49 protein-coding genes and 1 tRNA gene (1 of these 50 running past the window's edge) are annotated in these 57,671 nt (G+C 65.1%); 17 read left to right on the forward strand and 33 right to left on the reverse strand.

The window, feature by feature from the left end; genetic code table 11:
- Positions 1-183 (reverse strand): transposase (locus tag VFA60_11345; protein HZQ92380.1); only part of this gene is annotated, 183 nt, incomplete at its 3' end.
- A 143-nt stretch (positions 184-326) separates the two neighbouring features.
- Between VFA60_11345 and VFA60_11350 the strand changes: the two genes are divergently transcribed.
- From VFA60_11350 to VFA60_11360, 3 genes are all read left to right on the forward strand, one after another.
- Positions 327-458: a hypothetical protein gene (locus tag VFA60_11350; GenBank protein HZQ92381.1), complete on the forward strand. Its 132-nt coding sequence runs from the start codon at positions 327-329 to the stop codon at positions 456-458.
- 47 nt (positions 459-505) lie between these two features.
- Positions 506-1,729 carry a phospholipase D-like domain-containing protein gene (locus VFA60_11355; GenBank protein ID HZQ92382.1) on the forward strand — a complete coding sequence of 408 codons (1,224 nt, stop codon included), beginning with the start codon at positions 506-508 and terminating at the stop codon, positions 1,727-1,729.
- 253 nt (positions 1,730-1,982) lie between these two features.
- Positions 1,983-2,492, forward strand: a complete 510-nt coding sequence (locus tag VFA60_11360) for a hypothetical protein (protein HZQ92383.1) — start codon at positions 1,983-1,985, stop codon at positions 2,490-2,492.
- Positions 2,493-2,613: 121 nt separating this feature from the next.
- On the opposite strand, the gene VFA60_11365 is transcribed toward VFA60_11360, so the two are convergent.
- From VFA60_11365 to gvpJ, 6 genes are all read right to left on the reverse strand, one after another.
- Positions 2,614-2,922, reverse strand: coding sequence for a hypothetical protein (locus VFA60_11365; protein ID HZQ92384.1), 309 nt, complete (start codon positions 2,920-2,922; stop codon positions 2,614-2,616).
- Between the two features lie 297 nt (positions 2,923-3,219).
- The gene (locus VFA60_11370; GenBank protein HZQ92385.1) at positions 3,220-3,444 is read right to left on the reverse strand and encodes a hypothetical protein; all 225 of its coding nucleotides are present in this window, start codon (positions 3,442-3,444) and stop codon (positions 3,220-3,222) included.
- A gap of 105 nt (positions 3,445-3,549) precedes the next feature.
- Positions 3,550-3,837, reverse strand: coding sequence for a hypothetical protein (locus tag VFA60_11375; GenBank protein ID HZQ92386.1), 288 nt, complete (start codon positions 3,835-3,837; stop codon positions 3,550-3,552).
- A gap of 304 nt (positions 3,838-4,141) precedes the next feature.
- Positions 4,142-4,216: transfer RNA gene (locus VFA60_11380), tRNA-Glu, on the reverse strand.
- Positions 4,217-4,275: 59 nt separating this feature from the next.
- Positions 4,276-4,878, reverse strand: coding sequence for a hypothetical protein (locus VFA60_11385; protein HZQ92387.1), 603 nt, complete (start codon positions 4,876-4,878; stop codon positions 4,276-4,278).
- Between the two features lie 59 nt (positions 4,879-4,937).
- Positions 4,938-5,279 carry a gas vesicle protein GvpJ gene (gene gvpJ / locus VFA60_11390; protein HZQ92388.1) on the reverse strand — a complete coding sequence of 114 codons (342 nt, stop codon included), beginning with the start codon at positions 5,277-5,279 and terminating at the stop codon, positions 4,938-4,940.
- Positions 5,280-5,494: 215 nt separating this feature from the next.
- Here gvpJ and VFA60_11395 point away from each other — a divergent pair, with 215 nt between their 5' ends.
- Entirely contained in the window at positions 5,495-6,139 is a 645-nt protein-coding gene (locus VFA60_11395; protein ID HZQ92389.1) for a DUF4126 domain-containing protein, read from the forward strand.
- Here VFA60_11395 and VFA60_11400 read toward each other — a convergent pair.
- From VFA60_11400 to VFA60_11465, 14 genes are all read right to left on the reverse strand, one after another.
- Positions 6,105-7,289: a PilZ domain-containing protein gene (locus tag VFA60_11400; protein ID HZQ92390.1), complete on the reverse strand. Its 1,185-nt coding sequence runs from the start codon at positions 7,287-7,289 to the stop codon at positions 6,105-6,107. The two genes, VFA60_11395 and VFA60_11400, sit on opposite strands and share 35 nt — an antisense overlap.
- 203 nt (positions 7,290-7,492) lie before the next feature.
- Positions 7,493-9,673 (reverse strand): SpoIIE family protein phosphatase, encoded by a 2,181-nt coding sequence (locus tag VFA60_11405; GenBank protein HZQ92391.1) that lies wholly within the window; start codon positions 9,671-9,673, stop codon positions 7,493-7,495.
- 177 nt (positions 9,674-9,850) lie between these two features.
- On the reverse strand, positions 9,851-11,170 hold the full coding sequence (locus VFA60_11410; protein HZQ92392.1) for an NAD(P)/FAD-dependent oxidoreductase: 1,320 nt from the start codon (positions 11,168-11,170) through the stop codon (positions 9,851-9,853).
- Positions 11,171-11,235: 65 nt separating this feature from the next.
- Complete coding sequence (locus VFA60_11415; protein HZQ92393.1) at positions 11,236-11,592, reverse strand: cupin domain-containing protein; 357 nt, start codon at positions 11,590-11,592, stop codon at positions 11,236-11,238.
- A 25-nt stretch (positions 11,593-11,617) separates the two neighbouring features.
- Positions 11,618-12,298 (reverse strand): bifunctional 4-hydroxy-2-oxoglutarate aldolase/2-dehydro-3-deoxy-phosphogluconate aldolase, encoded by a 681-nt coding sequence (locus VFA60_11420; GenBank protein HZQ92394.1) that lies wholly within the window; start codon positions 12,296-12,298, stop codon positions 11,618-11,620.
- 27 nt (positions 12,299-12,325) lie between these two features.
- Positions 12,326-13,423, reverse strand: a complete 1,098-nt coding sequence (locus VFA60_11425) for a sugar kinase (protein HZQ92395.1) — start codon at positions 13,421-13,423, stop codon at positions 12,326-12,328.
- Positions 13,424-13,540: 117 nt separating this feature from the next.
- The gene (locus VFA60_11430) at positions 13,541-14,305 is read right to left on the reverse strand and encodes an SDR family oxidoreductase (protein HZQ92396.1); all 765 of its coding nucleotides are present in this window, start codon (positions 14,303-14,305) and stop codon (positions 13,541-13,543) included.
- 159 nt (positions 14,306-14,464) lie between these two features.
- Positions 14,465-15,283: a 5-deoxy-glucuronate isomerase gene (locus VFA60_11435; GenBank protein ID HZQ92397.1), complete on the reverse strand. Its 819-nt coding sequence runs from the start codon at positions 15,281-15,283 to the stop codon at positions 14,465-14,467.
- A 17-nt stretch (positions 15,284-15,300) separates the two neighbouring features.
- Positions 15,301-17,331, reverse strand: a complete 2,031-nt coding sequence (locus VFA60_11440) for a DUF4962 domain-containing protein (protein HZQ92398.1) — start codon at positions 17,329-17,331, stop codon at positions 15,301-15,303.
- 150 nt (positions 17,332-17,481) lie between these two features.
- The gene (locus VFA60_11445) at positions 17,482-18,240 is read right to left on the reverse strand and encodes an SDR family oxidoreductase (GenBank protein ID HZQ92399.1); all 759 of its coding nucleotides are present in this window, start codon (positions 18,238-18,240) and stop codon (positions 17,482-17,484) included.
- Positions 18,237-19,589 carry an MFS transporter gene (locus VFA60_11450; GenBank protein HZQ92400.1) on the reverse strand — a complete coding sequence of 451 codons (1,353 nt, stop codon included), beginning with the start codon at positions 19,587-19,589 and terminating at the stop codon, positions 18,237-18,239. Before VFA60_11450 ends, VFA60_11445 begins: the two co-directional genes overlap by 4 nt.
- Before the next feature lie 89 nt (positions 19,590-19,678).
- Positions 19,679-20,440: an IclR family transcriptional regulator gene (locus tag VFA60_11455; GenBank protein ID HZQ92401.1), complete on the reverse strand. Its 762-nt coding sequence runs from the start codon at positions 20,438-20,440 to the stop codon at positions 19,679-19,681.
- Between the two features lie 227 nt (positions 20,441-20,667).
- Entirely contained in the window at positions 20,668-21,438 is a 771-nt protein-coding gene (locus VFA60_11460; GenBank protein ID HZQ92402.1) for an ABC transporter permease, read from the reverse strand.
- Positions 21,435-22,523 (reverse strand): ATP-binding cassette domain-containing protein, encoded by a 1,089-nt coding sequence (locus VFA60_11465; GenBank protein HZQ92403.1) that lies wholly within the window; start codon positions 22,521-22,523, stop codon positions 21,435-21,437. Before VFA60_11465 ends, VFA60_11460 begins: the two co-directional genes overlap by 4 nt.
- Before the next feature lie 28 nt (positions 22,524-22,551).
- On the opposite strand from VFA60_11465, the gene VFA60_11470 reads away from it, so the two are divergent.
- The 3 genes from VFA60_11470 to VFA60_11480 all read left to right on the forward strand — a co-directional run bounded on the left by VFA60_11470 (position 22,552) and on the right by VFA60_11480 (position 26,716).
- Positions 22,552-23,613 carry a GntR family transcriptional regulator gene (locus VFA60_11470; protein HZQ92404.1) on the forward strand — a complete coding sequence of 354 codons (1,062 nt, stop codon included), beginning with the start codon at positions 22,552-22,554 and terminating at the stop codon, positions 23,611-23,613.
- A gap of 80 nt (positions 23,614-23,693) precedes the next feature.
- Positions 23,694-25,919 carry an FdhF/YdeP family oxidoreductase gene (locus VFA60_11475; protein HZQ92405.1) on the forward strand — a complete coding sequence of 742 codons (2,226 nt, stop codon included), beginning with the start codon at positions 23,694-23,696 and terminating at the stop codon, positions 25,917-25,919.
- A gap of 476 nt (positions 25,920-26,395) precedes the next feature.
- Positions 26,396-26,716, forward strand: coding sequence for a hypothetical protein (locus VFA60_11480; GenBank protein HZQ92406.1), 321 nt, complete (start codon positions 26,396-26,398; stop codon positions 26,714-26,716).
- A gap of 106 nt (positions 26,717-26,822) precedes the next feature.
- Here VFA60_11480 and VFA60_11485 read toward each other — a convergent pair whose 3' ends face one another.
- From VFA60_11485 to VFA60_11505, 5 genes are all read right to left on the reverse strand, one after another.
- Complete coding sequence (locus VFA60_11485) at positions 26,823-27,740, reverse strand: TIGR00730 family Rossman fold protein (protein ID HZQ92407.1); 918 nt, start codon at positions 27,738-27,740, stop codon at positions 26,823-26,825.
- A gap of 151 nt (positions 27,741-27,891) precedes the next feature.
- Positions 27,892-28,221 (reverse strand): hypothetical protein, encoded by a 330-nt coding sequence (locus VFA60_11490; GenBank protein HZQ92408.1) that lies wholly within the window; start codon positions 28,219-28,221, stop codon positions 27,892-27,894.
- Between the two features lie 102 nt (positions 28,222-28,323).
- A complete protein-coding gene (locus tag VFA60_11495; GenBank protein ID HZQ92409.1) occupies positions 28,324-31,038 on the reverse strand; it encodes a tetratricopeptide repeat protein in 2,715 nt (904 codons plus the stop codon).
- Between the two features lie 528 nt (positions 31,039-31,566).
- On the reverse strand, positions 31,567-33,402 hold the full coding sequence (locus tag VFA60_11500) for a sodium:solute symporter family protein (protein HZQ92410.1): 1,836 nt from the start codon (positions 33,400-33,402) through the stop codon (positions 31,567-31,569).
- Positions 33,403-33,504: 102 nt separating this feature from the next.
- The gene (locus VFA60_11505) at positions 33,505-35,775 is read right to left on the reverse strand and encodes a M28 family metallopeptidase (GenBank protein HZQ92411.1); all 2,271 of its coding nucleotides are present in this window, start codon (positions 35,773-35,775) and stop codon (positions 33,505-33,507) included.
- A 267-nt stretch (positions 35,776-36,042) separates the two neighbouring features.
- Between VFA60_11505 and VFA60_11510 the strand changes: the two genes are divergently transcribed.
- On the forward strand, positions 36,043-37,812 hold the full coding sequence (locus VFA60_11510) for a M20/M25/M40 family metallo-hydrolase (GenBank protein ID HZQ92412.1): 1,770 nt from the start codon (positions 36,043-36,045) through the stop codon (positions 37,810-37,812).
- Positions 37,813-38,041: 229 nt separating this feature from the next.
- Here VFA60_11510 and VFA60_11515 read toward each other — a convergent pair whose 3' ends face one another.
- Positions 38,042-38,539: a hypothetical protein gene (locus VFA60_11515; protein ID HZQ92413.1), complete on the reverse strand. Its 498-nt coding sequence runs from the start codon at positions 38,537-38,539 to the stop codon at positions 38,042-38,044.
- A 349-nt stretch (positions 38,540-38,888) separates the two neighbouring features.
- Positions 38,889-40,523 carry a M20/M25/M40 family metallo-hydrolase gene (locus VFA60_11520; protein ID HZQ92414.1) on the reverse strand — a complete coding sequence of 545 codons (1,635 nt, stop codon included), beginning with the start codon at positions 40,521-40,523 and terminating at the stop codon, positions 38,889-38,891.
- A gap of 112 nt (positions 40,524-40,635) precedes the next feature.
- On the opposite strand from VFA60_11520, the gene VFA60_11525 reads away from it, so the two are divergent.
- Together VFA60_11525 and VFA60_11530 are read left to right on the forward strand one after the other, a co-directional pair.
- A complete protein-coding gene (locus tag VFA60_11525) occupies positions 40,636-41,946 on the forward strand; it encodes an ATP-grasp domain-containing protein (protein ID HZQ92415.1) in 1,311 nt (436 codons plus the stop codon).
- 126 nt (positions 41,947-42,072) lie between these two features.
- Entirely contained in the window at positions 42,073-42,945 is an 873-nt protein-coding gene (locus VFA60_11530; protein ID HZQ92416.1) for a GGDEF domain-containing protein, read from the forward strand.
- Positions 42,946-42,993: 48 nt separating this feature from the next.
- On the opposite strand, the gene VFA60_11535 is transcribed toward VFA60_11530, so the two are convergent.
- The 3 genes from VFA60_11535 to manD form a co-directional block, all read right to left on the reverse strand.
- Positions 42,994-44,847: a hypothetical protein gene (locus tag VFA60_11535; protein ID HZQ92417.1), complete on the reverse strand. Its 1,854-nt coding sequence runs from the start codon at positions 44,845-44,847 to the stop codon at positions 42,994-42,996.
- A 157-nt stretch (positions 44,848-45,004) separates the two neighbouring features.
- Positions 45,005-46,219 (reverse strand): alginate lyase family protein, encoded by a 1,215-nt coding sequence (locus tag VFA60_11540; protein ID HZQ92418.1) that lies wholly within the window; start codon positions 46,217-46,219, stop codon positions 45,005-45,007.
- Positions 46,220-46,368: 149 nt separating this feature from the next.
- Positions 46,369-47,577: a D-mannonate dehydratase ManD gene (gene manD / locus VFA60_11545; protein HZQ92419.1), complete on the reverse strand. Its 1,209-nt coding sequence runs from the start codon at positions 47,575-47,577 to the stop codon at positions 46,369-46,371.
- 54 nt (positions 47,578-47,631) lie between these two features.
- Here manD and VFA60_11550 point away from each other — a divergent pair, with 54 nt between their 5' ends.
- Positions 47,632-48,405, forward strand: coding sequence for a glucose 1-dehydrogenase (locus VFA60_11550; protein HZQ92420.1), 774 nt, complete (start codon positions 47,632-47,634; stop codon positions 48,403-48,405).
- 145 nt (positions 48,406-48,550) lie between these two features.
- Here the strand turns inward: VFA60_11550 and VFA60_11555 are convergent, their stop codons facing one another.
- On the reverse strand, positions 48,551-51,112 hold the full coding sequence (locus VFA60_11555; protein HZQ92421.1) for a DUF4861 family protein: 2,562 nt from the start codon (positions 51,110-51,112) through the stop codon (positions 48,551-48,553).
- Between the two features lie 24 nt (positions 51,113-51,136).
- A complete protein-coding gene (locus VFA60_11560; protein HZQ92422.1) occupies positions 51,137-52,444 on the reverse strand; it encodes an MFS transporter in 1,308 nt (435 codons plus the stop codon).
- Here VFA60_11560 and VFA60_11565 point away from each other — a divergent pair.
- The 6 genes from VFA60_11565 to VFA60_11590 all read left to right on the forward strand — a co-directional run.
- The gene (locus VFA60_11565) at positions 52,437-52,583 is read left to right on the forward strand and encodes a hypothetical protein (protein ID HZQ92423.1); all 147 of its coding nucleotides are present in this window, start codon (positions 52,437-52,439) and stop codon (positions 52,581-52,583) included. The two genes, VFA60_11560 and VFA60_11565, sit on opposite strands and share 8 nt — an antisense overlap.
- Before the next feature lie 168 nt (positions 52,584-52,751).
- On the forward strand, positions 52,752-53,882 hold the full coding sequence (locus VFA60_11570; GenBank protein ID HZQ92424.1) for a glycoside hydrolase family 27 protein: 1,131 nt from the start codon (positions 52,752-52,754) through the stop codon (positions 53,880-53,882).
- Between the two features lie 154 nt (positions 53,883-54,036).
- Positions 54,037-55,863, forward strand: coding sequence for a sodium:solute symporter family protein (locus tag VFA60_11575; protein HZQ92425.1), 1,827 nt, complete (start codon positions 54,037-54,039; stop codon positions 55,861-55,863).
- A 3-nt stretch (positions 55,864-55,866) separates the two neighbouring features.
- On the forward strand, positions 55,867-56,151 hold the full coding sequence (locus tag VFA60_11580; protein HZQ92426.1) for a hypothetical protein: 285 nt from the start codon (positions 55,867-55,869) through the stop codon (positions 56,149-56,151).
- Positions 56,132-57,310, forward strand: coding sequence for a galactokinase (locus VFA60_11585; GenBank protein ID HZQ92427.1), 1,179 nt, complete (start codon positions 56,132-56,134; stop codon positions 57,308-57,310). The genes VFA60_11580 and VFA60_11585 overlap by 20 nt, the downstream gene beginning before the upstream one ends.
- A gap of 102 nt (positions 57,311-57,412) precedes the next feature.
- On the forward strand, positions 57,413-57,671 hold the 5' portion of the coding sequence (locus VFA60_11590) for a UDP-glucose--hexose-1-phosphate uridylyltransferase (protein ID HZQ92428.1). The gene runs 803 nt beyond the window's last position; 259 of the gene's 1,062 nt are visible here — the first part of the coding sequence; its start codon is at positions 57,413-57,415; its stop codon lies off the right edge, out of view.

Raw genomic sequence — 57,671 nt, forward strand, 5'->3', positions numbered from 1 at the left:
GTCGCGCAACTGCTTGGCCTCCTGCGCCTGCGTCGCGTCCATCCCGCCGTACTTCGCCTTCCAGGAGTACAGCGTGTGCTTGCTCACGCCCACCTCTCGCGCCACATCCTCCGCCCGCCGCCCTGCGTCCATCTGCTTCAGTGCTGCGATCATCTCCGCTTCCGTGTGCTTGCTCCGAGACATGCTCCTCCCCTCGCTCTCCGCTGCCTGCGAAGTGTGAAATCATACTCAGGAGTGTGTGGATCTAGGGGAGCAGGTCACTCGCGCTCGGATCGGGAGCCGACAATTACGTCGATTATTTCGAGACCTGCCGACGGAAGCGCAATGTGATCGACTACGCGCATTCCCACGTCGCCACCGAGACCGAGGCGAAAGAGATTGTGAAGCAGGCGGCTGCGTTCTATGAGCTGGTGGAGACCTGGATTGCGATGCATCACACTGCTTTCAAGAAGGTGTAGAAGCTCGGATCATGGCCTTGCGGCCTCGGCTTCAAAGGGTGTGACGAATGCGCACGCGAATGCTCGATAGCACTACTGAACTGGCGCAAGTCTTCCGTAAATGGTGCCTGCTGGCTGAAAACATCCGCGTTGTCACGGCGTGGGCGACGACCGACTGCTCCATATGTAATTGCCTGAGCGATGCGCGGGGCAAGATCGCGACTATGGTTGTAGGACTGGACTTCTACACAACATCGCCTGATTTCCTTCGTCAATTTCGCTCCGTGATTCGCATCGGCGATGCTCTGAACGGCGGCACTTTTCATCCGAAACTTTATGTGTTCCAAAACGGCGACAGATTCTGTTGCGTGATCGGCAGTTCGAATTTCACAAGCGGCGGCTTTGGCAACAACAGCGAGCTGAATGTCTGTATCGAGGGCGCGACCTCGGAACCGTTTTTCAAACAGATTTCTGCTTACATTGATGAGCAGGAAAAGAACTCGGAGCCTCTGACAAAACCCGAGATCACCGATTATCGGAAGCAGTTCGAAAAGCTGCGGACTGCGCGCACACGCCTTGCCAAGTTTCATCCCACCCAAGCGGCCAAAACGAAAGCCAAAGAAAGAATCCAGCGGGAAAGCGCGGGCGAAGAGCCACCCGAACAATTGAACAAGACGTGGCCTGAATTCGTGGGGCTTATTCTTGCTCCCAAGCGCCGCAAACGTATCGACGGAGGTAAAGGAGGAGAACCCGACTACCTGCAGACTGCGGAGCGCTGCCAAAAGCTGTTCGCGCAACACGGCACATTAGCAAAGATGCCGGCCAGCGACCGGCAATTTGTGGGCGGCACATCCCACGAAGGCGGCTGGTTTGGCAGCATGCGAGGAGCCGGTTATTTCAAGCAGAAGCTAAACCAGAATCCAGCCAGCCTGGATGCCGCGCTCGATCACATTCCCCGGACTGGCAAGATCAGTAAAGCGGTTTACGACAGATTTGCTGACGCTTACCAGTGGGAGCGCGCAGGCGTAGCGACAGCATCGCGCCTGCTAGCAATGAAACGGCCGGATCTGTTCATCTGCATTGATTCGAAAAACCGTTCCAGCGTCGCCGAAGCATTCGGCGTCTCGGCACTCTCGCTTCAGAGCTTCGATGGGTACTGGAGTCTCATGCAGAGAATTTGGCATTGTCCTTGGTGGCGCGCACCACGACCGCAGCACGCCCTTGAGCGCCGCATTTGGGATGCTCGCGTCGCTCTGCTCGATTCGGTCTACTACGTGGAGAACGTCACGTAACTTAGTTTTCGATCAATTCGGCAGGAACTGACGATCGCCGAGTTTTCCGCATATCCTTTTGCCCTTCACGGCGTGCGTCGGTTATACAAGCCTCAGCTGCCTATTTGGGGGCAGCACCAGGTCGGATCACGAGCGTCGCAGCTGTCCACTGCGGTTGCCTCGCTTGCCGACAGGTAGCCCAGTGCGATTCGGGCTCTAAATAGACTTCGCCGCCGGGCAACCGGCCAGTGGCGTATGCGGGCTGCGGCTGTACATGCCCTTCACGCAGCGGGGTGACACTCGCCGTGTCTTTACACGGCAGCAAAAGAAAAATCGTGCCAATGACGACCGGCAGATCGCCGGCCGTTTTCATTTCCGGCTCCATCTCATGCCCACGCAGACTCGCTCGAAGCGAAAGCTCCCGCCGATTGGCGCTGTTCCGGTGCAACTAAGCAGCTCCAGGATGAGTGCCTCGAAATGTCGCCAGCTCCTCGGACCCAGTTGTCAGCTGACCGATGCTGAAATCGAACTACTGCGCGACCAGCTGTATGGTTTTGCCCACGTAGTCATCGAGGCCTGGCACGAGTGGGGCAAGGCTGACGCTAAGAAATCCGCTGCCGCTCGCCGCGCGGAGATTAACGAGGCCGTCACCGAGAGGGCAGCGATCATGGAGTTCGACGGCCGAGTGGGCCGCCGCGAAGCCGAACGGCGAGCGCGTTCGGACATCGGCAGATTCGGCAATTCGGGAAAGGACGCCTCGCTGCCCGGCGCCTTTGGCGATTGAGCGGCTGCTTTTCTAAGCCTCGCCCCACACTGTGGGACCTCCAAAGTCTGCTTACTCCCCTTAAGTCAAGTCCTGAACGTAACCCGCTGGATTCTTCGCTTTTGACGTCGCCAATACGACGCTAACGTGTGTTCCGAACGAGCCATTCCCCTGGGAGATTGAAATGGGGCAAGCCGTCGCCTATTGCCGGGTTTCGACTGAGGAACAGACGCAGAACCTCAGCTTGGCCTCGCAGCGGAAGATCTGCCTCGAATGGTGCCAGCGGAACGACTACGAGGTCGCTGCGGTCTTCGTCGAAGAAGGCGAGTCGGCCAAGACGGCTGATCGCACGCAACTCAAAGAGCTGCTGAAGCTCTGTCGCGAGCGTAAGGACGTTGAGGTCGTCGTTGTTGCGCGGCTGGATCGCTGGGCGCGCAACAGCCTCGATCACGCGAACCTCAGGAGCGTTCTTGGCGCCATCGGCGTGACCCTTCGCTCCGCGACTGAGGCGATTGACGACACCTATACCGGCAAGTTCATGGAGACGGTGCTGTCGGCAGTCGCGGAATTGGACAACAGCATCAGGGCCGACCGCAGCATTAAGGGCATGAAGGGGCGGCTGGAACAGGGGCAGTGGACGTTTCCGCCGCCAATCGGCTACCTCGCCGCAATAGACGGGAAGGGCGAGAAAACCATCATGCCCGATCCAGAGCGGGCGCCGCTCGTTGAGAAGGCGTTTGGCTGGTTCTCAGCGGGTATCTACACGAAGGAGCAGGTCAGACGGAAGCTCGATCAGCTCGGTCTCAAGACCAAGCGCGGCCATAAGCTCTCGGCGCAGTCCTTCAACGCCCTTCTGCGCAAGCCGGTCTACGCCGGCTGGATCGTCGTGCCGAAGTGGGATATCAACGTTCAGGGACGGTTTACGTCGATTGTTGATCGCGATACGTTTGATCGCGTCCAGGCACTGCTCCAAGGCCGCGCTCCTGCACTCTCGCCGCGCAAGCGCAATCATCCCGACTTCCCGCTGCGGCATTTCGTTCGATGCGGCGACTGCGGCAAGCCAATGACTGCCAGTTGGTCAACCAGCCATACCAAGCGCAAGTATGCGTTCTACCGATGTCAGCACCGCGGCTGCATTACGCCTCGCCGGAACGTCAGCAAGGCCGAGATGGAATCCGAGTTCTGCGAGTTTCTCCATCTGATCCTGCCAAAGCCGGAACATATGCGCCTTTTCCGAGCGGTCTTTTTGGACGTCTGCAAGGGCAGGCAGACTGACGCGGCGACCCTGCAAGACGCGGCCGAAAAGAAAGTCCTCGACCTGAGAGAGCGGAAGCGGAAGCTCGACGAAGCGTTCGTCTATCGCCATGCCATCGACGAGCGCACCTACCAGGAGATGAAAGCTGCCTTGCTGGAGCAGCTCAACCTAGCCGAGATGGAGCAGCGGGATGCCCGGAAGGAAGAATTGGATTTCGAGGCGATCCTCAATTTCGCCGAGTTCGTTCTGCGTGATGCTGGGAACTTCTGGAGCCACTGCTCGCTGGAGCAGAAGCAGCGGTTCCAGCAGGTCCTTTTCCCCGCAGGCGTGTATTTTGCAAATGGCGCTTATCGAACCCCGATAACTACTTGGAGCTTTAGCGAGATAGCGGCAGCCGAGGACGAAAAGGAAGGTTTGGTAGCGCTACCGGGAATCGAACCCGGGTTTGAAGATTGAGAATCTTCCGTCCTAACCCCTAGACGATAGCGCCACCGATTGCGGGCTCGTTGATTATAACAAAGCAGCAGTTTCGGTGTCGGCGGCTTCGGTTCACGCCGCCTGCGCCTGCAACTTTGGCGCCGACGGGTCCCGTTGGATCTCGAGCCACGACTCAATCTGATCCAAAAGATGCGTCGTCTGGTCGAAAGCCAGCTGCGCGGTGACCACTTCTTTACGCCGGCGCTGCTTGACGATTTCCTGCGCCAGCTCGGCCAGGTTGCCGTGCAGCACCTCCTGTGCGCGCGAGATGAACTGTTCCGATTTGAGCCGGCGGTCGGCAGCTAGCAGCAAGCTTTGGACCAGAAGCGCGGACCCGCTGGCGCTGTCCTCGTCTCCGGCGCGTGCGCTTGCGCCGTAGTGGATCTCGGAGACGCCGACTGTGTCGGTCACGTCGAACGAAGCGGCCTGCCGCGAGTCCGCGAGCTGATCCAAGGCGGCTGTTGACAGGGTGAGAAGCTCCCATGGCCAGGCGGTTCCGCCGCGCCACAGCGTGACGGCCATGCACATTCTTGGCTCGCCTTCCGCCGCCATCACCCACAGCGCCACAAAACCGGGCTGTCCAATTAATTCCTGCAAGATCACGTTCCTGATGTGCGACCGGAGTTCGTGTCCCACTTCTGGCTTGGCAACAAACTGAACGATGTGCGCTTTCACAAATCCCTTTCGAACACACAACGACTCGTCACTTGGCCCGGTGGGATCAGCTGGCGGACTCAGTGCTGCGGCGGTTTGCCAGGAGCTGCAAGGCCGTTGCGCGCAAGACCGATGACGGGAGAATTGCGGGACGGAGCGGAAGCCTGGCCAGTGGCGCGAAGCGGACCGGTATGCTTCAGGTACGTTTCCAACGATGCCACCACCACTCGGGCCTCAACGGTAAGCAGGTCTACACCTGCCACGTAGAGCCTGAGCCAGGCATCGATCACGATGCCCTTCTCCAGCACGCGGTCGAGTACGTCAACCAGAGTCGCTTCGCTCGCGGCGCGCCGCCGAGCGCCGGAGGAAATGTGCCCGGCATTCGCACGCGACAAGGCCCGACCGCCCGTGGGTTCTTTCATGGAGTGCCGAAGTGGCGGATCAACCCTGGGGCTTTCCGCGTGGCGCGACGAGAAAGCGACGTCGGGAGCGTGAGATGCCGGACGCCCCCGGCGGGTTTGCTGACTCATTCCCGCTCTGAAGACTCGGCTTTCCGTGACCTCACATCCCGCCGAGTCTTAGGAGGGCTGGTCCTGGCGGCGGACGCCGGGGCATCATAAAGGGCGCCGGGAGCAGGATGCTGGACCTTCTCAAGCACGACACGCTGCTGGCCATTGCCGTCGCGGCGGCATTCTCGGCCGGACTCAACGTGTACGCCACCGTGACGACGCTCGGGCTGCTGGCGCAGGCCGGCGTCGTGCAGCTTCCACCATCGCTCCACCTGGTGGAGAGCTGGCCAATCATCGCGGTGAGCCTGGCTCTGTTCGTGGCTGAATTCTTCGCCGACAAGGTTCCGGGCTTCGACCTGCTGTGGAATGCGCTGCAGACGTTCGTCCGCGTCCCGGTCGCGGCGCTGCTTGCCTATGGCGCGACCAGCAACTTCTCGCCGGGGGCGCAGATCGCGGTGGCGGTAATGGGCGCCGGCATCGCCCTGGTGGCGCACGGAGGCAAGACCGCCGTCCGCGCCACCGTGACGCCTTCCCCCGAGCCGCTTTCCAACACCGCGCTCAGCCTGGGCGAAGACGTGGTGGCGGTCGGGCTGACGTGGTTCGCCACGGCGCATCCGTGGATTGCAGCGTCGGCGACCATCGCGCTGATCGTGGCGACGATCATCGTCATTCGGAAGGTACTTCGCGCGATGCGGCGGGTGTTCGACGGCGCGCGGCGGCAGTGGCACGCGCTGGTCGCTACCAGATCTTCTCCGCCGTCTCCAACGCGCTGAAGTCGGTGCGGTGCCGCTCCAGGTCCCTGGCGGGACGGAAGCTCACCTGCGACGACGCCGGCGGCGGCGCGAAGCCGTCGGGCATTTCCATGCGCGCGCCCATGCGCGTCATGCCGCGCCAGAGCACACTCACCGGTGTGAGCAGCGCCGCGGCCAATGCGCTGTGGCGCGATGCCAGCGCCAGCGCGATGCGCCCGGCGAGGCGCGCTCCCGGCGTGACCCCGCGCAGGAACAAATACTGATACAGGCTCCAGAACAGGCACGGGATGGCCAGCGCCGTTGCCTGGGCCATGAAGGGACGCGGCAGGCCGGCGGTCAGCGTGAGGACGATGACTTCGAAGATGGCGGTCGCAGCCAGCACAATCAATCCATCGAACAGCGCGGCGGTGAGCCGTTGCGGCGGCGGCACGATCTTCAGCGTGCCCATGGAATCGGGATCGAAGGCCTGGCCTTGCGCGATGGCGGCGCCGGCCTCGACCGCGTCGCTCATCACCCACTGCCGCAGGCGCTCCCGCGAGACGTCGCTCATTTCGACGAAACGCACGCCCACGCGGCCGCTGGGGTCGGCCCAGGCGATGTCGCCGGTGGCTTCCACCAGCTCGTCGGTGCCGGGAATTTCGAACCGCAGTTGCAGCGTGCGCTGCACCTCGAGCGGCTCCAGCGCCTGCAGGCCCATGCCGCCTTCGCCGAGCTGCATCATCATGGCCTTCTCGGCGACGCCGTCAATCGTCACCATGGCCAGCGAACTCACGTTTTTTCGCGGAAACCTTCGCGCCATGCGGTGCAGTAGTCCGGAAACGGCGCGCAGCGTGCGCCGCGTCACTTCCGGCGCGAGCGGCTTGCTCAGCACGAAGCTGGCGCCCTCATGGAACGCCTTCTGCAGCAACGAGAGGTTGCCGACCACGCTGACCACCACGAGCTTGGAATTCAGCGTGACCTCGCGCATGTGGCGCAGCAGGTCGCTCAGGTAGTCGCCCGATTCGGCGTCGCAGTCGAGCACGGCGGCGTCGAACTTGTGGCGCGCCAATTCCAGCACGGCCGACGCGGGCTCGGGACAGATTTCCGCCGTGAAGCCGGCTTCGGCCAGCGCCGCAGCCAGCGCATCGCGGACTTCCGGATCACGCGAGAAAACCAGCGCACTCCAACCCATGCAGCCGATGGTAGGCGCGTCGGCGACACCGGTGGGAGTGACTGAGTGAGTACCAGTTGCCGGTTGCCAGTTGCCCCTTGTCAGAAATCGGCGCTTAGCACCTGGCAGTTAGCACTTGGCCCCTCAGATCGGACCTGGACGGCCAATGCCAAGTACCAATTGCTAACTTCCCTTTCTGGCAACTGCCAACCGGCAACTGGCAACTACCTCGCCCGCGCCAGCACCAGGGTGACATCGTCGGGCTGCTCCTGGCCGCCGATCCAGTCGCGCACAGCGGTGGTGACCTGTTCGGAGATGCGGTCCAGCGGCAGGTCGCGAATCTCCTGCACCAGCTCGATCAGCCGCTGCTCGCCGAACTCGCCGAATTCGTTCTCCGGCTCGGTGATGCCGTCGCTGAAGGCGAGGAAGATGTCGCCCGGCCGCAGCCGCACTAAGGCCTGCTCGAAACGCACGGTGCTGAACAGTCCGATGACGGTTCCGCCCACGTCGAGGCGGCGCACGGCGCCATCCGCGCTGAGGATGATGGGCGGCAGATGTCCGGCGTTGGAGTAGCGCAGGGTGCGCGCCGCGCCGTCGTACACGCCGAGAAAGAGCGTGGCGTACTTCTCCATCGGCGTGCTGTGGTAGAGCTGGCGGTTGAGCAGCGCCAGCCATTCCGCCGGCGAAATACTTTCGCGATCGCCGCCGCCGAGACTCCCTCCGCCGGGCGATGAGTACGAGTCGTCTTGGCCCACCGCCACAGTGGCATAGGCGGGAAGCTCCTGTCCGACAGCGAGCGGCGTGCGGTCCAGCGCGTAGGCGCGCACCGCCGAGTGCAGCGTGGCCATGAGCAGCGCCGCCGAGATTCCCTTGCCGCTGATGTCGCCCACGGCGATGGCCAGCTCATCGCGCGTAAGCGGCACAAAGTCGTAGTAGTCGCCGCTCACGGTGCGCGCCGGCAGGCACAAGCCGTGCACTGCCAGGGTTTCCAGGTCGCGCACCTGCTTGGGGAAGAGCTGCTCCTGCACTTCCTGCGCAATCGCCAGCTCGTTCTGGATGCGCTGCTTTTCCTTCTGCTCCAGCAGCAGCCGCTCGAGCGACTCGGCCATGGAGTTGAACGAGGTCTCCAGCGCGGCGAGCTGGTCGCGCGTCTTCACCTCGATGCGATGGCGCAATTCGCCGCGATTCACGTGCTGCGTGCCCTCATACAGCGCGGCAACCGATCGCGTGATGCTGCGGGTGAGCCGCACGCCCACGAACAGCGCCAGCAGTTCGATGATGAACAGAAACGCAGCCAGGATCACCAGCCCCTGCGCGATGATGCCCGCGAACGGACCGAGCGTCTGGAAAAGGCGCGCGTAGAGCATCGAGATGCGCGTCTGCACCGAAAGCAGCGGGACTTCGCCGACTTCTTTTTCGGACCGCTCGCCGCGGCGTTCGCCGGTCTCCCAGTTGATCACCGAAACCGGCGTGACGAACGAGACCACCGGGTCAAACTGCCAGCGCTCTTCCGGCAGCGTTCCGCCGCCGACGCGGTGAATGTCGCGCGGCGCCGGGTTCTGCACGCGCGCGTCGTAAGTGACCGCGGCGCCAGGCTTGGTGGCGGTGAACAGCCGCGGATCGCTGAAAATGGTGACCGCGCCGAGGTTCGCGGCCACGCGATCGAGCAGCGGCTTCTCCACCGGCAGCGACGAGATCACGACCAGCGGCGTTTTGCCGTTGGCGAGCTTGATGGCCGCGCGCAGCAGCAGGCCGTCCGGCGTCCAGACGACGCCGCGCATCCTGTCCTTGAGCCACGCCGGAAAGTCCACCGGTGGGCGCGCTGCCCCATCGGCAGTGACCACGTAAGGCTTGCCGTCAACCCAGAAGGTGACGTCGCGCTGCTCCTCCAGCTTGGCGTCGCGCAGCGCCTGCGCAATGCGTCCGGCGGGCTGTCCGCTGCGCAGTTCGCCGGCAATGTGCTCGGCCAGCACGGTGTTCGCTGCCTCCAGGCGGTTGGCTTCCGCCTGCATGTCGGCGGTCGCAAGAAACGTCGCGAACTGCGCCGACGCAAGATACCCGGCAATGCCCGCCATTGACGTGATGAGCAGCACCGGAATCACGCCGATGAAGACGTAGGTAACGATGAGCCGGTTGCGCAGCCGCCACAGCATGTGGTCGCGCGCCCAGCGCATGAGCAGAATGGCGCCGAGGACAACGAGAATAATCGTGAACAACACGACCCAGCTGCTCAGCGCCATCAGCGACGGCCAGTTCAGGTCCGCCAGCAGCGCCAGCCGGTGCACCACGAAGAAGGTGAGGTCCACCACCAGCAGGTACACGGTGAACCGCGCGAGGCGGCTCTGCGGCGCCAGGCCTGCTTCCGACAGCTTGCGGCGCACGTATCGGTAGGTGGAGAGGACCATCCGGGATTCCCAAGTGGAGACGTCCGATTATACGGGCAAGGTCATGGCGCGCCCGTTCGGCCCATAACAGTCAATACGCGCCCGGCAGCGGCAAGGTTCTGCACGCAATCTCGATGGCACGCGAGACGCTCCCACTCAAGCCAGAAGAAGCTTGCCGGGGCGCCCGCAGGCCCCGGCTCAACCCGCGCGATGCGCCAGCACCTCTCGTGCGGCGCGGTATCCGCTGGCCAGTGCGCCGTGAACGGTGGCGGTATGTCCGTTGACGTCGGTGGCCTCGCCGGCGAAGTGCAGGGTGTCGTCCACCGGTCGCGCGAGTTCGTCGGGCGCCTTCGCCCCGTCCGCGCAGGAGTAGCTGTAGGCGCCCAGCGAGAGCGGGTCGGCAGCCCAATCGTGCGTGTGCGTGCTGCGCACGTGCGCCTGCACCGCGCGTTCGTCCACGCCGAAAATCTTTCCCAGGGAGGCGACGGCTGCCGCGGCCACTTCCTCGGCCGGCCTGCCGGCGAACGCGTCTGCCGCGGGGCCGGCCGTCCAGCCGGTCAGCAGCGGCGCAGAAAGCGGCGCATAGCTCCACCACGTCCGGAACAGCTTCTGGCCGGAAAACAGGAAGCGCAGGCTTCGCAAAGTTTCGCCCGCCGGCGATCGCAACGACGCCCAGAACGGCTCGTCGAAGACGATGCTGACCCGCACGGCGTCTCCCATCGCCAGCAGGTCCAGCGAGCGCTGTTTGCGTGTCAGCGGCGGCGAAAATTCGATGGCGCGCGCCTGCAGCACGCCAAGCGGCACCGTGATGACGGCGTGCATGCCCTCGAACTCGCGCTCGGCGGGCGGGGCGTTGGTGACGATGCGCGCGCGTCCGCGCTGCCACTCCACGCCGGTCACGCGGCAATCGAAAACAAACCGGACGCCGGCGGCCTCGCACTGCCGGTGGAGGAAATCCATCAATGCGCTGTAGCCCCGGCGCAGGCGAAAGGTGCGGTGGCCATCAATCTTCTCGTCGGCGCGCGATTGTTCCACCAGCGACTGCACGCTGATGCGCGCCGGATCAGCCGCGTTGAAGCCGGAGACAAAGGCCAGCGCCCACTCCACCGCCTGCCCCCACCGGGGCCCGCTGAAACGCTCGCGCACGAAGTCGAGGAAGCTGCGGTCGGGAGACTGGTGCTTCTCCATCTCCCCGAAAATCTCCTCCACTTCCGCGAAGAAGTCCGCGCGATGCAGGCCTTCGGGGCCGGCAAACCAGTCATCGCCGGCGCTCTCGTACAGCTCGAGCCGCGCCGCCCGCGCCAGTTCGGTGATCTCGGCCGGACGTCCGTGAACGAACTCGGCGCCAAGTTCGATGGGAAAGTCAGAGTCGGGAGTGTGCAGCGTGAGGATCCGCCCGCCCACCCGGCTGCGGGCTTCGAGCACGATCACGCGGCGGCCCTCGCGCGCCAGCCGGTAGGCGGCGGCGAGTCCCGCCGCGCCGGCGCCGATCACGATCACGTCCGCTACTTCGCTCACCAGGTCCGGCGCACAGGCCGGCTACCACAGAGATGCAGGGCCGTTGAAGAGGGATTCTGCAGCGGCTAACGATACTCCTCGCGCGAGGGCGTGAACACGTCGAGGACCACGGAGCGCTCCACCGCGGCGGCCTCGTGCTCCATGCCGCCGGGGACCACGAAGCTGTCGCCGGCGCGGCACTCGAAGCTCTTGTCGCCGGCGCTGACTTTGATGTGGCCGGAAATCACATACACGAGCTGCTCGTGCGGATGCGAATGGCGCGCGCCCTTCCATCCTTTTTCCATCACGTGCTCGGCCAGCATGAGCTTGTCGTTGAATGCCAGGATGCGGCGGCGCAGGCCAGGCTCGGGCGTGGAAGCCGACGCCTTTTTCTCGGGGACGACTACCACGCCAGGTGAGGCTGAGGGCTTCGATGAGGTCATGACTTCTCCGTGATGAATCGAGCTTCTACGCGCGCGACGCCGCCAGCGGCGCCTTCTCGCCCGCGCGAAACTTCTGCGCGACCTCGGCGAGCCGGCGCGCACCTTCCACGATCTTGCCGCGATCGCCCGCGCGCAAGGCTTTCAGGTCCACCAGGTCGCCGCCCAGTCCGAGGGCGAACGCTCCCGCCGCGAAATATTCGGCGGCGTTGTTGATGTTCACTCCGCCGGTGGGGACGAAGTTAATTTCCGGAAACGGCGCCTTCAGCGCCTTCATGTATGCCGGCCCCCCGAGGTTGCTGATGGGAAACAGCTTCATCGTGCTGGCGCCGAGCGCGGCGGCGCGCATCACTTCGCTGGGCGTGAGCACGCCGGGGAGCGAGACCACGCCGGCTTCGGTGGCCAGCTTCACGACCGCGTCGTCGAGCCCGGGGCTGACGAGAAATTGCGCGCCGGCATCGAGGCAGGCACGCGCCGCGGCGGCATTCTTCACGCTGCCGGCCCCGACCAGCGCATCGTTGCGGTGCCGCCTGGCCAGTTCGCGAATCACGTCGAGCGCGCCGGGGACGGTCATGGTGATCTCGAGCACGGCGAGGCCGCCTTCGCGGATGGCGGACGCTGCATCAAGCGCTTCTTCAGGGGAAGCGGCACGCACTACGGGAACGATCCCAATCTCGTAAATCCGTTGCCGCACCTGGTCATGGGTCATGGTTGGCTGTTGGTCTCCTGTTCGCATTCAGCGCGCAATACGCGCGCTCACGCCCGACATCACCGCCAGCACCTCGCTCAATGTCGCCATGGTCGTGTCGCCCGGCGTGGTCATGGCCAGTGCGCCGTGCGCCGCGCCGCACTCCACCGCCCACGACGCCGGCTTGCCTTCGAGAAACCCGTAGATCAGGCCCGAGGCAAAAGAATCGCCGCCGCCGACGCGGTCGTAAATCTCCAGGTTCTCGCGGCGCGTGGCCTCGTAAAACTGCCCGTCGTACCAGCAGACCGCGCCCCAGTCGTTGACCGTGGCGGTCTTCGCGTTGCGCAGCGTGGTCGCGACAACTTTGAGGTTTGGGAATTCCTGCGTCACCTGCGCGATCATCTTCTTGAAGTTCGCCGGGTCGAGTTCCGACAGGTTTTTGTCGAGGCCCGGCACCTGAAAGCCCAGCGCGGCGCTGAAGTCTTCTTCGTTGCCCAGCATCACGTCTATATAAGGAGCGAGCTGGCGATTCACCGCCTGCGCCTGCTTCTGCCCGCCGGCACTTTTCCATAACGAGGCGCGATAGTTCAGGTCGTAAGAAATGATGACGCCGTGCTTCTTTGCCGCCTGCATCGCCTCGGCGGCGACCTTGGGCGAGTGCTCGCTCAGCGCGCAGTAGATGCCGCCGGTGTGGAACCAGCGCGCGCCCTCCTTGGCGAAGATCTGCTCCCAATCCACTTCACCGGGCTTGAGCTGCGAGATGGCAGTATGTCCGCGATCGGAGACGCTGAGCGCAGCCCGCACGCCGAACCCGCGCTCCACGAAATTCAGGCCGTTGCGGACGCTGCGCCCAACGCCGTCGAAACTGGTCCAGCGCAGATGGCGCAGGTCGACGCCGCCCTGGAGCATGCAATCTTCCACCAGGCGGCCCACGGCGTTATCCGCAAGCGCGGTGACCACGGCGGCGCGCATGCCGAAGCAGCGGCGCAGCCCGCGCGCCACGTTGTACTCGCCGCCGCCTTCGGAAACCTTGAAGTGGCGCGTCGTGGCCACGCGGCCGTCGCCGGGATCGAACCGCAGCATCACTTCACCGAGCGCGACAATGTCCCACTGCTTGTCGCGACCGTGGATCTTCAGTTCGGCCATTCGCCCGCCTTTGTACTCGCTGTGATCGTCCGTTCCGCACTTAGCAGTTGGCACTTCAGCGCCGCCGTTGACGGCCAAATGCTGATTGCTAATTGCTGAGTGCCAATGGCCGCTTTCCTACCTGCCCATCCACCCGCCGTCCACCACCAACACGTGCCCGTGCACGTAATCGCTCGCCGCCGACGCCAGAAAAACCGCGGCGCCGGCCACGTCTTCCGGCTCGCCCCAGCGCTGCGCTGGAATGCGCTCCATGATCTGCCGGCTGCGCACCGGGTCTTCGCGCAGCGCCGTGGTGTTCGTCGTCTTCATGTACCCCGGCGCGATGGCGTTCACGTTGATGCCCCGCGAAGCCCACTCGTTCGCCAGCGCCATGGTGATCTGCGCCACGCCCGCCTTCGACGCCGAATATGCCGGCACGAACACGCCGCCCTGGAACGACAGCAGCGACGCGATGTTCACGATCTTTCCCGGCCGCTTCAGCTCCAGCAGCCGCCGGCCCACCAGCTGGCTCAGCCGGAAAACGCTGGTCAGGTTCACCCGCAGTACCAGCTCCCAGTCGGCGTCGGAATATTCCGACGCCGGCGCTCGCTTGATGACGCCGGCGTTGTTCACCAGCACATCGATGGTGCCGATCGCCCGTTCGGCGGCGAGGAACAGCTCGTGCGCGCCGCCTTCGCGCGCCAGGTCGCACTGCACCGCGGTCGCGCGCCCGCCGGCGTTCACGATGCGCCCCGCCGTATCCGACGCAGGCCGCGAATTGCCGTGGCACGCCACGCTCGCGCCGGCCTCAGCGAGCGCGAGCGCAATCGCCGCGCCCAGTCCCGCCGACGCGCCCGTCACCAGCGCCGTTTTCCCGTCCAGCCGAAAACGATCGAGGATCATGTCTGTAGGCGCCCCACCCTTCCGCCCTCCTTTGGCGGAGGGTGAAATAAATCAGCAATTCGCAGCTAGCATTGGCCGCTCAAATCAGACCTGGACGGCTGAATGCCAGGTGCCAATTGCCAATTGCCGGTCTGGCAACTGATAACTGACAACCGGCAACTACTTCCTCGCCTGGTCGAGTCCCGAGCCGCCCGCGCCGAAGCCCGGCTGCACGTTGACCACGCCGAACTGCCGGTCTTCCACCTCGCGGTGCGCCGCCATCGCCCACAGGAATCCAATGCGATGTCCCGGCGCCGCCACGTTCGGGTGGTAGCCGCGCGGCATGAGCACCGCGTCGCCGTCGCGCACAATCGTGACCAGTTCCGGCTCGTGCGTGTTCGTGTACACCAGCTGTAATCCAAACGCCGGAGGAGGCATGTGCGTATACACGTACAGCTCCTCGGCCAGCACGGCGTGCTCGTGCGGCGGCCAGCTCGTCCAGTTGCCGGGCTCGGAGAGCGTGAGGCCCGCCATGATGCGCCCCGCCTTCACGTTCTTCCCGAACATGATGTTCAGCTCGCGGCGCGTGGCGTCCGACCCGGTAACGAAGTGCAGTGTCTTGTCCTGCTTGAGGTCGGCATAGCGGACGACCTGGAGCGGATAGTCGTTGTCCACTTCGGCGGCGAATTCGGCGATGTCGCAACCGGCGGCGCTCGAGATGCTGACCTGCGAATTGCGCGGAATGTAGATCGCGTCATAGGTGCCGAGCGAAATCTTCTCTTCGTTGACGCGCAATTCGGCCGAGCCGCCCACAACGATGAGTCCGGTTTCGCGCTTCCCTGTCTCGAAGCTCACCCCGTTGCCGCCGCGATCCAGGATGGTGCGCGCATAGTAAAGGTGCTGCATGCTGCTGTTGTGCGGTGTGACAACGACCTTGCGTCCCTTGTGCGCGTTGGTCGCGCGAAAGACGTTGCCTTCCTTCGTCACCGGTTCGGCCATAACTTGGGTTTGCGTGCTCACTGCGATTGTCCTCCTGCGAACCTGCTGCTCTCGGTTGTGTTCCGGATGGTGAAGTCGTAAACGAACTGAACGTCCTTTGCGGGCGTGGCGTTGGAGATGCGCACGCGCTCGCCGCGCGCCTCGCGCTGCCCGCTGGCCACCGACCCGGGACGCCCGGGCGCAATCATCCAGTTGGGTTCCACTTGCGCGGAAATTTTCTCCGGCGAGAGGACGCGCACGTCGAGCCGCGCGCCGCTGCCCGAACCAAGCTCGATCTCGCTTCCGCGAGCGTTGGCTTTGTCATCGGAGTGCAGCACCGAGGTGAACGTGCGCGCCTGCGCGGTTTCCAGCGTGTCCCACATCACGAAGCCGCGCGCGGTCAGCATCAGGCTGCGTTCGAAGCGGCGCACGCCGAGCGACGTGGCGTAAGCGGCGGTGGCGTCGCCGCGAACAAAGAAGCGATCGGGTCCGAAATCAACTTCAGCCATGCGGATCCTGTCGAGCTGCGAGTATGGGAAGTCCTGCCAGGCGCTGTGCCCTTCGCCTTCGTTGGCCTGGCCTTTGCCGTCCACCAGCACGGTGTTGTGCTGCTCGGTCATGGGAACGCCGGCGTAACCGGAGTCGCCGGTCAGATATTTGCCATCGGCGAAAACGATGAAGTGGTTGGCGTCGGGATGCGCGTGCCCGGCTTCGAGGCGCCAGTCGGGAAACTGCTGAACCAGCGCGGCGGTGTGATGTCCCTCGGGCGGACCGCACTTGAACGCAATCGCTGTCGCGCGCGGGGACCAGTCGCTCCGCCAATAGGCGACCTCATGGTCCTTGAAGTAGTGCCACGGCTCGAGCTTTTCGATCGGCGTGGCGGGAAGCGACGCGTCGTACCAGGCGAGCGACCAGAAGTCTTCGGCGTTCACCTGCCCCATACCGGCCAGCCACGCCGCCACGCCCTGCGCGCCTTCGTCGCGGAAACGCGCCGCCAGGCGGTACAGGATGTTGTAGTTGGTGTTGAAGTGGCCGCCGGGATGCGTGCGCTTGCGGTCTTCGTCTTTGCCGGTGCGCGAGAGCGGGCCGAAGAAGACGTCGCCGAAGTCGAACGCGTCGTTGCCGCCGGGAAGCATGGAGTGCGCCGCGTACAAATGCGCCAACGCCAGGCCGGGCGCGCGCGCGTACAGGTCTTCGCCGGTCGCGTGCGCGTGCGCGTCCAGATAATGCACGATCCACGGCGTGGAAAAAATCCAGTACTCCATGCCCTCGTAGTAGTAGCCGTCGGGCGAGTACGTGGCGAGCACGCGGTCGTAGATGGCGGCGGAGAGGCGCGCCCAATGGTCAGCCTCTGGCGCTTCGCCCTCTAGCGCGTAGGCCGCGACGGCGAGCCCGGCCATCGGGATGAAGACGTGGTTCTGACTGTAGGAGTACGTGCGGCCCGGCTTGGGCTTGTAGTACTCGTAGAGTTGCTGCCCCTGGCGGACGAGCTTGGCGCGATAGCGCTCCCGCTCGGCCGGCGTCAGCTCGTTGTAGAGCAGGTCATATGACCAGCCGAGCGCATAAAGAAGATGCCCGGCGGCGAGATCAACGTTGGGCTTGTTGTAGCTGTATCCCCAAACGTCGTAGCTCGTGGCTGCGTCCATGTACTTGCGGGCGGCGGCGAGATACTTCGGATCGCGCTCGATCGCGTAGGCAAACGCCGCGCCCGCCATGGAAATGCCGGCCGTGTTCTGCGCGCGGCGCTCTTCGGCAGGCGGAGGCGGCGGCGTTTCGGTGAGCGCCGGCAGGTTCCGCAGCGCGCGCTGCCACAACTCGCGATGCGATCCGCGCGCCCGCCCGCGAAGCTGCTCAAGTTCCGCAGCGGTGACGTACACCCGTGGATGCACGCCGCGCAGCTCGGGCTTGAGTTGCCAGGTGACCGACTGCATCAGCGCCGCCAGCGGATGCGGCTGAGTGCTCTTCGCGGGCTCGTCCTTCGGTCCGAGATTTTCGCGGGCATCCTGGGAGGCGGTGCTGATGCAGCAGACGATGAGCACGAGGAGGGTTCGCGCCGGCGCACTTAGCATTTGGCAGTCAGCCCTTGGCCCCTGAACAGTGCGGTCGAACACAAAATGCCAAATGCGCCTTCTCTCGTCAGCACGACCCTTCACGGCCAAATGCCAATTGCTAACTGCTAAGTGCCGTGCCGGCCGGGATGTCGCTCGCATCGTCATCGCTTACGAAAAATACATCCCGCCATTGATGTCCACCGCCGCGCCGTTCACGAAGGGCGACGCGCCCGAGGCGAGAAACACGACCAGCGCAGCAACTTCCTCGGCCGTGCCTTCGCGGCCAAGCGGCGTCATGCCGGCCACGCGCTGGCGCACTTCCGGCTTGGTGAAGGTGTCGTGAAAGCTGGTGTTGATCAGCCCCGGCGCGACGGCATTCACGCGAATCTTGCGCGGGCCGAGTTCCTTCGCCAGCCCGCGTGTAAACGTGAGCACGCCGCCCTTGGTGGTGGAATACGCAACCGCGCCCGTGCCGCCGCCGTCGCGTCCGGCCTGCGACGCCAAATTCACGATAGCGCCGCCCTCGGCCATGTGCGGCAGCGCCGCCTGCGTCGCCAGGAAGAGCGTGCGCAGGTTCAGCGCCATGACTTCGTCCCAGAACGCGGCGTCCATCTCTTCCATCTTCTTGCGCGCCACGATCCCGCCCGCGTTGTTCACCAGGATGTGGATTTGGTCGCCCAGCGCCGCGCGCGTTTCCTTCACCAGCTTCGCGGCACCCTCGGGCCGGCGCAGGTCGGCGGCGACGGCAACCGCATTCCCGCCGCCCGCCTTGATCTCGTTCACGACTTCCGCGGCCCGATCCGCGCTTGCCGCGTAGTTGACCGCGACAGCGGCGCCGCTGCGCGCAAGTTCCAGCGAGATGGCGCGGCCGATGTCGCGCGCGCCGCCGGTCACGATGGCAACCTTGCCTTTCAGCCCGAGGTTCACGCCGTCGCCTCCGCCGCGCCAAGGTCGAGCATTTCGATCTTCGGCGTCAGCCAGAACAGCACCGCGGCGCCGATGGGCGCCAGCAGGCCGGCGGTGATCAGCACCGGGCGGTACGAGAAGTGGTCCACCACCCAACCCGTGGCCAGAATGAACAGCATGCTGCCAATACCCGCGCCCGAACCGCCGAGTCCCGCGACGCTGCCCACTGCCGACGCGGGAAACAAATCGCTCGGCATCGCCTGCAGGTTGTTGATCCACGCCTGGAAGCCGAACAGCACCACCGCAATCCACACGAGCGCGACCATGGCGCTCTCGGCGCGCTCTGCGAGAATTCCCGCGGGCATCATCGCCGCGGAAATCAGCATGACGGTCTTGCGCGCGCGGTCCACGCTCCAGCCGCGCCGCATCAGCACGCCCGAGGCGAATCCGCCCGCGAGGCTCCCCGCGTCGGCCGCCAGGTACGGCGCCCACGCGAACAGCCCGATCTGCGCCAGGCTGAAGCCGCGGACTTTGTTCAAGTATTCCGGCAGCCAGAAGATGTAGAGCCACCACACCGGATCCACCAGCAGCCGCGCCGCAACAATTCCCCAGACCTGGCGATACCCAAACAGGTCCCGCCAGCGCGGGCGCGTCCGCGATGTCGAAGCTGACGCCGCGCTTCCCTCTTCGATCAGTGCGCGTTCCTTCTCACCAAGCCACCGATGCTCCTCCGGCCGCCGATACACCGCCAGCCACAGCGCGACCCACAGAAATCCGAGCGAGCCGGTGATGAGGAACACGGCCTGCCAACCGAAACGATATTGCAGCCACACAATGAGCGGCGGCGCGACCACCGATCCGAGCGCGGCGCCGCTGTTGAAGATGGCCAGTCCAAACGCGCGCTCGCGCGCCGGGAACCACTCGGCGACCACCTTCGCCGCACCCGGCCAGTTGCCGGCTTCGCCGAATCCGAGCAGCGCGCGAAACAAGCTCAGCGATCCCAGCCCGCGCGCCGCCGCGTGCAGCATCGCCGCGACCGACCAGACCAGCACCGAGCAGGTGAACCCGCGCCGCACGCCCACCCGGTCGTAGAACTTGCCGGAGACGCTGTGGCTCACCGTGTACGCCAGCAGGAACCATGTCCCCAGCGTCGCGTATTGCAAGTTGGAAAGCTGCCAGGTGGCGCGCAGCACCGGCGACAAGACCGAGATCGTCAGCCGGTCGAGAAAATTGATGAGCGTGGCCAGGAAAACCAGCCCGATGATCCACCAGCGCAGGCCGGCAACGCGAAAATCTGCCTTGGTCGCGATCCTCTCCGGCGCTGTTGCCTGCACCTGCAAAACACCCATCCCCCGCTCCAGATCAAACAAGTGGAGAGTGTTCTAACTGTTCACTGTCCACTACTCACGGCCGGCGGTCTCGGTCTGTTCTGCCGGATGCGCCGCGCCCGGTACCTCGGCTAACGCGCCGCCCGCCGCTTCGCCATCCGGAATCCCAGCTCCGACGAGAGCGCTTCCGCCGCCGCCGTCACCGAGCGCGCCAGCAGCGGCACCTTTTCGTTGCTCACGCGGAACGACGGCCCTGAGACGCTGATGGCCGCCAGCGGCTCGTGCGTGTAGCCCCACACCACCGCGCCCACGCAGCGCACGCCCTCTTCGTTTTCTTCGTTGTCCACCGCGTAGCCCTGCCGCCGGACTTTCGTCAGCTCGTTGCGCAGCTCCGCCAGCGTGGTGAGGGTATGGCGCGTGAGCGGCCGCATGCCGATCCTCTGCACCGCGCGTTCCACCTCGGCGGCGGGCAGCGACGCCATGATCGCCTTGCCTACCGCGGTGCAGTACGCCGGCGTCCGCCGGCCGATGCTCGACGCCAGGCGCACACTGCGCTCCGGCTCGACCTTGTCGACGTACACAACCTCGCCGTCGTCGTAAACGCACAGGTGCGCCGTCTCGCCGGTTTCCATGACCACGCGCTCCAGGTACGGACGCGCGCGCTCGCGAATATCGAGCTGCGAAACGGCGCGCGTGCCCAGCTCGAACAGCTTCAGCCCGAGCCGGTAGCGCCCCTCGCCGTTCTTCTCGATCAGACGATGGCGCTCCAGCACCATCAGCAACCGGTGCGCCGTGCTCTTGTGCAGCCCGAGCGCGCGCGACACTTCCAGCAGCGACATCCCGGGACCCTTTTCCGTTAGGATTCCCAGCACGCCGAGGGCGCGGTCAAGCACCTGGATCTGATAAGGAGAACGGGGTGTGGTTTTACTATGCGGCACGGCGTGCCATTATATGAATCCGGGCGCCGCAGTTCAAGACGCGTTGCGCCAGCCACGCGCCAGTTCCGCAGACGGCCGAAAGAAACAGCCCGGCAGTCAGCCCGGCGGGTTTCGCCGGCTGAAGGGAAGGCCGTACGCCCACCGAGCCGGAGCGGCGAAGGAGACGCGCGGCAGAATAGAAACTAGCTGATCGCCCGGGCCGCGAAGCGGTTCAACCCTGCCATCACCAGCAGCGTGTCCACCACCACCAGCGCGCCCAGGACGACGGCGATCGGCATGTGGGGAAACTGCGGCGCCAGCGTTCCGCGCAGGCCTTCGTTGGCATAAACGAGCGGATTCAGCAGCACCACTTTTTGCAGGATGGGAAAACTGTTCAGCGCGCTCCACGGGTAGTAGGCGCAGCCGAAGAAGATCATCGGAGCGAGCACCAGGCTGAACATCAGTCCGATGTGCGTCTGCCCCATGCTCACGCCGAGCGTGAGGCCGCCCGCGGCGGAGAACAGCGCCACCAGCAGCACCACCGCCGCAAACAGCCACGGACGCTCGAAGCTGATGCCCACGTTGCGTCCCAGCAGCAGCCACGCCGCCGGCACCACGATCGCGCCTGAGATCAGCGCCTGCACCATGCCGGCCAGGATTTTTTCCGCCACCAGCCACTCCATGCGCATGGGCGCCAGCAGCCGGTCTTCGATCTCGCGCGTGAACTGGAACTCGGCCAGCAGCGGCATGGCCACCGCCTGCACGCCGCTGAACGTCATGGCCACGCCCATGATGCCGGGCAGCAGGATGGCCTTGTAGCTGGAAACCATCATGCCGCTGCGCACCATCACTTGTCCGAAGACGAAGACGAACATCAGCGGCTGGAGCATGGTCTGCACCAGCACCACCGCCAGATTGCGCCGCGCCACGTGCGCGTCACGCGCCAGCATTGCCCGGAACGTTTTCCAGTTCAATCGCGCAGGCTCCTTCCCGTGTGGTGCAGGAACAGGTTTTCAAGGCTCGGCTCGGAGATGTGCACATCGGTGAGCTCCACCTGCAACTCGCCCAGCGCCGCCACCAGCTCGGGCACCAGCGACCCGCCACGATCGGCATAGACGTCGGCGCCGCCAATGTTCGACTGCACCTCGCGCACGCCCGCCAGCTGCTTCAGCCGCTGTTCGAGCGTGGCCGCGGTTCCGCTGAAGCGCAGGCGCACCACGTAGCCGCCGGGGATCGAGGTTTTCAGCTCGGCCGGCGTGCCCAGCGCGATCAGCTTTCCGTGGTCGATGATGGCGATACGCTGGCAGAGCGCGTCGGCCTCTTCCATGTTGTGCGTGGTCAGCAGCACCGTCTTCCCCGCCTGGTTGTACTCGCGGATGATGCCCCACAGCAGCAAGCGCGTCTGCGGATCGAGGCCCGTGGAGGGCTCGTCGAGGAACAGCACCGCCGGATCGTGCATCATGGCGCGCGCGATGGAGAGCCGCTGCATCATGCCGCCGGAAAAATTGCGTGCCGAATCGTCGGCCCGATCAGCCAGTTGGAAGCGCTCCAGCAGGTCGTTGGCGCGGCGCGCCCGCTCCTTCGGCCCAAGGCCGAAGTACGCCGCGTGGAAATGCAGGATTTCGCGGGCGGTGAGCGCAAAGTCGAGGTTCGGGCGCTGCTGCACCACGCCGATCAGCCGCCGCGCCTCCACCGGCTGGCGCCACACGTCGTAGTCGCCAATGAACGCGCGCCCGCCCGTCGGACGCACGCGCGTGGTCAGGATGCCGACGGTCGTGCTCTTCCCGGCGCCGTTCGGTCCCAGCAGCCCGAAGATTTCACCGGGTTCGACCTGGAGCGAGATGCCGTCGAGCGCCACCACGCCCGCCGACTTCTTCTTGTCTTTGTCTTTCTTGTCGGCGCTCTGCGCGCGTCCCAGCGGCATGATGCTCATGCCGGCGGGCGTGGCTGCCGGCCCTGCCGATGCGTAGACCTTGCGCAAGTCTTCGGTGCGCACACCGATGCGCGCGCGACTCTGAAATTCGCTGCGGGCTGCGTCTGGCAGTACCGCCGTTTGCATCACTCCTCCCGGGACAATGTGCTCCAACATGGCAGCCGGGGTCGCGCCCGTCAAGCCGCCATCGGTGAACGGACATATATACTGGCCGCCACAGCTTGAGCGCCTTTCGCGTGTTGCAAAGAATCACTTCGTGCGCGCCGCTTCAACAGTACGCTTCAGCATCAACCCGCAGAGCCAGCTCTCTCCCGCTGAGCAGATCCGCGAGCAACTGCTCTATCACATCCATCTCGGCATTCTGCGCCCGGGCAGCCGCCTGCCCACGGTGCGCGACGTCGCCACGCAAACCGGCCTCAACCTGAAGACCGCCTTCCGGGCTTACCGAAAGCTCGCAAAGGAGGGCGTGGTCGACATCAAGCCCACGCGCGGCGTCTTCGTGAAGTACTCCACCGCCGCCGCCGAGCGCTCCTACCGCCGCGACCTGGAGCGCTTCGCCCGCCGCGTGCTGCGCGAAGGCGAGCAGTACAGCCTCTCGCCGCGGCGCGTGGCTCAATCGCTGCTGCACGCCGCCGGCATCCGCGCTCCCGCTGTTCGCTGCGCCGTACTGGAGTGCAACCGCGAGCAGGCCGGACTGTTCAGCGAAGAAATCCACCGCAAGCTCGGCATCGAGGCCTTTCCGGTACTCACCACCGAACCGGCAAAAAAGTTACGCAGCCTGCTGCGCGACGCCGACCTGCTGGTGACCACCGATTTCCACTGGGCCGAAGCGACCGCCTGGGGCACGCGGCTGCGGCGCGAGCCGTTTCGCATCGGCTTGAACCCCGAGTTCCACCGCATATTGCTGCGCCACGCCCGCCGCCACGTCTTCCCCATGGTATTGAGCGACATTTCCTTCGAGCCGCAATTCCGCCAGGCGGTGGGCGGCACGGCCCCGGAGGCGGTGGTGAACAACCTGGTGTTCGTCCACTACCGCGACCACGCGCGGCTGGCACAGTTGCTCGCCGAAGCGCCCCGCGCCTACGTTTCCCCGCTTATCATGGATGAAGTTGCCCGGCACGCGCCCGCCAGCGTGCAATTGGTGACGCTGCGCGACATGATCGCGCCCGAATCGCTCGCCCTGCTGCGTCACAAGCTGCTGCTCAACTCGCGCTAGCGCGCTGCGCCCTGTATTCTGGAGAAAAGCGGCCTCACCATTCGCCGGTCCTTATCTTCGTGAAACGTGAAACGCGAAACGTGAAACGTTCTTCCCACTGGGTCAGCCTCGTCCCCTATGGCCTGAACCAGCAGCACCCCAACAACTACAAGGACATGCTCGACGCGTTCTGGGAGAACCGCGACAACCTGGGCTACGCGTGGCGCATTCTCCGCGACGGCTGCTGCGACGGCTGCGCCCTCGGCACCAGCGGCATGCGCGACTGGACGATGAAGGGCGTCCACCTGTGCGCCGTGCGCCTGCAACTGCTGCGGCTGAACACCATGCCCGCCATGGACTGGCGCCTGCTCGAAGACGTGGAGCGGCTGCGCGGCCTCTCGGAAAAACAACTGCGCAAGCTCGGCCGGCTTCCCGTGCCCATGATTCGCCATCGCGGCGCGAAAGGATTCCGCCGCATTAGCTGGGACGAAGCCCTCGATGCGGCCGCGCAGGGCCTGAAGCAGACCAACCCGCATCGCCTCGCCTGGTACGTCACCTCGCGCGGCCTCACCAACGAGGCCTACTACGCGCATCAGAAGGTGGCACGCTTCTTCGGCACGAACAGCGTGGACACCAGCGCCCGCGTCTGCCACGCGCCTTCGACCGCCGCCCTGAATGCGACGGTCGGGGTAGCGGCGACCACGTGCTCCTACTCGGACTGGATTGGCGCCGACCTGCTCGTCTTCGTCGGGTCGAACGTCGCGGCCAATCAGCCGGTCGCAACCAAGTACCTGTACTACGCGAAAAAGGCCGGCACGCGCATCTTCGTCGTGAACCCGTACCGCGAGCCCGGCATGGACCGCTACTGGGTGCCCTCAGTCACCGAGAGCGCGCTGTTCGGCACGCAGATCGCCGACGACTTCTTCCTCATACGCACCGGCGGCGACATTCCATTCTTCTACGGTGTGCTCAAGCACCTGGTCGAAAACAACTGGCTCGACCGCGAGTTCATCGCCGAGCGAACCATCGGCTTTGCAGACGTCGAGGCCAAAGCCCGCGCGTTTTCCTGGGAAGAGCTGGAGCGCGGCTCGGGCCTCCCGCGCGCCGACATGCTGCGCTTCGCCGAATCGTTCGGCCGCGCGCGTCACGCCATCATGGTGTGGAGCATGGGAGTCACGCAGCATCGCCACGGCAGCGACAACGTGCGCGCCATCGTAAACCTGCAACTGGCGCGCGGCTTCGTCGGACGCCCCCACACCGGTCTCATGCCCATCCGCGGACATAGCGGCGTCCAGGGCGGCGCCGAAATGGGCGCCCAGCCCGGCGCTTACGTTTTGGGGTCAGCCGTAAACGAAGACAACGCCCGTCGCTTTTCCGCCCCAACCATGTGGGGCTTCGAGCCGCCCGCGTGGAAAGGAATGACCGCCACCGAGTGCATCCTCGCCGCCGAGCGCGGCGAACTCGACGCGCTGTGGCAATCGGGCGGCAATTTCGCGCAGACCTTACCGCAGCCCGACCGCGTGGACCGCGCCCTCGGACGCGTTCGCCTGCGCATTCACCAGGACATCGTCGCCAACCGCTCCATGCTCGTGGATCCCGGCGAAACCGTCGTGCTGCTGCCCAGTCGCACCCGCTACGAGCAGCGCGGCGGCGGCACGGAAACCAGCACCGAGCGCCGCGTCATCTACTCGCCGGAGATTCCCGGCCCGCGCCCCGGCGAAGCGCTCGACGAATGGGAGATCCCGGTCCTGGTTGCCCGCAGGGCCCACCCCGAGCGCGCCAACACTGCCTTCCCATGGCAAAACACGCAGGACATCCGCGGCGAAATCGACCGCGTGTGCCCCGCCTACCGCGGCATCGGGTCTCTCAAAAGAAAGGGCGACAACTTCCAGTGCGGCGGCCCGCGCCTGCTTGGCGAAAGCTTCCTTACTGCCGACGGCAAGGGCCACTTCAGCGCGGTCAACCTGCCCGATCAGAACATCCCCGCCGGCCGGTTTCTGCTGTCCACCCGCCGCGGCCGCCAGTTCAACAGCATCGTGCACGCCGGCTTCGATCCGCTCACCGGCGCCGAGCGGGACCAGGTCTTCATGTCGCAGGTTGACGCCGACCAGCTCGGCGTCGCCGATCGCGATCCCATCCTGCTGCGCAATGAACTGGGAGAATTTCACGGGCGGGTGAAGATCGCCGAAGTCCGCCCCGGCTGCCTGCAAGCCCACTGGCCTGAGGTCAACGGGCTGATCCCCGCGGGCCAGCTCGACACCAGCGGCGTGCCGGACTACAACGCAATCGTGGAAGTGGTTCCGGCGCGGCCGAGCTCCGGCACCTAGCATTCGGCAATTAGCATTGGGCCCCTGAAAGCCCGGGCGTTCGCGGCCAACTGCCAAATCCTAAGTGCTAAGTGCCACCGCACCCGATCACCCGCGCCGGCCGATGCGGTCGCGGCGCCCAGCGCGGCGCCGTGGCGCAGTCCCCGCCAGGAACAGCGCCATCCCAATGTGCATGGGGTTGCGGACGTACTGGTAGAAATCACGCCAGACAAGCCGTCGCGGCGGGCCGAACGGAGCCGGTGTCCCGCGGCCTGCCCGGCCAAAGTTTTTGTACGAACGAATTTCGCGGCGCGCGGGTTCCCAGCCGGGGATATAATCTCGCCAGCCTCGTCCTCGTCAAAAAAGTTTTCCACCACTCGCCGGCCCGAGTTGCTGCATCCAATCCAGCACAGGCCGCTGTCAGTCTCAATTGCCGGCATCACGCGACGCCGGGATGTACGCCACGTACTGCAATCCTGTCCCTCGGGAGGCCCGCCATGCTATCCAAGTGCGCCAATCCAGGCTGCTCGGCGAAGCTTCGTTATCTGAACCAGGGCAAGATCTTCCGCGTCGAGTCTGACGTACAGGGCTTCCCCGCGCGCCGCAGGCCCATGCAGCGCGCCCTCGCCCCAATCGCCACGGTGGCGCCCGCGCCGCAACCTGAAACCGTTGCGGACCTGATACGCAACGGCGCCCCTCGCGCCGAGTACTTCTGGCTTTGCGGCCCCTGCGCCCGCGAGATGACCGTCTCGGTGGTTGGCGAACAGGTCGTCCTCATGCCGGTCTGCGCGGCATCCGCCCAAGCGGCTGCGTCGTAAAACTTGCAGCAATTAGCACTTAGCATTTGGCCCCGGAACGACCGCGCCCGGCAACCTATCGTTTGCCAGGCGCCGATTGGCCGCTGCGAATCGCCAACTGCGGTTTTTACGGCCTTGTCTTCGCGATCTCCGGCGACTTGGGTTTGCCGCCCGGCTTGCCCAGGTGGTATTTGGTCAGCCCGTCGCGCAGGAATTCAAACGCCTCTTCCGGTGAATCGGCGAAGCGGAAAAGGTTCACGTCGGTGGGCGAGATGGCCCCGCTGTCCACCAGCGCCTCGAAGTTGATCACCCGCTTCCAGTAGTCCCGCCCGTAAATCACCACCAGGATCTTCTTCGCCAGCTTGTCGGTCTGCGCCAGCGTCAGGATTTCGAAGAGCTCGTCGAGCGTGCCGAAGCCGCCGGGGAAGATCACCAGTCCCTTCGCCAGATATGCGAACCAGTACTTGCGCATGAAGAAGTAGTGGAACTCAAAGTTCAGCGCGGGCGTGATGTAAGGGTTCGGCAATTGCTCGAAGGGCAGCCGGATATTCAGGCCGACGGTCTTTCCGCCCGCTTCCCACGCCCCCAGGTTGGCGGCTTCCATGATTCCCGGACCGCCGCCGGTGGTGACCACGAAGCGGTTGCGCTTGAACGGAAGCTGGATCGACCACTTGGTCAGCATGCCCGCCAGTTGCCGCGCCGCCTCGTAGTAGCGCGCCATCTCGACCGCCGCCCGCGCCAGCTTGACCTGCAGTTCGTCGGCGTCGCCCTCGCCGCGCCCCGGCGTTTTGGGCTGCTGATCGGGCGCCGCCGGCTTCGCCGACCCGGGCTTTTCCAGCAGCTCAAGCGCATGCTGCGCGTCGGAGTGGCTGTGGAAGCGCGCCGAGCCGAAGAACACAACTGTGTCCTGGATGCGCTCGCGCCGGAACCGCGCCAGCGGCTCCAGGTACTCGGAGAGAATGCGCAGTGGACGCCCGTCCGGACTCTCCAGAAAGGCCCTGTTTTCGTATGCGAGCGGGGCGCGGAAGCTCTTAGGCTTGTCCATGGAAGCAGTTGCCGGTTGCCAGTTGCCGGCCGTCAGGAGTTTACAGTTTACAGTTCACAGTTTGCGACACGAAAACGCAGCCCGATCCCGCGGTGAAGACGCGTGGAAGAGGATTGTGAATGTGAACTGTGAACTGACTGGCAACTGGCAACTATTTCTCGCGGTAATGCACCGCTTCCCAGATGCCGATCCAGATATCGAGCAGTCCCATGCCCGACATGGCGCCGCGCACGAAGTTGTGCGCCGCCAGTTCCCGCAAGCCGGGGAAGCGCGCCAGCAAGCCATTGCTGGTCCACACCGGCAGCCAGGGCAGCACCACCAGCAGCATGCCCAACTCGATACAGAAGATGACGAAGATTACCAGGAAGATGCGCTGCGTCCAGCGCGACATGCGGGGCACGGGCGCGCGTCCGGCGCCTCCTGCGGAGGAGCTGACCAGGTAGGGCTGGGCGGGCTCGGCGGTGTCGGTAAAAAGGCTCAACCGCGAATGGATGGGAGCTTCAGCCCGCGAGCTGCCGTCGTCAGCGGAGGCGCCGGTGCGCCTTTGAGGGGCCTGTGGCGTTGAGTCCATCCAGACCGGATTCTACGCTCGCAGCGCCTTGATGCGCTCGGCCACGTCGCGGTAGTCGATGTTGCTGCCGTACACTTCCATGAACTGCTGCAGGGCCGCTTTCTTGTCGCCCGCCGCTTCGTGCGCCGCTCCCATCTCGTAGCGGATGGCCATGCGCGTCTCTTCATCCACCCCCGGGGACTTGATCGCCCTCTCGAACCACTTGATGGAAGCCTGTGGGACGCCCTTTTCCACGAAACAGTTGGCCAGCCACGTATAGGCCTGCACCCGATCGCTGAACTCGGCGCCGTTGTCGAGCGCGCGGCACACCTTTTGCAGCTCGCCGATGGCCTCGTCCAGCAGCCCCATCTCCTTGAAGGCGACCCCGAGGTTGTAGTGCGTTTGCGGATCTTCGTCTTCGGGTGTGGCTTCTTCCACGCCCTCTTTGAATTCCTCGAACAAGTCGGAGAGCACCGACTTCTCTTCCGCGGCTGCCGCCGCAGCTGAAACCGGCGCCCCTGCAGGGGCCGCTGGCGGGGCCGGCGGAGGCGCGGCCGGCGCTTTCGCTGCCGGCTTGGCGGGAGCCGGCGGCTCGGCCACGGCGAAGTCGTCGCCCAGCGACGATTCCAGGTCCGAAACCAAATCTCCCAGCGCGCTGGTCGACGCCGCCGCGGCCGCCTGCCTCTGCGGAGCCGGCGGAGGCGCGGCGCCTGCCGGTGGTGGCGGAGGCGGCGCAGCTTCCACAACGGGGGCGACCGGCTCCGGTGCAACCTGGGCCGGCACGCTGCCGGCTTCGATCTGTGCGCGCAGGTCACGAATTTCGGTGGACTCGGGCGCCGATTCAGCGGCCTTCGCCAGGGCCGAGCGCGCCTCGTTCCACATGCCCTGCGAAATGTAAAAGCGCGCCTCGTCGAGCAGATCGGTGACCGTTGAAGCGACCGGCGCGGCCCTGGCCGCGGCTTTCGCAGCGGCTTCGGCGGCGGCGGCTTCGGCGGCGGCCGCCTTGGCCTTGGCGGCTTCTTCCGCCTCGGGCGTGCCCGGCTCGGGCTCGGCCACGGCCATGCTCTCCCACTCGGAGGAGAGATCGATTTCCTTGTGCGTCGGCTGGGCTTTCGGAGGCGGCTCGGCAGCCGGCGCCTCGACGGCAAACTCGGCCGCCGCGGCAACGGCGGACACAGGTTCGGCCGGCCCGCGCGCGCGATAGCGAGTGGCCATCTCGCCGTACTGCGTCGCCTGGTCGGCAAATCCCGCCTCGGAGTAGACCTCGCTCAGCACGCTGCAGCAGCGCGCCGCGTCGGCGTACCGGCCCGCGCGCACGTACAGCGACGCCAGGCGGTGGTTCATGCGTGCATCGCGCGGCGCCTTGGGCAGCGCCGCCTCCAGCGGATCGATCGCCTTCTGCGGCATGTTGTAGGAATCGAGCAGCTCGGAATCGGTCAGCGCCGCCTTGATCGCATCGCCGGTCAGTTCGTCGTACTCCTGCACCAGGTTCGGCGCGGTGATCTCCAGCTCGTCGACCATGAAGGCCTGCGAGCCTTCTTCCTTGGAAAGCTCGCGCGTGGCCGGGTCTTCGCCGAGCTTGGAGACCATCTGGCGATAGTGCTGCATGTGGAGCGCGTTTTCCGGCTCCATCTTCGCCAGCTCCTGGTAGAGGTCGCGCGCCTTGGCGAGCTGGTTGGTCTGCACGTAAGCGTGCGCCAGCAGCTCGGTGACCTCGCCCAGGTTCGTGCTCTCCCCGGCGCGCTGATAGAGCGAAAGCAGCATCTCCAGCGCCGCCGGATTCTCCTTGATGCGCGCGATCGAGCCGTGCAGCGCCCGCAAGGTCGCAGCCGCGTTGCCCTTGAGCAGGCGGTCGGCATAATTTTCGTAAACCCGCAGCGCGCCTTCGAAGTTGCCGCCCGTCATCAGCGCCTCGGCATACGCGGTGATGCCCGCCGGATCGTTGTGCACCGTGAGCAGCTTCTTGGCCACCGGCTCGGCCTCGCCCAGGTTGCCGGTCATCAGCCTGGCCTTGAGCAGCAAAGTGAGCGCTTCGGGACGCGAATCAATGTTGGGGATCTGCTCCAGGTGCTTGACGGCGGCGGCCGAGTCGCCCGTTTCAACGGCAATCTTCCCGCGCAGCAGCAGCGCCGCCGTGTTCGTGGGCTCGATGCGCAGCACGCGGCCCAGCGCTTCGTCGGCCGAATCGTGCGCGCCGCGCTGATACAGCGACTGCGCCGCCGAGAAGAAGATGTTGCGCGCTTCGTCCTTTTTGTCCAGACGCAGGTAGAGGTCGGCCAGCTTCGACTGCATGGCCGCGTTCTCCGGATCCAGTTCCAGCATCTTCTGGAAGATCTTCGCCGCCTGCTGCAGCTCGTTGACGCGCATGTACAGGTCGGCCACCTGCATGTAATGCGCGCGCGCATCGGAGTAGAGGCCCTGCTGCGTGTAAAGCTCAGCCATACGCAGGATGCAGTCGGTCGACGTGTTGCTGAGCTTGGTGATCTTCTTGTACATGGCGATGGCTTTCACCGTGAAGCCGCCGCCCGCGTACGAATCGCCAACCTTCTTGAAGTAGCTGATGGCCTGCTCGGTCTGTCCCAGCCGCGCGTACAGGTCGCCGATGGTGTTCAGCACCGTCAGCTCTTTGGGGTCTTCCTTGGCGACCTTCAGGTACTCGTTGATGGCATTCTGCAGCTTGCCCTGCTGGACGTACTTCTCCGCCGCCGCCAGGACCTTCGTCTTGTTAAAACCGAAACCGAGCACCATGTTGCAGGACTCCCTGCTGAAACCGCGCGCCCAGCCACGCTCCCAGGCGCAAAACGCACAGGCGTGCGCGAGGCACGCGGGCCGCAAAACGGCTGCCTGTGAAGCGCGTCGGACGGGTACCGGCCCTCCGGCCTTTGCTCGGCGCCGGCGCCGGTTCTGGGGGCCCATCCGTTCAGGGTTCACCCCGAACAGAGCCACTCTGGACGGGGTGTAAGGTAACACAGTTGGTAATGGGACAGGAAGGTGCGCGGGAGGGGTTTGAGCGAGTTGTCAGTTGCCGGTTGCCAGTTGCCAGTTAAACCCCTAGGACTGGAGCGAGGCTATCAAGCCGTTGATAATTCGGCCGTGCATCTCTTCGCGTGGGAAACAGGCGCTGGCGGCATAGACTTCTTTCACGAAAACGATTCCCTTCTGCCAGGCGACAGGGTCTCGATCACTGTTCGGCATGGTCCCCTCTCCCGTTCTGACAACCGCCAACTCTCGAGGGCGGTGTTTCAACCGGCAACTGGCAGCCGGCAACTGACAACTTTATCGTGTCGTTCGTGCGGACTTGCCCGCAGCGTTCTCCGCTCCCCACCCCTGCCGCTCCAGGTTCCAGTACAACCCGCCGGCGCACGCCGCCGCCACAACCATAAGCCCCACCCCAAGCCCCGCCTCGTGCAGCAGAATCTTCCCCACCCCAAACAGCGCCGCGTACACCATCCCGCAGCCCAGCACCCACGAGAGCAGGTTCGCTCCCAGGTCGCGCGTGCGCGGCACGTCGGGCGCTTTGGCCGCCACCGGATGCCATCCCGCCGCGTGCGGACGCACCTTCCGATAGAAGCGCATCAGCACGTCGTCCGGCTCCGGCCGCGTTGCAAACGTGACGATGACCCAGACAATGCTGGTCACCGCCGTGGTCACGATCGCGTTCTCGGCCGACACCAGCGTTGCCGATCCATGAAATGGCTCGGCCATCCGCAGCGCCAGCGACACCACCAGCGCCGTCGCCATCGCCGCGATCTCGCTCCAGGCGTTAATGCGCCACCAGTACCAGCGCAGCAGATAGACCGCGCCCGTCCCCGCGCCCAGTTCCAGCACCCACTGCCAGCCGGCGCGAATCGACGTCAGCCCCCACGCCACCAGCCCTGATGCGATCACCAGCAGCACCGTCGCCACCCGCGACGCGTTCACGTAGTGCGCCTCGCTGGCGTCGCGCCGCAAAAAGCGCCGGTAGAAATCGGCCACCAGGTACGACGCGCCCCAGTTCAGCTGCGTCGCCACGGTCGACATGAACGCCGCCAGAAATCCCGCGATCACGATTCCCATGAACGCATGCGGCACATGGTCGCCCACAATCCGCATGTATCCCGATTCCGGCTGCTCCAGGTTCGGATAGAGCACAATCGCCGCGAGGCCCGTGAGGATCCACGGCCACGGACGCAGCCCGTAGTGCGCCACGTTGAACCACAGCACCGAGAGCAGCCCGTGGCGCTCGTCGCGCGCGCTGAAGATGCGCTGCGCAATGTATCCGCCGCCGCCCGGCTCCGCCCCCGGATACCAGAACGCCCACCATTGCAGGCACAGGAAAACCAGGAACGTCAGCACCGGCACCGTCCACAGCGGCGCTGCCGTGATCGCGCTGGAATGCGGCAGAAGCGCCGTCGGATCGCCAGCCCCCGCGCCGCCCGGCTGCGCGATCGCCACTTGCCGCGCCATGCTCAGCTTCGCCAGCAGCGCGCCCATTCCTCCGGCCGCGCTCACCGCGTAGTAGGCCACCACAATCACGATGCCCATCTTCAGCACGAACTGGAACAGGTCCGTCCACAGCACGCCCCACAGTCCGCCGAGCGTGACGTAAATCCCGGTGAACGGCACCAGCACGAGCACGCAGATGAGCGTGGCCTGCAAATTCGAAACCCCCAGCAGGTCGTGGAGGATGGTGATCATCGCCTTCGCCACCCATCCCAGGATGAGGCAGTTCATCAGCAGCCCGAGATAGACGGCGCGGAATCCGCGGAGGAACGCTGCCGGTTTGCCCGAGTAGCGCAGCTCGGCGAACTGCACGTCGGTGAGCAGCTCCGATCGCCGCCAAAGCCGCGCGAAGAGAAACACCGTCATCATTCCTGACGGCAGAAAACTCCACCACAACCAGTTCCCCGCGATGCCCTGCGTGTACACCAGCCCGGTGACCAGCAGCGGAGTGTCGGCGGCAAACGTCGTCGCCACCATCGAAGTGCCGGCCAGCCACCAGCTCACGTCGCGTCCGGAGACAAAGTAGTCCTCCGTGCTCTGCCCCGATTTGCGGCGGAAATACAGCCCTAGGATGAGCGTGATCAGCAGGTAGCCGGCAACGGCAGACCAGTCGAGGAGTGTGGGGCGCATGGGTGGCGCGATTAAACCACAAAAAATCCGCCACAGAGATACAGAGTCACTGAGCTGCTCCGTGTTTCTTCCTGATCCTGTGCCTCTGTGCTGGACGTAGAACTACTTCGCCGCCTGCTCCAGCTTCTCCGCCGCCGAATCGATCAGCGCCGCCGTGCCTTCCAGCATCTTGCCCACGCGCGCGGCCGCGGCGTCGGCTTCCGCCCAGTTCTTCTGCTCGATCGCTTCACGCACTGCGGGAATCGTCTTCACGCCGTAGCCGGTGTAGAACCCCGGCGCGTAGAGCTGGTGCTTGAACCACGGACGAATCGGCAAGCCCGCATCCAGCGTCAGCTTGCGCTCGCTCAGGATGAGCTGCGCGTTCAGCGCCGCCATCGAACTCTGCGCCAGCGGCGCGCCGCCGTTCTTGCGCGCGCGCGTCATCGCCCGGTCGTAGCGCTCGGCGGCACGCGCCAGCGCGTCGGAACCGTTCTCCAGCGGCGCAAAGTTCAGGTGCGGAGGCGCCGGCTCCGCCTTCGGCGCCACCAGCGGACGCTTCACATCGTTGGTCGCCGCGAACACGCCTTCCTCAATCTCCTTGTTGGTCTCGCGGATCTTGTCGGCCTGGTCGTCGGCCAGCTTCTCGATCTCCTTGATGTACCGCTTCACCGTGTCGGAGAGATTGGTGAAGGCGAACGGCAGCACGTCGGCGTTGGCCAGCCGCATCACCGCCGTGCCCGCCGTCTGCGAAAGGGCGCGCCCGTACTTGAAGTCGGTGTCGGAAAAATGCGTGAACCAGTAGAAATCGTCGTAAATCGAGTGGTAGATCCCGCCGAAGTCCTCGCCGCCGAAGCCCAGGTTCAGCGACGCAATCCCCAGGTGGTCGAGGAACGCCGTGTAGTCGCTGCCCGAGCCCAGCGCGTTGATGCGCAGGTCGGCCTTCTTGCGCAGCGTCTCGCGGTCCTCCGCGTTCTTGGCTTCAAGGATCCGTTGCAGCTTCAGCCGCTGCCAGATCGGCATGTCTTTTTCCGGGTCCTGGATGTCCCGCGCCACCTCGTTCACGAACTTCTCCAGCGAGTGCGACCCGACCGCCTGCAGATACCCTCGCCCGTTGCCGTCGCTGTTGATGTAGGCCACCGCTTTCTGCCGAAGCTCGTCGGCGTGCTGCTCGGCCCATTCGGTCGAGCCCAGCAGGCCCTCCTCCTCGCCGTCCCACGCCGCATAAATAATGGTGCGCTTCGGGCGCCAGCCCTGCTTCAGCAGCTCGCCGAACGCGCGCAGCTCCTCCATCATCGCCACCTGGCCGGAAATCGGATCTTCGGCGCCGTTCACCCACGCATCGTGATGGTTGCCGCGCACGATCCACTCATCCGGCAGCGTGCTGCCCGGGATGCGCGCGATCACGTCGTACAGTTTCACCGTGTTCCAGTTCGACTTCACCCGCAGGTGCACCTTCGCCGGCCCCGGCCCGATGCGATACGTAATCGGCAGCGCGCCCCGCCAGTTCGCCGGAGCAACCGGCCCGGCCAGCGCCGCCAGCAGCGGCTGTGCGTCGCCGTAGCTGATGGGCAGCACAGGAATCTTGGTGAAGGTCTTCACGTCCTTCATGTCGAGCCGCTTCGCGCCCGGCACCGCGCCAATGCCCGGCGTCAGCGGATCGCCCGGATACAGCGGCATGTCCATCACGCTGCCGCGCTGCACACCGTCCGCCGGACGCCATGCTCCCGCGGGAAACACCTCGCCCTGCGCGTAGCCATCGTCTTTCGGATCGGAGTAGATCAGGCAGCCGACCGCGCCGTGCTCGGCCGCGACCTTCGGCTTGATGCCGCGCCACGACTGCCCATAGCGCGCAATCACGATCGCGCCCTTCACCGAAACACCCTGCCGCTCGAGTTCCTCGTAGTCCGCTGGGATGCCGTAGTTCACATACACCAGTGGCGCGGTCACATCGCCGTCGGCGGAATAGGCATTGTAGGTGGGAAGCTGCTCTTTGATCTGGTCCGACGTCGGGTCCTGGGTCAGCGCCGGCTCCTGCAGCTTGGCCGTGAAGCGCGTTGGCTCCACCAGCTCCACTTCACGCTCGCGCGGCGTGGGAAAGAGCACGTCGAAGTTCTCGATCTGCGACTGGATGCCCCACGACTTGAACAGCTCGAAGATCCACTCCGCGTTCTCCTTGTCGAACGCAGTTCCAATGTGGTGCGGCCGCGACGAAAGCCGTCGCATGTATTCGCGCTGGTTGTCAGCCGAAGGGATGGCGCGAAACTTCGTTTCCCACTCGCGCTGGCTGCGCGCCGCAGCGTCGGAGTAGCCGAGCATGCCGTTGTCCTCGGCCGCGCCGGCGAAGCTGAAGACGGCAAGTACGAGCAAGAGAGCGGATGAAGCGCGTCGAAACATCAGTCCTCCCGAAAACAGCAGTTGGCAATCAGCAGTTAGCAATTGGCACGTGGCAGTCAGATTTGGCCGTCAAGCGCGGACCCTAACGGCCCAATGCCAAGCGCTAAATGCTAAGTGCCGAAGTGGAAAAAGCCCGCCATTATAGAGGCTGCCCTGCGCCAGTGATATAGTTCTCTGGCCTGAATTCCTGATTGGAAATTTCCCGCCGCCAGAACGTTAGCGCGACCTTTCTGTTCCGGTGCTCCGGGTCTTAAAGAGGAAATTGCCATGTCCACGCAGTCGCAGCATCTGCGCCGCCTGCTGGCGGCGGTCGTCACCATTGCGCTCGCCCTCATTCCGGCCGCGACCGTTTACGCCGCAGCCGCCGCGAATTCCACCGACGATCCCGACCTCGACGTCCTCACCCGCATCCGCGACGAAGGCTTCCGCCGCTCCAAGGTGATGGAGATCATGAGCGAGCTCACCGACAACATTGGCCCGCGCCTCACCGGCTCACCCAACGTGAAGCGCGCCAACCAGTGGACGCGCGACCAGTTCGCCGCCTGGGGCCTGGCCAACGCGCACCTGGAGCCCTGGGGCCCGTTCGGCCGCGGATGGTCGCAGGAATACGTCAACGTCCGCATGACCGCGCCTGACGTGGCGCCGCTCATCGCTTATCCGCTCGCCTGGTCGCCCGGGACCAACGGCGCGGTCAAGGGCAAGGCCATTGCCGTGAAAATCGAAAAGATCGAAGACCTGGAGAAATACCGCGGCAAACTCGCCGGCATGGTCGTGCTCAACGGCGACATGCGTGACGTGAAGCCGCACGAGAAGGCCGACCTCAGCCGCTACGACGACAAGTCGCTGGCCGAAGTCGCGGCCTACGATCCATCGCCGGAACGGCGCGGCGGGCCGCAGGGTCCGCAGACCCGCGAAGAGTTTGCCCGCCTCCGCAAGCTGCGCGAGGCCGTTCGCCAGTTTTGGGCCGATGAAAAAGTCCTCGCCGTGGTCGAGCCCAGCCGCGGCGACGGCGGCACCGTCTTCGTGCAGGGCGTGAGCAACGGCTGGCGCAACAACGGCCAGGCGCTGGTCCCCACCCTCTCGATGGCGATCGAGCACTTCGGTCGCATCTCGCGCCTTCTCAAGCGCGACGTGCCGGTCGAGCTTGAACTCGACGTCCGCACCAAGTTCTATGACGACGCCGCCACGCAGTACAACACCATCGCCGAAATCCCCGGCGCCGATCCCAAGCTGAAAGACGAAGTCGTGATGCTGGGCGCGCACCTCGACTCCTGGCACACCGGCACCGGCGCCACCGACAACGCCGCCGGCAGCGCCGTCATGATGGAAGCCATGCGCATCCTTAAGGCGCTCGACCTGAAGCCGCGGCGCACCATCCGCATCGCGCTCTGGACCGGCGAAGAAGAAGGACTGCTGGGCTCGCGCGCCTACGCCAAAGAACACTTCGGCTCGCGCCCCGATCCGAGTCCGGAAGAGCGCGACCTTCCCGCCAACCTCCGGCGTGAGTCCGGCCCGCTCACCCTCAAGCCCGAGCAGGCCAAGCTCGCCGCCTACTTCAACGTGGACAACGGCACCGGGCGCATCCGCGGCATCTACTGCCAGGAGAACGCGGCGGTCGTGCCCATCTTCGAGCGCTGGTTTGAGCCGTTCCGCGACCTGAGCGCCGGCGCCATCTCGCTGCGCAACACCAGCGGCACCGATCACCTCTCGTTCGACGCCGTCGGCCTGCCCGGCTTCCAGTTCATCCAAGACGAGGTCGAGTACTCCACCCGCACGCACCACAGCAACATGGACGTCTACGAGCGCATCCAGCGCGCCGACATGATGCAGAACGCGGTCATCGTGGCGTCGTTCGTCTACAACGCCGCCATGCGCGACTCGATGCTGCCGCGCAAGCCGCTGCCGGCGTCCACGCCGGCCCGCGGCCCGGAGCAAAAACGCGCCGAAAACCCGACGCAGACCATCCTGCCGGCGACGCCGGCGTCAGGATCAGGGGCGGCGGCGGGAGCGGCGAGTGGAGGGGAGAACCAGAAATAGCCATTGAACGGGTGGAGCGGGCCTTCAGGCCTGCTTTCGACCCGAATCTCGACGATGTAGCGGCGGGCGCCCTCGCCCGCCGTTTTTTCGCCGAATTCGGCCGCTCTTGCCTTCGGTGGGTGCGCGAATGCAGAAGCGGAATCTGCTTCCGGTCCGCTTCCAACCGCCCTATGACAAGGGCTTTGGTGATAAGGATTCGGTCTGAAACCGCTTCCCGTTCTGAGAGAGTCTATTGAGAGTGTGGATGCTCAACTCGTGGCTTCGAACGCCGGGCCGTCTCGCGCGCTGTTGCCAAGAACGAATCTACCTCCACACCGTTCGTGCGGGCGTACAGTTTGCGGTTTAGCCCTGGCGTTGCGAAGGACCTGACGTTCCCACCTGAGCTGATCTCAAAGATGCCCTGTCCGAGACCGGATGGACTGAACGAAGGCGAACCTCGCGCACCTTGCAAATAAAGAACGTAGCGGTGATCATTCAGCAGCCTGTGCAGGCTCGACATTTGGACCTCTGCAACACCCTCAGGGAATTGATACTTGCCTCCGGGCAAAGCAACGCGCAGAACGCCTCCCACCGGGACGTTTCCTTTCAGCGATTCGCTCACTCGAACGTCGTACACCGTAACGATCGTTCTACCCTGATCTGCAAGTTCGCAGGCATTGCTGATCGGCGCCCCGGCGACAACGATATCGCTATCATTTGATAAGGTCTCCAGGTCGTCATAGCTCATGAAACTCTCGCCTAACAGGTCGACCGAGTAGCTCCCTCCGCTAAGTCTGACAGCCTCCCGCAGTCCGCCCGGGCTTCGGAGTGCGTCAACGAGCTCGCGATTCCTGGGACCGGCAGTTTGTGCAGGTATCACCTGACAGCCAATTAAGACTGGAATCAGCCAACCGATCTTCTTCACAAGCACACTTCTCTGGACTTATCCAAGGCTCCCTTAACTGCAACTGAGGGGGACAAAACCGATCACGTCTTCTCTAGCGACGTGATAGGTTCCATTCGAGTCTTGCTCATACACAACCAGCACGATCCAGTATCCATAACAAAATCCTCCTCCAATACCTGCACCCGCGCTATCACCGATCACCGGATCCCCGAGGGTCCTGTTTTGCAGGCAGAAAACGCGGGTTCGCGGCTTCGTCCGCAAACCTCCAGCCGGTGAGGTACGCGAGCCGGAGAATGTTGGCCATCTTGGTGAAATTGATTTTCTCCACCGTGTCGCTGGGCTGGTGATAGTCGGGATGGAAACCGGTGAACCACCACACGGCGGGAACGTCGTGCAGCGCGAAGGGAAACTGATCGCTGCGCTGGAAGACGTTCAGAGCAGCGTCGTCGTCCCACTTGTAGGTGAGGCGCAGGCCAATGGCACGATTAGCTGCCTCGACAGCGGCGCGATAGTCCGGACTGTAGTTGGCGCCGATCAGGCCGAGTTCGTTCGACGTGTCGGGCGAAATCTGCGTGAGGCCTTCGGTCTGCGTGCTGGGCGCCTCGTTGCGGCCGATCATGTCGAAGTTGATCACGGCGCGCGTGGTTTCCAGCGGCCGCAGCGGGTGCGCCGCGTAGTAGTAGGAGCCGAGCAGGCCCCGTTCTTCGGCGGCGAATACCACGAACAGCAACGACCGCTTCGGCCGCGCAGGATTGGCGGCGAAGGCGCGCGCCAGCTCGACTACGCCGACGGTGCCGGAACCGTTGTCGTCGGCGCCGTGAAAGATTTTGCCGTCGCGCGCGCCGTCGTGGTCGAAGTGTCCGCTGTAGACGATGGTGTCGGCTTTCAGCGCCGGGTCGCTGCCCTCGAGCAGGCCGACGACGTTCCGCGTCGTACCGCGGCGCGTGGAGGCGTTGGCGATCGTCATCTCGACGACCGTGTCGGGCAGCGGCATGGAAGCGGGCTTGAGCGTGGAATCGATTGAGGATTGAAGTTCGGCGGGCGTCTTCCCCGCGGTTGCCAGGAGCTGGTTAGCGACCGCGTCGCTGATGTTGTAGAGCGGAATCTTCACCTCGCTTTCGGCGATGGCTTGCGACGGCATCTTCTGGAAGCGCTCCATGAAGCCGGGGATGCGCGCCAGTCGCTCGATGTTCGACGGGTGCTTGCGATTGGGCTCGGGCGCGAGCAGCACGCCGATGGCGCCGTGGCGCTGCGCGTTCAGCGTCTTCAGGCGCGCGTTGGCGTGGCGCGTGTTGCCGACCCCGTTGAAGACGGAACCTGGGTCTGTCTCTTGCGGTTCATGATCAAAGATGAGGACGATCTTGCCGCGCGCGTCGAGCCCCGAGTAGTCGTCGTAATTGAACTCGGGCGCGGTGATGCCGTATCCGGCGAAAACGACCGGCCCGCGGACGGTGCGGTCGTAGGGAAAGCCGCCGTAGAAGTCTTTGAAGTACTCGAAGCTCTGCATCTTGCCGCCGCGCTCGAGCGCGACGCGGGAAGCCGCGGGATCGGTGTGGTATTCGATCAGCGGCACCGCCTGGAAGTAGCTGTTGCCTGCGGCCGGCTTCAGGCCCGCCTTGGCGAACTCGGCGGCAATCCACTCGATCGCGGCCTCCGAGCCCGGCTGCAGCGACATGCGGCCCTCGAGCGCGTCGCAGGCGAGGAAGGTGAGATCGGCGCGCAGGTCCTGCTCGCGGATGCGGTTGTAGCCGGGCGCGAAGCGCGCGTCGGGAGCGGTTTGGGCTGCGGCGGTGGCGAGGAGCAGGAAGAGCGCGAGTCGTTTCATCGGCGGAATTCTACCCCGGCTGCCAACGTCATAAAGCGTTCACACCAGGGACACCAAAAGCATAGGCAATGCTCGTCGTTGGGCGCGCCGATTGCTGGTAGGCTGAGGGTGGATGTCTGCACACGCAAATCGGCGGCTGCTGCTGCTGACCAGCAAGACCGGCTACCAGACGCGCGCCTTCGTTGACGCCGCGCGGGAGCTGGGACTCGACGTCATGTTCGGCAGCGACCGCTGCCACGTCCTCGACGATCCCTGGGCCGACGGCGCGGTGGCGCTGGAGTTCCAGGATCCGGACGACGCGGCGCGGCGCCTGCTGAACGCCATCGGCGAGCGGCGGGTTGACGCCGTGGTCGCACTGGGCGATCGTCCAACGCCGGCGGCCGCTCGCGTGTGCCAGGCGCTCGGACTGCCGCACCATCCGCCCGAAGCGGCGGATGTTTGCCGGGACAAATACCGCTCGCGCGAGCGGCTGCGCCAGGCGGGAATGAACGTGCCGGCGTTCGCGCGCGTTCGCCTCGGCGCTTCCTGCGACGACCTGCTCGGCGCGGCGGCGGCGCTCGGCGTCCCGTGCGTGCTCAAGCCGCTGGCGCTTGCGGGCAGCCGCGGCGTGATTCGGGCCGACAACGCGGCGGAAGTGGTCGCCGCTTTCCAGCGCATTCGGGCGCTGCTCCGCGGCCCCGATGTCCGCGTGATGCGTGAGGAAACCAGCGACTACATCCAGCTCGAATCCTATGTTGACGGGAGCGAGGTTGCCGTCGAGGCGCTCATGCAGCACGGCCGGCTGCGCGTCCTCGCCATCTTTGATAAGCCCGACCCCCTGCTGGGCCCGTACTTCGAGGAGACGATCTATGTCACGCCATCGCGGCTGCCGCAGAGCACGCAGGCAGAAATCGTTGCCACGCTGGAGCAAGCCGTTGCGGCACTCGGGTTGCAGCACGGGCCGCTGCACGCCGAACTGCGGGTGAACGATCAGGGAGCCTGGCCGCTGGAAGTGGCGGCACGGCCCATCGGTGGATTGTGTGCGCGCGCGCTGCGGTTCCGGGTGGGCTCGGAAGAAAACGTCTCACTGGAAAGCGCGATCATTCGGCTGGCGCTGGGAGACGATCTGCTGGGCCTGGAGCGCGAGAAAAATGCCGCCGGCGTGATGATGATTCCCATTCCCGAAGCGGGCATTTACCGCGGCGTTGACGGACTCGACGGGGCCGCAGCCACTCCCGGAATTCGCGAAGTCCGCATCACCGCGAAGCCGGAGCAGAAGCTCGTGCCGCTGCCGGAGGGAAGCAGCTACCTGGGCTTCATTTTCGCGAGCGCGGAGCGGCCTGAGCAGGTGGAGCACGCGCTCCGCCAGGCGCACGCGAAGTTGCGCTTCCACGTGGCCGCCGAACTGCCTGTCTTGAGTCACCACGGCCAGCCAGGAACGTAACGAAAGCCGTTGCCCCTCCCGATTTGGGATATCCTTCGTTTACGTTTTCGCTCACTTCTCGGTTCACAAGCGCCCGGCAATTGCGATAGCATTCCCGCCAAAACAGAGGAGATTGGGGACCAGGGAATGAGTAAAGTGGAGCCCGTGGGGGGCACGCCTGCGACGCCCTCCGCCCCGAAAGAGTGGGGCGGCGCCCCGGAGGTGCCGGCGCCGGTCCGCGAACTTCAAGAAAGCCTGAAGAAACTCGACCGCCGCGACTGGTGGTTGTGGGCCACGGCCATCGTCATCCTGCTGCTGCTGTGCGTGGCGGTGTTCAGCCTGTCGTTTCCCAGCTTCTGGCAGAAGGAAGAATTCTTCTTCCAGACGCGCATCGAGCTGGGTGTGCGCGGGCTGCTGGGAATGGTGCTGCTGTTCAGCACGTTCGCGCTCTATCAGCAATTCCTGATCAAGCAGCTGCGGCACAAACTGGCTTCGCAGATCGGCGTGGTGGCTGATCTGCACGGACGCGCCGAGGTCTTCGAGCGGCTGGCGATCCTCGATCCGCTGACGGGACTGTTCAACCGGCGGTTCGCCACGCAGCATCTGCCGGGCGAGGTGGCGCGCTCGGAGCGCCACGGATATCCGTTCACCGTGCTGATGGTGGACCTGGACGGCTTCAAGCGAATCAACGACACCTACGGACATCCGGCGGGCGACGCAGCGCTGGAAGCGTTCGCGCGGCACATGAAGCGCTGCATCCGCTCGAGCGACCTGCCGGTGCGCATGGGCGGCGACGAATTCATGGTGCTGCTGCCGGAGTGCGACACCCAGCAGATACAGAATCCGCTCACCCGCATGCGAACCTGCCGGTTCGAGTACCTCGGTCACAGCATCCCGATTCAATTTTCCGCGGGATGGGCGCAACACAAGCCAGGCGAGATGGTGGCCGAGTTGCTTCAGCGCGCCGACAACGAACTCTACAAAGACAAGCGGCGCGAGGCGGCCGCGGTGTCCGTCTAGGCATTCAACAGCGCTTGAGGGGCGTAGCAAGCTGGGTCTCTACAGCGGCTACTGCCAGGCAATCTCGCAGACGAACTTCACCGGCTTCCGCGGCGCAATCGCCACGTCGCTTGCTTCCATCTCAAGGTGAAGCGGAATTGGGCCGAGCGGGCTGCGTCCGAGCGGCGAGTTGCCGCCGGCGATGATCCGCTCATTCAGCGGCCAGGGGGACTGCGTTACGGTGAAGTGGACGGCGCCTTCTTTCGAGCGGAACACGTCCGAGCGCTGAGACTTGCTGAAGCTGGTGGCAACGGAGCCGAAGGTGGACGGAAAGACCATTGACCAGTTCCTGATGTGAACCGGTTTGATCGCGGTGAGCACTTCGCTGCGGCGCAGGCGCGCGCCGTCCCATGTCCAGGTGACCTCGCTGCGCAACCCGGGATCGGTGAAGGCGGCGGCCTTGCCGCCGACGATGGCCCAGTTCTTCCAGACGGCGGTGACCGAACGCCCGTCGGCGGCGGGGCGGATTTCGTCGGCGCCATCGGCGGCGGCGATGACCGGGCCGTCGTCGAGCTCGACATAGGGGACAAGCGCTGGATACTTCTGCTCGACCGGCGCGGCGAATCCCGGAAGTCCGTGCGGTGCGGGGAGATAGTCGGTGATGGCGCCGTGCTCGCCGGTGGTAAACGGCACGGCGAAGCGCTTACCGTTGCGGCGAACGATCCACACGCCGGCCGGGCGCGCGCCCTGGCGGAACCACTGGAAGCGCTGCACGTCGGCGAGCGTGGCGCGGGGGGGAATGGTGGTGATGTGCTCGCGGGCGAGCGCCTGCGAGAAGACGATGTGCGCCGTCAGGATTTTCCCCAGGCCGCTGGTTGTCTGCTGCCACTCGCGCTGGGGCGTGATGTAGGAGTAGTTGCCGCGCCCGAAGGCGAAAACCGAGAGCAGGTGCCGCTGATCGTTGTAGTCGTGGCGCAGCCAGGTCCACGCCGCGTAGTACGCGCCGGCGAGCTGCTCGAGCGGCGCGGGACGGAACTGTGGATGCTCTCCGAGGAAGGCGGCAATCTCCATCGTGTCCAGGTAGCCGATGGCCCCCTGGCTGCGGCCCCAGGGATAGCCGTAGCCGTCGGGCGTCTGGAGGTCCCACCACAAGCGCATCTGCGTCTTCAGCGTGGGCTCGAGGGCCTGCAACAGGTCTTTGCGGCCGGCGGTTTCGGCGGCTTCGTAGACGTAGCGCGCGTACTCCTGTGAGTAGCGGTCGTAGCGGCCCGTGGGTTGGGAGTCGTCGGCAAAGAGCGCGCCGGAAGTGAATTGTTTGGCGGCGGCGTTGAGGAGGTCATCCACGTCGGCGCGGCTGGTTTCCACGCCGAGCTGGAAGCTGAGCGTGGCAACGCGCGCGGCCACGCCATGATAATTCTCGGCGAGATTGATCACGTGGTGCTCGCGGCGATCGTAGAAGCGGCCCACGTCGAGCAGCGAACGCCAGGCCGTCTTTTCTTCCGGCGTGAGCGATTGCCAGAGCGGGTTCGAGTTCAGGTCAGCGCCGAAGCTGCGCAGCGCCAGCGCGGCGTAGAGCTGCGAAAATGCTTTGCCTCCCTGGCGGGACTCGATCAGCCCGATCTTGCCGATCAGTTCGGCGAGGTCGCGGCCGGCAAGCTGATTTTCGCCGGTGAGCTCGTGGTAAGCGGAAAGCGCGCGCATGAACGTGCCCCAGGAGAAGTCGCCTGTGGTGGGCACGCCGAGAATGCGGTCCTGCGGCGGCGAGAGCGAGTGAATGTCGGCCACGTGGGCTGCGAGTTCGCGCGCAAGGAACGCACGGATGTCGCGGTCGAGGTCGGCGGTGGACACGGTGGACCGCGCCGGCTGCGCCAGGAGCGGCGCACTGAGGGCGAGCAAGAGCAGAGGGATCAAGATGCGTCTCATCTGTAATTTGCGATGGGCGATTTGTGATTTGCGATTATGCGGGCTGTCCGCCCTGAGGATTCCCGTTGCCTGCTGCAGGCGAACTGCATAGGTCCTGGGGCGGCAAACGACGCGGCCCCAGGATGACCTTTCCGTGAAAAATTGTGGTTCTTGATCTTCACTTCGCTGCTTTCCTTACGCGTGCAACTCTGACCGGCACGCGTGCCAGCACCGCTTCGAGGCTGCGCGGCGCGTCGGCGTCGATGCGCGCGGCGGCCTGCGTGTATCTCGGATCGTTGTAGCGGACGGCAGCGGCGAGAAGTGCCGGCACGATGTCGTCGGCATGGAAGTCGGCGATCTGTTCGTAGGGCCACTTCTCATCGCCGCTGGTGAACGGTATCAGGAAGTCGAGCGCGGCGCGCAGGCTGCGTCCGTCGGCGGTGCGGGCGTTCCAGAGATCGATGCCGGGCCCTTCGCCGAGACGCGCCAGTTGAACGAGAGCATTGAGGTTAAAGACGCTATAGCCGAATGATTTTGTCCGCGCCAGCTCCAGGGGCTGGCGGCCGTCGGGCTCGATCTGGACGGCGATGCGCTTCGACCGAACTTCGTTGAGGACGGCGCGCGCGATGGCGCGCTGATGCGTGAACAGCGCGAGCGCGACGAGCTGTCCGTCGTACCACGTGCCGTGATTGTTCTTCGCGGCGGCTTCGTCTTTGCCGTTCTTGCTCTCACGCAGCCACTTCACGAACTCGGCGCACCAGCGCTCCATTCCCCGCTGGTCGGCAGCGGTCCATGACCTGGAGCCGGCGAGCATGCCGACCGCGTCGACGATGCGAGGGAAGCCGCGCGTTTCGATGAGGCCGATGCCACGCCCGTCGTTGATGCCGCGGATGGCCTGCGCGTACGTCAGGTTGGGATTCATGCGCGTGGCGGGTGTGAGAAACCACGCGCGGAGCAGTTCGGCGGCGTGCGCGGCGTAGCGCTCGTCGCCGAGCAGGTAGTAAGCGAGCGCGAGCGTGTGCGTGGCTGAGACGAGGCGGCCGAAGTTGTCGTGGTCGGAGATCTTTCGGATCTCGGGATTGGTCTCCCCATCGCGGCGGATATAGGGGAGCCCGTCGGGCTTGGATGGATCGGGCCACCAGTAGGGGGCCATGGACATGTAGTCGTGCTTGTCGCCGCTGGGCGGGGTGAGCGACTTGTCCACAACGCTCATGAGCGGCTGTTGCAGCGCTTTTTCGGCGTCGGCGCGGAGCCTGGCGGCGACGGCGGGGGCCAGCGTGGTGCGGGCCGACATCAGGGTTGCGGGATTGACCAGGAAGACCCGGGGCGCGCTTTGCGCGTCAGTCAGGGCGGAAGCGAATATGAGGCTGACGACAATGACTCGTTTCATCATGCTTTGGTTCTCTTTGAACCTGGCTACGGCAGCGTGACCCTTGTTCGCGCCTCGTACGCGCGTTTGTGGCCAAGAAGCGATGGGCAGCTCGCATCCGCGGCGTCTTTCGCTGCGCCCAGGATGACTCAAATCAAACGAACACTTTTCTGCTACCAACTGTGCATCGTGCCGTCGAGCTTGCGGTTCACCGGCAGGTAGGCGCGCTTGTACGGATACTGCGCCGCGAGTTTCTCGTCGATGTCCACGCCAAGTCCGGGTTTGTCGCCCGGGTGCATGGAGCCGTCCTTGAATGTGTAGGCGTGCGGAAAGACCTTGTCGGTTTCTTCGGTGTGGCGCATGTATTCCTGAATGCCGAAGTTGTGCACGCTCAGGTCGAAGTGCAGCGCGGCGGCCATGCAGACGGGCGAAAGGTCGGTGGCGCCGTGGCAGCCGGTGCGCACCTGGTAAAGCTCGGCGAGCGAGGCGATCTTGCGCAGGTGCGAGATGCCGCCGGAGTGGACGACCGTGGCGCGGATGTAGTCGATGAGCTGCTCCTGGATGAGCTGATGGCAGTCGAAGATCGTGTTGAACACTTCGCCCACGGCGATGGGTGTAATGGTATGCCTGCGGATCAGGCGGAATCCTTCCTGGAGCTCAGCGGGCGTGGGATCTTCCAGCCAGAACAGGTGATACGGTTCCAACGCTTTGCCGGCGCGCGCCGCCTCGATGGGCGTGAGGCGGTGGTGGACGTCGTGCAACAGGTGGACATCTTCGCCAAATTCCTTGCGCAGGCGCGCGAAGAGCGTGGCGACGAAGTTCAGGTAGGCTTCGGTGCTCCACGCGTTTTCCGGCGGCGCGTCTTTTTCGGCGGGCTCGTAGTACATCTTGCCGCGGCCGACGCCGTAGGTTGAGGCCAGGCCGGGAACGCCGGACTGCGCGCGGATGGCCTTGTATCCGAGCTTGAGGTAATAGGCGACGGCGGAGACCGTGGACTCAACGTCGGTGCCGCTGGCGTGTCCGTAGACGAGGACCGACTCGCGCGACGCGCCGCCCAGCAACTGATACAGCGGCTGGTTGGCAGCCTTCGCCTTGATGTCCCACAAAGCGGTATCGACGGCGGAGATCGCCGCCATGGTGACCGGCCCGCGGCGCCAGTACGCTCCTTGATAGAGGTACTGCCAGGTGTCTTCGATGCGCCGCGCGTCGCGGCCGATGAGCAGCGGGCAGACGTGATCGTTGAGGTAGCTGGCGACGGCCAGCTCGCGGCCGTTCAGCGTGGCGTCGCCGAGGCCGTGGATGCCGTCTTCCGTACTCAGCTTCAAGGTGACGAAGTTGCGCCCCGGACTGCAAACGATCACTTTGGCGTCGGTGATTCTCATGCCTGCGTTTATCCTACTTTGCCGTGCGAAATTGCCAAGGGACAAGGAGAAGGGATGGCGTATCCGCAGCTTGACCTGACCGGGAAGACGGCGGTGGTAATTGGCGGCACCAGCGGCATCGGGCTGGCGCTCACGCGCGCGCTGGCGCTGGCGGGCGCCGACGTGGCGCCGACCGCGCGCCGCAGCAAGGAAGTGGAGGCTGCGGCGGAGGAAGTGCGCAAAGCCGGACGGCGGTCACTGGCAATTTCCTCCGACGTGACCGATGCCGTAAGCATGGAGAAAGTGCTGGCGGCGGCGAAGAAGGAGTTCGGCGGCGTGGACATCCTGGTGAATTGCGCCGGACGCACCAAGCGCACGCCCACCCTGGAAGTGAGCGACGAAGAGTGGAATGGCATCATGGAAACGAACCTGACCGGCATGATGCGCGCGTGCCGCATCTTCGGCCGGCACATGATTGAACGCCGCTGGGGACGGATTATCAACATCGGGTCGCTGTCATCGTTTGTCGGGCTGCACGAGGTGGCGGCGTACGTCGCCAGCAAAGCGGCGGTGCTGGGACTGACCAAGGCGCTGGCCATCGAGTGGGCGAAATTTGGCGTGTGCGTGAACTGCATTGCGCCGGGAGTTTTTCGCACCCCGCTCAACACCGGACTGCTCGACAGCGACCGCGGACGCGAGTTCCTGGTGCGAACGCCAATGGGCCGCTTCGGAAAAGTTGAAGAACTGGGCGGCGCGGCCGTCTTCCTGGCCTCTGACGCGGCGAGTTTTGTGACCGGGACGGCGATCATTGTCGACGGCGGATTTTTGGCGAGCGGGGTCAATCAGTAGTTCCGGTTGCTCCTGCTTCGCCCTGCGCGCAGTTGTGTCCGAATTCCCTGGATCGGTCTCGGTCGCGCCCGCGCTCGCGGGGTCCTTCGCCCGCAAAGAACGCGGCCTCAGGATGACTGGCCGAGGATGTTCGTGACATCGAACATTACTTCTGCGCGGCGGCGCTCCGCGTTGCCGGCGCGTTCTTGTGCGCGTCGAGCCAGAGCAGCGCGTCGAGCAGATAGTACTGGCCGTAAATCAGCATGCCATCGTGCGGGCGGGTGCTGGAGCCGTGGCGCAGCACCCCCGGCGGAGTCGTGTCGCCCTGCGCGACCGGCGTCAGGTAGCGATCAATCAGGCTCTGCGCTATGGCCTCGCCCTGCCGGCGGTAACGCGAGCGGTCTTTTTCCGGCGCCAGTTCTGAAAGCCGCAGCAGGCCGCCGGAGATGAGGGCGGCGGCCGAGCTGTCGCGGTTGCGGAAGCGCACGCCCTCGTCATAGAAGTCGTACCAGGGGACGCTGTCTTCGGGGAGGTTCTGCACGACGAAGTCGGCGATGCGCTGCGCGGCGGAAAGCAGCCGCGGATCGCGCGTTTCCCCGTAGGCGACGGTGAAGCCGTAGAGCGCCCACGCCGTGCCGCGCGACCACGGCGTATCGGCGGCGAAGCCCTGGTGCGTGTGAGTGAAGATCCATTCGCCCGGCGCGGCGCTGTTGGGCGCCGTCACCTTGTTGTTGAACGGCGCGCCACCGCGGAGCGTGAACTCCTGGCGGTTGTCGCCGGGATTGTAGTGCACGCTCTGGATCACCGACCCATCGGGCCGAATGAGCCACTCGGCCGAGCGCAGCGCGTGCTTGAGGCCCATGTCGCGCCACTTCTGTTCGCCGGTCTGGCGAGTGGTCCACCAGAGCAGTTGCAGGTTCATCATCGTGTCGATGATGGTGTCGTCGCCGTTCACGTCCCACGCGGGAATGAGCTGCGTGGTCGGGTTGTACAGCTGCTCCAGCCGGGCGGCGGCGCGGAGCGCGCTCTCGCGATCGGCGGGCCGCTTCGTCAAGTCGAAGCCGAGCGCAGTGGAGTAGAAGTAGAGGAAGCCGGCGTCATGGTTTTGCTCTTTTTCGTGGCCGGCGAGGCGCGACGTCCACAGCTCGGCCCAGCGGCGATACTTTTCGTCGCGCGTGCGCTCGTACATACGCCAAAGTTCGGCCGTCCAGAACGATCCGGTCCAGAAGAACCCTTCGCGGCGCGTCCACTCGCCGGTGGAATTGTCGCCCTCGGTGAAAAAACCGGGGCCTCGGTTGGTGGCAGAGGCTTCGGGCGCAGTGGCGGAGACGACCGGCTCCCACTTCTGCGCGGTGCGGTCAATTTCCTGACGGAGAAGATCAATTGCCTCGGCCACGGTCTTGGTGTGCGCCGGGTGGAGCGTGTCAGGCGGCGCTGACTGCGCGGCGGCGGACTTGGAGAGCATTGTGACACGCGCTGGATGGGCCATGGCGTCCGCCTGCGCACGGACCACGGCGAGGAAGGCGTCGCGTGTCTTCATCGCGGTGCTCGGCAGCACGTACGACTGGCGCTCGCGCTGCTCGTTCTGCGCCCCGAAGCCGTGGCGGTTGTTGCTCCCCTCTTCGCTCCACGCGGCCATGGTGTACCACTCGGCCCCGCCGTTGTTGAGGGCGAAGCGGACGAGAAAATTTTCCTTGTCGCTGGTGAAGCTGGCGCCGGGTGCGGCAGTAAGGACGGCGAGACCGAGGTTCTGTCCGGCGATGGCTTCGGTCGCGGTCGGTCCGGGCGCGACAACCTGCTCGCCCCACGTGGCGAGCCACGCGATGGGCGCGGTCGATGCAGTTTCAGGATTCAGCCCGGCCTTGAGCGGAAGGCCGGTCACGTAGGTCGCGGGAAACGCCGGCTGCGCCGAGATTGCCTGCGTGAATCCGCGCTCGCCCGCCCACTGCGTTATGCGCGACGTCAGCGTGACCTTTTGTCCGCCAACGCTCCAGCCGCCGTACTCCAGCTCGACGATGGCGCGCACGGGCCCTGACGAGAGAATGCGCCACTGGCGATTGGCAACATCGGCGACCTTGACAACCTTGCCGTCGACCAGCGCCGCGACCGAGCCGATGCCGATGGCGTCGCCCACCTTATAGATGTCGCGGCCCTCGGGCGATTCGTAGTGGTAGCCGTAGTCGGGCGAAGCGAAAATGTGGAGCTGCATCGTCAATCGCCGCTTGCCGTAGAGGTCAATCGCGTTGCGCGGATCGAAGTACACGCGCCAGGCGTTCAGGTCCGATTCCCATCCGAGGCCCTCGATCTTGCGGCTGAAGAGCGCGTTGGTGCGCGCAGGATAGTCGGCGCGCAGGCGCCAGATGCGGTCTTCGTCGCCGTAGGAAATGGTGACGACGCGTTTCTGGCGCGGCTTGAGCGGAACCTGGAAGGCGAACTCCTCGGCCTTGCCGTCGGCGTCCAGGTCGTCGGCCTGCGAGGGCAGTTCGGCGGCCTGGAGGACGGCGGCGTCGCCTTCGATGCTGTCGGCATCGGTGACGGTCACGATGGCCGAGCCGGGCTTGAAGTCGGGCGCGACCGCGCGGAGGTCTTTGATCGGAACCACGACGTCCGCGGTGCGCGCGGCATCGCCGGGATTTTCGACGAGCAGCTTCACGCCCTTGATGTGGCCGGCAGCAAGGGCGGGCACGGCAAGCAGCAGCGCAGCGGCAACAGCGAGCGGTTTTCTCATGATGTGAGTCGGCGTCATGCGACGTTACTCGATGCGCGCGGGTTCCAGGCGGGGCGCAAGCAGGTGAATGATCGCGAGCGCCGTCAGGTAGGCGCATCCGGCGATGATGAACGGAACGGTATAGCTATGCGTGCGCTGCAAAATCGGCCCGACGATGGCGGCGATGGTCATCCCGCCCACCGCGCCCGCCATGCCGCCAATCCCCACAACGGAGCCGACCGCCTTGCTTGGAAACATGTCTGACGGGAGCGTGAACAGGTTGGCGGAGAACCCCTGGTGCGCGGCGGTGGCGAGTCCGATGAGCAGCACCGCCGTCCACATGCCCTGAACGTGCGGCGCCATCACAACGGGAAGGACGCACAGCGCGCAGATCGCCATGGTGAACTTGCGGGCGCGGTTCACGTTGTTGCCGCGCTTGATCATGGCGGAGGAGAGCCACCCGCCGGCCACACTGCCCACGTCGGCAATGATGTAAATCACCATGAGCGGCACGGCGATCTGGGCCAGCGAGAGGCCGTGCTGCGACTGCAGGAACCCCGGGACCCAGAAAAGGTAAAACCACCAGACCGGATCGATGAGGAACTTGCCGATGCCGAAGGCCCACGTCTGGCGATGCGGAATGAGGCCTGCCCAGCGGATTTTTTCCACGGGCGGCTGCGGATCGCTGCGGATGTATTCCAGTTCGGCGCGCGAGCAGTTCGGGTGGTCCTCCGGTTTGCGATACAACCACAGCCAGAAGATGAGCCACACGAAGCCGACGGCGCCGGTGACGATGAACGCCCAGCGCCAGCCAAGGTGCAGCGTGATCCAGGGAACGATGAGCGGCGTGACGATTGCGCCCACGTTCGTCCCGGCGTTGAAAATGCCGGTGGCGAAGGCGCGTTCTTTCTTCGGGAACCACTCGGAAACGGCTTTGAGGCTGGCGGGAAAGACGCCGGCTTCACCGAAGCCGAGCGCGGCGCGGGCGGCGCCGAAGCCCGCGACGGAGCCGGCGAAGGCGTGCGCCATCGAGGCCAGGCTCCAGAAGACCATCGCCGCGGCGTAGCCGATCCGCGTGCCGAGCCGGTCCATGAGGCGTCCCATCGCCAGCATGCCGGCGGCATACGCGGCCTGGAAGAAGAGCACCAGGTTGGCGTAGTCCACTTCGGTCCAACCGAGATCGTGCTGCAGCGTGGACTTGAGGACGCCCAGCACCTGGCGGTCCATGTAATTCTTGGTGGTGCCGAGCAGGAGCAGCGTGCAGATGACCCAGCGAAACCACCCCACGCGCGTGGCGGGAGACACCGATGCAGGAGCGGCGACGGCGGCAGCGGCAGTGCGTTCGGTGTCCATCGATTCGGCCAAACAGCGCGATGCGCGCGGCGACCCGGCGATACTGCATTGCGGTACGGAGTTTTGCCGCACGCGCGAAACAAATAAAATGCTCGGCTATTCTGCCGAGCGCGAACAACCGCTGCAAGTTGCGGACTGATTCATCGGGGTCCCGGCCGCACCCGCAAGCGCGTCTTACGATGCGGCACAGCACGGCATTATACGAGACGCTGACGCAGAGTCAATTCATTTCTTCCTGCAGAGGAGCGACGCGATGAATGGGTTTCGATCCGCACGCCGGCTTGCCGTGACGATGATTGTTTTCACGATGTGTTCCGCGGTTTGCGCGCAACAGCCGGCGGCGATCGCGGCCACGCCGCCGATGGGATGGAACAGCTGGAACCACTTCAACAAGAGCGTGGACGACGCTACCATCCGCGCGCAGGCCGATGCCATCGTGTCCAGCGGCATGCGCGATGCCGGCTATCTCTACGTGAACATTGACGACACCTGGGAAGGCGAGCGCGACGCAAACGGCGTGCTGCGCTCCAATAGCAAGTTTCCCGACATGAAGGCGCTGGCCGACTACGTCCACAGCAAGGGACTGAAGATCGGCATTTATTCGACTCCCGGTCCGAAGACGTGCGCCGGCTTCGAAGGCAGCTACGGACACGAAGAGCAGGACGCACAGACGTGGGCCGACTGGGGCATCGATTATCTGAAATATGACCTGTGCGGACTGCGCGACATGATGAAAGCCGCACCGTCGCCGGAAGCCGCGCACAAGCTGATGGTGGATTCCTACATCAAGATGCGCGATGCGCTGCGCAAGACGGGGCGCCCGATCGTTTACAGCCTGTGCCAGTACGGTAATGACGCGGTGTGGCGCTGGGGCGCCGACGTGGGCGGCAACCTGTGGCGCACGACCGGCGACATCAGCGACCGCTACGCGCGCATGGAGACGATCGGCTTCAGCCAGGCGGGACTGGCCAGGTTCGCCGGCCCGGGACACTGGAACGATCCTGACATGCTCGAGGTCGGCAACGGCGGCATGAACACGGAGGAGTACCGCACCCACATGAGCCTGTGGGCCATTCTGGCGGCGCCGCTGCTGGCCGGCAACGACCTGACCAAAATGTCGCCCGATACCATCGCGCTGCTGACCAATAAGGAAGTGATCGCGATTGACCAGGACCCGGCGGGCATGCAGGGCGACCGCGTCTGGGCCGAGGGATCGATGGAGATTTGGGCGCGTCCCCTGGCCGATGGCTCGAAGGCGGTGGGCCTGTTCAACCGGCATCCACAGCCGATCCAGATGGAGGTGAAGTTCAAGGACGTGGGCTTCGCCGGAAAGCCGAAGGTCCGCGAAGTGTGGGCCGCGAAAGACCTGGGCGCGCTGGAGAGTTTTTCGGCGCGAGTACCGGCGCACGGCGTAGTGCTCTTGCGCGTGTCGAAGTAGCTCGTGCAGTGTGCTGTAGTTTCAGGTTTCCAGTTTCACGTTTCGAAATGCATTCGAATCGGCCCGCGGCGTTCTCTTTGACGCGAACGGCGTTGGCAGATAAGGTCGGTCAGCGGCGGGGGCCGCAAAGACGCGAGGGCTGGTCCTTTCTCCTATGCAACTCACCGCGATTGACTGGCTGATTATGGCGGTGTACTTCGCCTTTGTGCTCGGCATCGGCGTGGTGCTGCGCCGTTACACCAAGACGAGCACCGACTTCTTTCTGGCGGGTCGGTCGATTCCCGCGTGGGTGGCGGGCCTGGCGTTTCTCTCCGCAAATCTTGGCGCGCAGGAAGTGATCGGTATGGCGGCGAGCGGCGCCAAGTACGGTATCGCCACCAGCCACTTCTATTGGATCGGCGCCATCCCCGCGATGGTGTTCGTTGGCATCTTCATGATGCCGTTCTACTACGGCTCGCGCGCGCGCTCGGTGCCCGAGTATCTGCGCCTGCGCTTCGATGAAAAAACGCGCGCGCTGAACGCGATCTCGTTCGCGGTGATGACGGTGTTTTCCTCGGGCATCTCGATGTATGCCATGGCGAAGCTGATCCAGACGCTGCGCGTGCTGGATGCGCCGTTCGCGCGCATGGGGATTGATCCGGGCTGGATTTTTCACGTAGGCATCATCGTCTCAGCGGTGGTTGTGCTCTGCTACATCCTGCTGGGCGGGCTGAGCAGCGCGATCTACAACGAAGTGCTGCAGTTCTTTCTGATCGTGGCCGGATTGCTGCCGCTGGTGTTCCTCGGGCTGAAGAACGTGGGGGGTTGGGAGGGCATCAAGGCGAAGCTTGATGCAGGCTACGTGCACTCGTGGGCGGGCTTCGGCAGTGCTTCCACCAACCGCATGGGCGTGGAGTGGTTCGGATTGGCCATGGGCCTGGGATTCGTGCTCTCGTTCGGCTACTGGTGCACCGATTTCCTCGTGGTGCAGCGCGCCATGGCGGCCGACTCGATGCGCTCGGCGCGGCGCACGCCGCTCATCGCAGCCGTGCCGAAGATGCTGTTTCCGTTCATCGTGATCTTGCCGGGGTTGATCGCAATCTCGCTGCCCGGCACACGCATGGTACCGGTGTTGATGTCGGCGGGCACGGCGCCGGCGCAGGCCGGCGTGCAGCGTGCGCTATCGCAGGGTGCGCCCATCTACCAGTCGCAGGGACTGATCCCGCCGAAAATGGAAGCCGGTGCGCCGGTCGTAGACAAAAACGGTAACGTGCAGCTCGATTATGATCTGGCGCTGCCCAACATGCTGCTGCACTACTTCCCTACCGGCATCCTCGGGCTCGGACTGACGGCGCTGCTGGCCAGCTTCATGTCGGGCATGGCGGGCAACGTGACCGCCTTCAACACCGTTTGGACCTATGACATCTACCAGTCGTACATGCGCAAGGGCGCGAGCGACCAGCACTACTTGTGGATGGGGCGGATGGCGACGGTGTGGGGCATTGCGCTGAGCGTGGGTGCCGCATACATGGCCAGCCGGTTCAACAACATCATGGACATGCTGCAGCTGGTGTTCGCCTTCGTGAACGCGCCGCTGTTTGCCACGTTCCTGCTCGGCATGTTCTGGAAGCGAACCACCGGGCACGGCGCGTTCAGCGGACTGCTGGCGGGAACGGCTGCGGCGGCGATTCATCACGGGCTCACGCTGCCGGCGGGCGCCGCGCCGGGAGTGAAGGGCGGATGGTTGGGCGCGGTGCACATCTATCCGAGCGAGATGGCGCAGAATTTTTGGGCGGCGATTTTCGCCTTTACCGCGTGCTTCCTGGTGACAATTGCTGTGAGCGTGGTGACCGCGCCGCGCAAAGACGACGAATTGCGCGGGCTCGTCTATTCCCTCACGCCAAGGCCCGAGGAGCACGACCTCCACTGGTGGCAGAAGCCGGCCACGCTGGCGGTGGCGGTGCTGGCTGCGACGATGCTTTTAAACATTGTTTTCTGGTAGCTCATGGATATGGGAATCGACATTCGACTGCCGATTGGCATGCTGTTCACCGCGCTGGGTGGGATCCTCGTGGTGTTCGGCGCCCTCAGCGACAGCGCGCTCTACCAGCGCTCGCTGGGCATCAACGTGAACCTGGGGTGGGGCGCGGTGCTGCTGGCGTTTGGCATTGTGATGCTGGTGCTCGGTCGGGCCGCGGGCGCGCCGCGCCCTCACTCCACCACGCCAAAACCGGGCCCGGCGGGGACCCCCCGCGCCGGGGAGCAGACGCGTGCCACCGGCTCCAACTGACGCCCCCCTGGCCGGCGTTGACCTGGCGCAGAGTTTTCGCCGGCGATTCGGCGCCGACCCTGTGGTATTTCGCTCGCCCGGGCGCGTGAACCTGATCGGCGAGCACACCGATTACAACGACGGCTTCGTGATGCCGGCGGCGATCGAGTTTTCTTGCCGCGCCGCCGCCGCGCCGAGAAGCGATCGCACGCTGGCGGTCCATTCGCACAATTTTCAGGAGACATTCGAGTTCAGCCTGGACGATCCGCATCCCGCGGCGGCACGGCGATGGAGCGACTACGTTTTCGGCGTCGCTGTGATGCTGGAGCGCGCGGGCCATCGCCTGCGCGGCGCCAACCTGCTGGTCAGCGGCGACGTCCCGCTGGGCGCGGGGCTGAGTTCGTCGGCGGCGATCGAAGTCGCGACCGCGCTTGCGTTACTGCGAGTGAGCGGGACTGAGCTGGGTCGCACCGAGATTGCGCGCATCTGCCAGCGGGCGGAGAACGAGTTTGTGGGCGCCCGCTGCGGCATTATGGACCAGTTCATCGCTTGCCATGGCCGCGCCGAACACGCCCTGATGCTCGACTGCCGCACGCTCGAGTTCCGCCTGCTGCCTGTGCCGGAAGGCGTGCGGATGGTGATCGCCAACACCATGGTGAAGCACCAGATTGCCGGCGGCGAATACAATCGCCGGCGCGCCGAGTGCGAAGAAGGTGTGCGGCGGCTGGCCGAGGTTCGGCCGGAAATCCGCGCCCTGCGCGATGTTTCGCCGGACGAGCTGGAGCGCGAGCGGGGGCGGCTTCCCCAGCTCGTCTATCGGCGCTGCCGTCATGTGCTCACCGAGAATGCGCGCGTCGAGGCCGCGGCGGCCGCCATGGAGCGCGGCGACGTGAATGCGCTCGGCCCGCTGATGGCCGAGTCGCATCGCAGCCTGCGCGACGACTACGAGGTGAGCGCGCCCGAACTCGACCTGATGGTGGAACTGGCGTTGAAGCAGGACGGGGTCCTGGGATCGCGGATGACCGGCGGTGGTTTTGGCGGTTGCACGATCAGCCTGGTGGAATCGGGCGGCGTGGAGAGCTTTTGCCGGGAGGTCGCGGCGGCCTACGCGCGCGAAACGGGGAAGCACCCGGAAATTTATGTTTCGGCGGCGGCGCAGGGGGCGGGACGGAGCGAGTGAATTCGGCGCGCCCGGACCGGGCGCCGCCCGGGCCCGCGGACGAGATTGTGCTGGGAGTAGGGATGCTTCGACCCGCGCTTCGCGCTTGCTCAGCATGGCTGGATGGGTAGCAGGTGCGCGGACGAGGGCGTCCGCGCCACGCGCGCGACAATGGACCTGAAGAACACACCGCATCGGCGCTTCAACCCGCTCACGCGCGAGTGGGTGCTGGTGTCACCGCACCGCACGGTCCGGCCGTGGACCGGGCAAGTGGAGCAGCCGCCGGAGGCGAAGGTCCTGCGGTACGACCCTGAGTGCTATCTATGCCCGGGCAATGCGCGGCACGGTGGCGCACGCACTCCAAGCTACGAGGGCACATTCG

This window comes from Terriglobales bacterium, from assembly GCA_035651995.1.
Taxonomy (GTDB): domain Bacteria; phylum Acidobacteriota; class Terriglobia; order Terriglobales; family Acidobacteriaceae; genus DASRER01.

Coding starts and splice junctions, on each gene's coding strand:
- VFA60_11355 (HZQ92382.1), top strand. CDS start 506: ATGCGCACGCGAATGCTCGATAGCACTACTGAACTGGCGCAAGTCTTC.
- VFA60_11360 (HZQ92383.1), top strand. CDS start 1,983: ATGCCCTTCACGCAGCGGGGTGACACTCGCCGTGTCTTTACACGGCAG.
- VFA60_11375 (HZQ92386.1), bottom strand. CDS start 3,837: ATGGCGATAGACGAACGCTTCGTCGAGCTTCCGCTTCCGCTCTCTCAG.
- gvpJ (HZQ92388.1), bottom strand. CDS start 5,279: ATGAAAGAACCCACGGGCGGTCGGGCCTTGTCGCGTGCGAATGCCGGG.
- VFA60_11395 (HZQ92389.1), top strand. CDS start 5,495: ATGCTGGACCTTCTCAAGCACGACACGCTGCTGGCCATTGCCGTCGCG.
- VFA60_11400 (HZQ92390.1), bottom strand. CDS start 7,289: ATGGGTTGGAGTGCGCTGGTTTTCTCGCGTGATCCGGAAGTCCGCGAT.
- VFA60_11405 (HZQ92391.1), bottom strand. CDS start 9,673: ATGGTCCTCTCCACCTACCGATACGTGCGCCGCAAGCTGTCGGAAGCA.
- VFA60_11415 (HZQ92393.1), bottom strand. CDS start 11,592: ATGACCTCATCGAAGCCCTCAGCCTCACCTGGCGTGGTAGTCGTCCCC.
- VFA60_11420 (HZQ92394.1), bottom strand. CDS start 12,298: ATGACCCATGACCAGGTGCGGCAACGGATTTACGAGATTGGGATCGTT.
- VFA60_11425 (HZQ92395.1), bottom strand. CDS start 13,423: ATGGCCGAACTGAAGATCCACGGTCGCGACAAGCAGTGGGACATTGTC.
- VFA60_11430 (HZQ92396.1), bottom strand. CDS start 14,305: ATGATCCTCGATCGTTTTCGGCTGGACGGGAAAACGGCGCTGGTGACG.
- VFA60_11435 (HZQ92397.1), bottom strand. CDS start 15,283: ATGGCCGAACCGGTGACGAAGGAAGGCAACGTCTTTCGCGCGACCAAC.
- VFA60_11440 (HZQ92398.1), bottom strand. CDS start 17,331: ATGCTAAGTGCGCCGGCGCGAACCCTCCTCGTGCTCATCGTCTGCTGC.
- VFA60_11465 (HZQ92403.1), bottom strand. CDS start 22,523: ATGCAAACGGCGGTACTGCCAGACGCAGCCCGCAGCGAATTTCAGAGT.
- VFA60_11470 (HZQ92404.1), top strand. CDS start 22,552: ATGGCAGCCGGGGTCGCGCCCGTCAAGCCGCCATCGGTGAACGGACAT.
- VFA60_11480 (HZQ92406.1), top strand. CDS start 26,396: ATGCTATCCAAGTGCGCCAATCCAGGCTGCTCGGCGAAGCTTCGTTAT.
- VFA60_11485 (HZQ92407.1), bottom strand. CDS start 27,740: ATGGACAAGCCTAAGAGCTTCCGCGCCCCGCTCGCATACGAAAACAGG.
- VFA60_11495 (HZQ92409.1), bottom strand. CDS start 31,038: ATGGTGCTCGGTTTCGGTTTTAACAAGACGAAGGTCCTGGCGGCGGCG.
- VFA60_11500 (HZQ92410.1), bottom strand. CDS start 33,402: ATGCGCCCCACACTCCTCGACTGGTCTGCCGTTGCCGGCTACCTGCTG.
- VFA60_11505 (HZQ92411.1), bottom strand. CDS start 35,775: ATGTTTCGACGCGCTTCATCCGCTCTCTTGCTCGTACTTGCCGTCTTC.
- VFA60_11510 (HZQ92412.1), top strand. CDS start 36,043: ATGTCCACGCAGTCGCAGCATCTGCGCCGCCTGCTGGCGGCGGTCGTC.
- VFA60_11515 (HZQ92413.1), bottom strand. CDS start 38,539: ATGAGCTATGACGACCTGGAGACCTTATCAAATGATAGCGATATCGTT.
- VFA60_11520 (HZQ92414.1), bottom strand. CDS start 40,523: ATGAAACGACTCGCGCTCTTCCTGCTCCTCGCCACCGCCGCAGCCCAA.
- VFA60_11525 (HZQ92415.1), top strand. CDS start 40,636: ATGTCTGCACACGCAAATCGGCGGCTGCTGCTGCTGACCAGCAAGACC.
- VFA60_11530 (HZQ92416.1), top strand. CDS start 42,073: ATGAGTAAAGTGGAGCCCGTGGGGGGCACGCCTGCGACGCCCTCCGCC.
- VFA60_11535 (HZQ92417.1), bottom strand. CDS start 44,847: ATGAGACGCATCTTGATCCCTCTGCTCTTGCTCGCCCTCAGTGCGCCG.
- VFA60_11540 (HZQ92418.1), bottom strand. CDS start 46,219: ATGATGAAACGAGTCATTGTCGTCAGCCTCATATTCGCTTCCGCCCTG.
- manD (HZQ92419.1), bottom strand. CDS start 47,577: ATGAGAATCACCGACGCCAAAGTGATCGTTTGCAGTCCGGGGCGCAAC.
- VFA60_11550 (HZQ92420.1), top strand. CDS start 47,632: ATGGCGTATCCGCAGCTTGACCTGACCGGGAAGACGGCGGTGGTAATT.
- VFA60_11555 (HZQ92421.1), bottom strand. CDS start 51,112: ATGAGAAAACCGCTCGCTGTTGCCGCTGCGCTGCTGCTTGCCGTGCCC.
- VFA60_11560 (HZQ92422.1), bottom strand. CDS start 52,444: ATGGACACCGAACGCACTGCCGCTGCCGCCGTCGCCGCTCCTGCATCG.
- VFA60_11570 (HZQ92424.1), top strand. CDS start 52,752: ATGTGTTCCGCGGTTTGCGCGCAACAGCCGGCGGCGATCGCGGCCACG.
- VFA60_11575 (HZQ92425.1), top strand. CDS start 54,037: ATGCAACTCACCGCGATTGACTGGCTGATTATGGCGGTGTACTTCGCC.
- VFA60_11580 (HZQ92426.1), top strand. CDS start 55,867: ATGGATATGGGAATCGACATTCGACTGCCGATTGGCATGCTGTTCACC.